The 56137-nt window shown below is 71.0% G+C and carries 56 protein-coding genes and 10 pseudogenes (2 of these 66 running past the window's edge); 40 read left to right on the top strand and 26 right to left on the bottom strand.

Going from position 1 to position 56137, the window contains the following annotated elements:
- From QQK35_RS00950 to QQK35_RS00915, 8 genes and pseudogenes are all read left to right on the top strand, one after another.
- Window positions 1-134, top strand: partial view of a penicillin-binding transpeptidase domain-containing protein gene (locus tag QQK35_RS00950; RefSeq protein WP_284252174.1) — the final stretch only. Its footprint begins 562 nt before the window's first position; the window shows 134 of its 696 coding nt (coding positions 563-696); its start codon lies beyond the left edge, outside the window; its stop codon occupies window positions 132-134.
- A gap of 61 nt (window positions 135-195) precedes the next feature.
- Complete coding sequence (locus QQK35_RS00945) at window positions 196-1770, top strand: Mur ligase family protein (RefSeq protein WP_284252172.1); 1575 nt, start codon at window positions 196-198, stop codon at window positions 1768-1770.
- Window positions 1767-3185, top strand: coding sequence for a UDP-N-acetylmuramoyl-tripeptide--D-alanyl-D-alanine ligase (locus QQK35_RS00940; RefSeq protein WP_284252170.1), 1419 nt, complete (start codon window positions 1767-1769; stop codon window positions 3183-3185). The genes QQK35_RS00945 and QQK35_RS00940 overlap by 4 nt, the downstream gene beginning before the upstream one ends.
- The gene (gene mraY, locus QQK35_RS00935; protein WP_284252168.1) at window positions 3182-4294 is read left to right on the top strand and encodes a phospho-N-acetylmuramoyl-pentapeptide-transferase; all 1113 of its coding nucleotides are present in this window, start codon (window positions 3182-3184) and stop codon (window positions 4292-4294) included. The genes QQK35_RS00940 and mraY overlap by 4 nt, the downstream gene beginning before the upstream one ends.
- Entirely contained in the window at window positions 4279-5775 is a 1497-nt protein-coding gene (gene murD, locus QQK35_RS00930) for a UDP-N-acetylmuramoyl-L-alanine--D-glutamate ligase (RefSeq protein ID WP_284252166.1), read from the top strand. The genes mraY and murD overlap by 16 nt, the downstream gene beginning before the upstream one ends.
- A 16-nt stretch (window positions 5776-5791) precedes the next feature.
- Window positions 5792-6538 (top strand): annotated as a pseudogene (locus QQK35_RS00925) (FtsW/RodA/SpoVE family cell cycle protein); the annotation flags it as partial.
- Window positions 6539-6543: 5 nt separating this feature from the next.
- Window positions 6544-7047 (top strand): FtsW/RodA/SpoVE family cell cycle protein, encoded by a 504-nt coding sequence (locus QQK35_RS00920; RefSeq protein WP_348534858.1) that lies wholly within the window; start codon window positions 6544-6546, stop codon window positions 7045-7047.
- A complete protein-coding gene (locus QQK35_RS00915; RefSeq protein ID WP_284252162.1) occupies window positions 7044-8129 on the top strand; it encodes a UDP-N-acetylglucosamine--N-acetylmuramyl-(pentapeptide) pyrophosphoryl-undecaprenol N-acetylglucosamine transferase in 1086 nt (361 codons plus the stop codon). The genes QQK35_RS00920 and QQK35_RS00915 overlap by 4 nt, the downstream gene beginning before the upstream one ends.
- On the opposite strand, the gene murC is transcribed toward QQK35_RS00915, so the two are convergent.
- Window positions 8126-9538, bottom strand: a complete 1413-nt coding sequence (gene murC, locus QQK35_RS00910) for a UDP-N-acetylmuramate--L-alanine ligase (RefSeq protein ID WP_284252160.1) — start codon at window positions 9536-9538, stop codon at window positions 8126-8128. The genes QQK35_RS00915 and murC overlap by 4 nt on opposite strands.
- A gap of 991 nt (window positions 9539-10529) precedes the next feature.
- Window positions 10530-11672 (bottom strand): hypothetical protein, encoded by a 1143-nt coding sequence (locus tag QQK35_RS00905; RefSeq protein WP_284252151.1) that lies wholly within the window; start codon window positions 11670-11672, stop codon window positions 10530-10532.
- 244 nt (window positions 11673-11916) lie between these two features.
- On the opposite strand from QQK35_RS00905, the gene QQK35_RS00900 reads away from it, so the two are divergent.
- The 15 genes and pseudogenes from QQK35_RS00900 (at window position 11917) to dnaE (ending at window position 25850) form a co-directional block, all read left to right on the top strand.
- Window positions 11917-12132 (top strand): hypothetical protein, encoded by a 216-nt coding sequence (locus QQK35_RS00900; RefSeq protein ID WP_284252149.1) that lies wholly within the window; start codon window positions 11917-11919, stop codon window positions 12130-12132.
- 41 nt (window positions 12133-12173) lie between these two features.
- Entirely contained in the window at window positions 12174-13445 is a 1272-nt protein-coding gene (locus QQK35_RS00895; protein ID WP_284252147.1) for a hypothetical protein, read from the top strand.
- A gap of 30 nt (window positions 13446-13475) precedes the next feature.
- On the top strand, window positions 13476-13685 hold the full coding sequence (locus tag QQK35_RS00890; RefSeq protein ID WP_284252143.1) for a hypothetical protein: 210 nt from the start codon (window positions 13476-13478) through the stop codon (window positions 13683-13685).
- Entirely contained in the window at window positions 13673-14329 is a 657-nt protein-coding gene (locus QQK35_RS00885; protein WP_284252141.1) for a hypothetical protein, read from the top strand. Before QQK35_RS00890 ends, QQK35_RS00885 begins: the two co-directional genes overlap by 13 nt.
- Window positions 14305-15645, top strand: coding sequence for a matrixin family metalloprotease (locus tag QQK35_RS00880; RefSeq protein WP_284252138.1), 1341 nt, complete (start codon window positions 14305-14307; stop codon window positions 15643-15645). The genes QQK35_RS00885 and QQK35_RS00880 overlap by 25 nt, the downstream gene beginning before the upstream one ends.
- Window positions 15646-15773: 128 nt before the next feature.
- Window positions 15774-16079 (top strand): hypothetical protein, encoded by a 306-nt coding sequence (locus QQK35_RS00875; RefSeq protein ID WP_284252136.1) that lies wholly within the window; start codon window positions 15774-15776, stop codon window positions 16077-16079.
- A gap of 405 nt (window positions 16080-16484) precedes the next feature.
- Entirely contained in the window at window positions 16485-17258 is a 774-nt protein-coding gene (locus tag QQK35_RS00870; protein ID WP_284252134.1) for a cell division protein FtsQ/DivIB, read from the top strand.
- Window positions 17259-17416: 158 nt separating this feature from the next.
- Window positions 17417-18375 (top strand): annotated as a pseudogene (gene ftsZ / locus QQK35_RS00865) (cell division protein FtsZ); the annotation flags it as partial.
- A gap of 38 nt (window positions 18376-18413) precedes the next feature.
- Complete coding sequence (locus QQK35_RS00860) at window positions 18414-18575, top strand: hypothetical protein (RefSeq protein WP_284255775.1); 162 nt, start codon at window positions 18414-18416, stop codon at window positions 18573-18575.
- Between the two features lie 4 nt (window positions 18576-18579).
- On the top strand, window positions 18580-19260 hold the full coding sequence (locus QQK35_RS00855; RefSeq protein WP_284252132.1) for a YggS family pyridoxal phosphate-dependent enzyme: 681 nt from the start codon (window positions 18580-18582) through the stop codon (window positions 19258-19260).
- Window positions 19261-19295: 35 nt separating this feature from the next.
- Window positions 19296-19745, top strand: coding sequence for a cell division protein SepF (locus tag QQK35_RS00850; protein ID WP_284252130.1), 450 nt, complete (start codon window positions 19296-19298; stop codon window positions 19743-19745).
- A 199-nt stretch (window positions 19746-19944) separates the two neighbouring features.
- Window positions 19945-20787, top strand: coding sequence for a DivIVA domain-containing protein (locus QQK35_RS00845; RefSeq protein ID WP_284252128.1), 843 nt, complete (start codon window positions 19945-19947; stop codon window positions 20785-20787).
- Window positions 20774-21409 carry a signal peptidase II gene (gene lspA, locus QQK35_RS00840; RefSeq protein WP_284252126.1) on the top strand — a complete coding sequence of 212 codons (636 nt, stop codon included), beginning with the start codon at window positions 20774-20776 and terminating at the stop codon, window positions 21407-21409. Before QQK35_RS00845 ends, lspA begins: the two co-directional genes overlap by 14 nt.
- A 2-nt stretch (window positions 21410-21411) precedes the next feature.
- Window positions 21412-22329 carry an RluA family pseudouridine synthase gene (locus tag QQK35_RS00835; protein WP_284252124.1) on the top strand — a complete coding sequence of 306 codons (918 nt, stop codon included), beginning with the start codon at window positions 21412-21414 and terminating at the stop codon, window positions 22327-22329.
- A 57-nt stretch (window positions 22330-22386) separates the two neighbouring features.
- Window positions 22387-25850, top strand: a pseudogene (gene dnaE / locus QQK35_RS00830) (DNA polymerase III subunit alpha).
- A gap of 6 nt (window positions 25851-25856) precedes the next feature.
- On the opposite strand, the gene QQK35_RS00825 reads toward dnaE, so the two are convergent.
- The gene (locus QQK35_RS00825; protein WP_284252122.1) at window positions 25857-26342 is read right to left on the bottom strand and encodes a flavin reductase family protein; all 486 of its coding nucleotides are present in this window, start codon (window positions 26340-26342) and stop codon (window positions 25857-25859) included.
- 81 nt (window positions 26343-26423) lie between these two features.
- Here QQK35_RS00825 and hisD point away from each other — a divergent pair, with 81 nt between their 5' ends.
- The 3 genes and pseudogenes from hisD (at window position 26424) to QQK35_RS00810 (ending at window position 29310) form a co-directional block, all read left to right on the top strand.
- Entirely contained in the window at window positions 26424-27728 is a 1305-nt protein-coding gene (hisD, locus tag QQK35_RS00820) for a histidinol dehydrogenase (RefSeq protein ID WP_284252120.1), read from the top strand.
- Window positions 27729-27771: 43 nt separating this feature from the next.
- Entirely contained in the window at window positions 27772-28254 is a 483-nt protein-coding gene (gene nrdR, locus QQK35_RS00815; protein WP_284252118.1) for a transcriptional regulator NrdR, read from the top strand.
- 22 nt (window positions 28255-28276) lie between these two features.
- Window positions 28277-29310 (top strand): annotated as a pseudogene (locus tag QQK35_RS00810) (quinone-dependent dihydroorotate dehydrogenase).
- On the opposite strand, the gene QQK35_RS00805 reads toward QQK35_RS00810, so the two are convergent.
- Window positions 29285-29725, bottom strand: coding sequence for a DUF3043 domain-containing protein (locus tag QQK35_RS00805; protein ID WP_284252116.1), 441 nt, complete (start codon window positions 29723-29725; stop codon window positions 29285-29287). The pseudogene QQK35_RS00810 and the gene QQK35_RS00805 overlap by 26 nt on opposite strands.
- A gap of 177 nt (window positions 29726-29902) precedes the next feature.
- Here QQK35_RS00805 and QQK35_RS00800 point away from each other — a divergent pair.
- The 8 genes and pseudogenes from QQK35_RS00800 to QQK35_RS00765 all read left to right on the top strand — a co-directional run bounded on the left by QQK35_RS00800 (window position 29903) and on the right by QQK35_RS00765 (window position 36829).
- Window positions 29903-31275, top strand: a pseudogene (locus QQK35_RS00800) (M20/M25/M40 family metallo-hydrolase).
- Window positions 31272-31628 carry an iron-sulfur cluster insertion protein ErpA gene (erpA, locus tag QQK35_RS00795; protein WP_284252114.1) on the top strand — a complete coding sequence of 119 codons (357 nt, stop codon included), beginning with the start codon at window positions 31272-31274 and terminating at the stop codon, window positions 31626-31628. The pseudogene QQK35_RS00800 and the gene erpA overlap by 4 nt, the downstream one beginning before the upstream one ends.
- 107 nt (window positions 31629-31735) lie before the next feature.
- The gene (gene ctaC, locus QQK35_RS00790) at window positions 31736-32635 is read left to right on the top strand and encodes an aa3-type cytochrome oxidase subunit II (protein WP_425565076.1); all 900 of its coding nucleotides are present in this window, start codon (window positions 31736-31738) and stop codon (window positions 32633-32635) included.
- On the top strand, window positions 32632-34374 hold the full coding sequence (gene ctaD, locus QQK35_RS00785; RefSeq protein WP_284252112.1) for an aa3-type cytochrome oxidase subunit I: 1743 nt from the start codon (window positions 32632-32634) through the stop codon (window positions 34372-34374). Before ctaC ends, ctaD begins: the two co-directional genes overlap by 4 nt.
- A gap of 1 nt (window position 34375) precedes the next feature.
- Window positions 34376-34792 carry a cytochrome c oxidase subunit 4 gene (locus QQK35_RS00780; RefSeq protein ID WP_284252109.1) on the top strand — a complete coding sequence of 139 codons (417 nt, stop codon included), beginning with the start codon at window positions 34376-34378 and terminating at the stop codon, window positions 34790-34792.
- Window positions 34792-35214, top strand: coding sequence for a GNAT family N-acetyltransferase (locus QQK35_RS00775; RefSeq protein WP_284252107.1), 423 nt, complete (start codon window positions 34792-34794; stop codon window positions 35212-35214). Before QQK35_RS00780 ends, QQK35_RS00775 begins: the two co-directional genes overlap by 1 nt.
- 171 nt (window positions 35215-35385) lie before the next feature.
- Window positions 35386-36435: a tryptophan--tRNA ligase gene (trpS, locus tag QQK35_RS00770; protein WP_284252105.1), complete on the top strand. Its 1050-nt coding sequence runs from the start codon at window positions 35386-35388 to the stop codon at window positions 36433-36435.
- 61 nt (window positions 36436-36496) lie between these two features.
- Entirely contained in the window at window positions 36497-36829 is a 333-nt protein-coding gene (locus QQK35_RS00765) for a DUF4180 domain-containing protein (RefSeq protein WP_284252103.1), read from the top strand.
- 85 nt (window positions 36830-36914) lie between these two features.
- On the opposite strand, the gene qcrB is transcribed toward QQK35_RS00765, so the two are convergent.
- The 4 genes from qcrB to ctaE form a co-directional block, all read right to left on the bottom strand.
- Window positions 36915-38489 carry a cytochrome bc1 complex cytochrome b subunit gene (qcrB, locus tag QQK35_RS00760; RefSeq protein ID WP_344203674.1) on the bottom strand — a complete coding sequence of 525 codons (1575 nt, stop codon included), beginning with the start codon at window positions 38487-38489 and terminating at the stop codon, window positions 36915-36917.
- A 70-nt stretch (window positions 38490-38559) separates the two neighbouring features.
- Window positions 38560-39573 carry a cytochrome bc1 complex Rieske iron-sulfur subunit gene (qcrA, locus tag QQK35_RS00755; RefSeq protein ID WP_284252101.1) on the bottom strand — a complete coding sequence of 338 codons (1014 nt, stop codon included), beginning with the start codon at window positions 39571-39573 and terminating at the stop codon, window positions 38560-38562.
- Window positions 39574-39653: 80 nt separating this feature from the next.
- Window positions 39654-40457, bottom strand: coding sequence for a cytochrome bc1 complex diheme cytochrome c subunit (gene qcrC / locus QQK35_RS00750; RefSeq protein ID WP_284252099.1), 804 nt, complete (start codon window positions 40455-40457; stop codon window positions 39654-39656).
- Between the two features lie 35 nt (window positions 40458-40492).
- A complete protein-coding gene (ctaE, locus tag QQK35_RS00745) occupies window positions 40493-41134 on the bottom strand; it encodes an aa3-type cytochrome oxidase subunit III (protein WP_284252098.1) in 642 nt (213 codons plus the stop codon).
- Between the two features lie 81 nt (window positions 41135-41215).
- Here ctaE and trpD point away from each other — a divergent pair, with 81 nt between their 5' ends.
- Window positions 41216-42268, top strand: coding sequence for an anthranilate phosphoribosyltransferase (trpD, locus tag QQK35_RS00740; protein WP_284252096.1), 1053 nt, complete (start codon window positions 41216-41218; stop codon window positions 42266-42268).
- 6 nt (window positions 42269-42274) lie between these two features.
- Here the strand turns inward: trpD and QQK35_RS00735 are convergent, their stop codons facing one another.
- The gene (locus QQK35_RS00735; protein WP_284252094.1) at window positions 42275-43996 is read right to left on the bottom strand and encodes a glycerol-3-phosphate dehydrogenase/oxidase; all 1722 of its coding nucleotides are present in this window, start codon (window positions 43994-43996) and stop codon (window positions 42275-42277) included.
- A gap of 167 nt (window positions 43997-44163) precedes the next feature.
- Here QQK35_RS00735 and QQK35_RS00730 point away from each other — a divergent pair.
- Window positions 44164-45047: pseudogene (locus QQK35_RS00730) on the top strand (sugar-binding transcriptional regulator).
- On the opposite strand, the pseudogene QQK35_RS00725 reads toward QQK35_RS00730, so the two are convergent.
- Together QQK35_RS00725 and QQK35_RS00720 are read right to left on the bottom strand one after the other, a co-directional pair.
- Window positions 45007-45710: pseudogene (locus QQK35_RS00725) on the bottom strand (alpha-hydroxy-acid oxidizing protein). The pseudogenes QQK35_RS00730 and QQK35_RS00725 sit on opposite strands and share 41 nt — an antisense overlap.
- Window positions 45711-45733: 23 nt before the next feature.
- Window positions 45734-46291: pseudogene (locus tag QQK35_RS00720) on the bottom strand (alpha-hydroxy-acid oxidizing protein); the annotation flags it as partial.
- A 129-nt stretch (window positions 46292-46420) separates the two neighbouring features.
- Here QQK35_RS00720 and QQK35_RS00715 point away from each other — a divergent pair.
- Window positions 46421-46924 carry a hypothetical protein gene (locus tag QQK35_RS00715; RefSeq protein WP_284252092.1) on the top strand — a complete coding sequence of 168 codons (504 nt, stop codon included), beginning with the start codon at window positions 46421-46423 and terminating at the stop codon, window positions 46922-46924.
- A 24-nt stretch (window positions 46925-46948) separates the two neighbouring features.
- Here QQK35_RS00715 and QQK35_RS00710 read toward each other — a convergent pair whose 3' ends face one another.
- The 5 genes from QQK35_RS00710 to QQK35_RS19495 all read right to left on the bottom strand — a co-directional run bounded on the left by QQK35_RS00710 (window position 46949) and on the right by QQK35_RS19495 (window position 49004).
- Complete coding sequence (locus tag QQK35_RS00710) at window positions 46949-47386, bottom strand: hypothetical protein (RefSeq protein WP_284252090.1); 438 nt, start codon at window positions 47384-47386, stop codon at window positions 46949-46951.
- Between the two features lie 101 nt (window positions 47387-47487).
- Window positions 47488-48273: a DUF2332 domain-containing protein gene (locus QQK35_RS00705; protein WP_284252088.1), complete on the bottom strand. Its 786-nt coding sequence runs from the start codon at window positions 48271-48273 to the stop codon at window positions 47488-47490.
- 26 nt (window positions 48274-48299) lie between these two features.
- The gene (locus tag QQK35_RS00700; protein ID WP_284252086.1) at window positions 48300-48458 is read right to left on the bottom strand and encodes a DUF2332 family protein; all 159 of its coding nucleotides are present in this window, start codon (window positions 48456-48458) and stop codon (window positions 48300-48302) included.
- Window positions 48459-48468: 10 nt separating this feature from the next.
- Window positions 48469-48672, bottom strand: coding sequence for a hypothetical protein (locus QQK35_RS19500; protein ID WP_348534857.1), 204 nt, complete (start codon window positions 48670-48672; stop codon window positions 48469-48471).
- Window positions 48673-48680: 8 nt separating this feature from the next.
- Window positions 48681-49004, bottom strand: coding sequence for an RDD family protein (locus QQK35_RS19495; RefSeq protein ID WP_348534856.1), 324 nt, complete (start codon window positions 49002-49004; stop codon window positions 48681-48683).
- A 70-nt stretch (window positions 49005-49074) separates the two neighbouring features.
- Between QQK35_RS19495 and QQK35_RS00690 the strand changes: the two genes are divergently transcribed.
- Complete coding sequence (locus QQK35_RS00690) at window positions 49075-49428, top strand: GntR family transcriptional regulator (protein ID WP_284252084.1); 354 nt, start codon at window positions 49075-49077, stop codon at window positions 49426-49428.
- A 37-nt stretch (window positions 49429-49465) separates the two neighbouring features.
- Here QQK35_RS00690 and QQK35_RS00685 read toward each other — a convergent pair whose 3' ends face one another.
- The 8 genes and pseudogenes from QQK35_RS00685 to QQK35_RS00655 form a co-directional block, all read right to left on the bottom strand.
- The gene (locus QQK35_RS00685) at window positions 49466-49636 is read right to left on the bottom strand and encodes a hypothetical protein (RefSeq protein WP_284252082.1); all 171 of its coding nucleotides are present in this window, start codon (window positions 49634-49636) and stop codon (window positions 49466-49468) included.
- Between the two features lie 17 nt (window positions 49637-49653).
- Window positions 49654-50082: pseudogene (locus QQK35_RS20150) on the bottom strand (DUF4232 domain-containing protein); the annotation flags it as partial.
- Window positions 50069-50581 (bottom strand): hypothetical protein, encoded by a 513-nt coding sequence (locus tag QQK35_RS00680; RefSeq protein ID WP_284252080.1) that lies wholly within the window; start codon window positions 50579-50581, stop codon window positions 50069-50071. The gene QQK35_RS00680 and the pseudogene QQK35_RS20150, both read right to left, overlap by 14 nt.
- The gene (locus tag QQK35_RS00675; protein ID WP_284252078.1) at window positions 50578-51306 is read right to left on the bottom strand and encodes a hypothetical protein; all 729 of its coding nucleotides are present in this window, start codon (window positions 51304-51306) and stop codon (window positions 50578-50580) included. The genes QQK35_RS00680 and QQK35_RS00675 overlap by 4 nt, the downstream gene beginning before the upstream one ends.
- Entirely contained in the window at window positions 51303-51665 is a 363-nt protein-coding gene (locus QQK35_RS00670; protein ID WP_284252074.1) for a PadR family transcriptional regulator, read from the bottom strand. The genes QQK35_RS00675 and QQK35_RS00670 overlap by 4 nt, the downstream gene beginning before the upstream one ends.
- A 49-nt stretch (window positions 51666-51714) precedes the next feature.
- Window positions 51715-52890: an LCP family protein gene (locus tag QQK35_RS00665; RefSeq protein WP_284252073.1), complete on the bottom strand. Its 1176-nt coding sequence runs from the start codon at window positions 52888-52890 to the stop codon at window positions 51715-51717.
- 185 nt (window positions 52891-53075) lie between these two features.
- A pseudogene (locus QQK35_RS00660) lies at window positions 53076-53731 on the bottom strand (winged helix-turn-helix transcriptional regulator).
- Between the two features lie 14 nt (window positions 53732-53745).
- Entirely contained in the window at window positions 53746-54180 is a 435-nt protein-coding gene (locus QQK35_RS00655) for a VOC family protein (protein WP_284252071.1), read from the bottom strand.
- Between the two features lie 342 nt (window positions 54181-54522).
- Here QQK35_RS00655 and QQK35_RS00650 point away from each other — a divergent pair, with 342 nt between their 5' ends.
- Together QQK35_RS00650 and QQK35_RS00645 are read left to right on the top strand one after the other, a co-directional pair.
- Entirely contained in the window at window positions 54523-54873 is a 351-nt protein-coding gene (locus QQK35_RS00650) for an ElyC/SanA/YdcF family protein (protein WP_284252069.1), read from the top strand.
- 4 nt (window positions 54874-54877) lie between these two features.
- Window positions 54878-55552: a glutamine amidotransferase gene (locus QQK35_RS00645; RefSeq protein WP_284252067.1), complete on the top strand. Its 675-nt coding sequence runs from the start codon at window positions 54878-54880 to the stop codon at window positions 55550-55552.
- Here the strand turns inward: QQK35_RS00645 and QQK35_RS00640 are convergent, their stop codons facing one another.
- Window positions 55553-56047 carry a DUF7507 domain-containing protein gene (locus QQK35_RS00640; RefSeq protein ID WP_284252065.1) on the bottom strand — a complete coding sequence of 165 codons (495 nt, stop codon included), beginning with the start codon at window positions 56045-56047 and terminating at the stop codon, window positions 55553-55555. It abuts the gene before it with no gap.
- A protein-coding gene (locus QQK35_RS00635) for a DUF7507 domain-containing protein (protein WP_284252063.1) crosses the window boundary here: on the bottom strand, window positions 56044-56137 show its 3' end. It continues 593 nt past the right edge of the window; only the last 94 of its 687 coding nucleotides appear in the window; its start codon lies beyond the right edge, outside the window; the stop codon is at window positions 56044-56046. Before QQK35_RS00635 ends, QQK35_RS00640 begins: the two co-directional genes overlap by 4 nt.

The raw sequence follows: 56137 nt of genomic DNA, 5'->3' as shown, positions 1-56137 counted from the left end.
TGGCCAAGCCGCAGGGCATCACCTCGTCGGTCGCGGCGGCCCCCGGCTGGAAGACGATCATGGGTCAGGTCATCAAGGCGTACCGGGTGCCCGCGTCGACGGGCGTCCCGTCGCTGCCGCCCGTCACGTGGTAGCTGCCGGTAACCTGGTGAGCCAGTCCGCCGACACGGACACGATGACCAGGAGGCCCGAGGAGTGGATTCCCGGAACCCGCCGGTGCTCCGGCCCGAGCACCCGACGCCCCGGCCGCTGGCCCTCCTCGCCCAGGAGTTCGGGCTCGAGCACACCGGCTCGCTCGACGGCGTCGAGGTGACGGGCGTCACCCTGAGCACGGGCGACCTGCGCCCCGGCGACCTGTACGCCGGCATCCAGGGCGCCCACAGCCACGGTGCGCAGTTCGCGTCCCGTGCCGCCGAGCAGGGCGCCGTCGCGCTGCTGACGGACCCGGCCGGAGCCGAGCTCGCCGCCGGATCCGGTCTGCCCGTCCTGCTCGTCGACGACCCGCGGGCCGCCCTCGGTGAGGTGTCGGCGTGGGTGTACCGCACGGGCGCCGACTCCGCGAACCTGCCGTTGCTGTTCGCGACCACCGGCACCAACGGCAAGACCTCGACCTCGTACCTGCTCGAGGGCATCCTGCGCCAGCTGGGCCTCGTGACGGGACTCTCGTCGACCGCCGAGCGGCACGTCGGCGACCTGACGGTCGTGAGCCGGCTGACGACTCCCGAGGCGAGCGAGATGCACGCGCTGCTGGCCCGGATGCGGGAGGGCGGTGTACGGGCGGTGGCCGTCGAGGTGAGCGCGCAGGCCCTGACCTGGCGGCGGGTCGACGGGCTGGTCTTCGACGTCGTCGCCTTCACGAATCTCAGCCACGACCACCTCGACGACTACGCCGACATGGAGGAGTACTTCCGGGCGAAGCTCGAGCTGTTCGAGCCCGAGCACGGCCGGCGAGGCGTCGTCTGCCTCGACACGTCGTGGGGGCGGCGCGTGGTCGACGAGTCGCGCATCCCGGTGACGACCGTCGCCACGCGCGGACATGCCTCCGACGAGGACTACGACGCCGCCCAGTGGACCGTCGAGATCCTCGAGGAGTCGGCGGCGTACAGCGAGTTCCGGCTCACGGGCCCCGACGGGCGCGCCCTCGTGACGCGGGAGCCGCTCATCGGCTGGCACATGGCCGCCAACGCGGCCCTTGCGATCGTCATGCTCGTGGAGGCCGGTTTCGAGCTCGAGGCGATCGGGGCGGCTCTCGACGCCGACGGCGGCATCCGCGCCTACCTGCCCGGGCGCACGGAGCGCGTCTCCGGCGAGCGCGGACCGAGCGTCTACGTCGACTTCGGGCACAGCCCCGACGCGTTCGAGAACACCCTCGGCGCGGTCAGGCGATTCACCCCCGGCCGGACGATCATGGTGTTCGGCGCCGACGGCGACCGGGATGCCACGAAGCGTCACGAGATGGCACGCGTCGCCGCGGAGCTGAGCGACGTGCTCGTCATCACCGATCACCACCCGCGCTTCGAGGACCCGGCGTCCATCCGCGCGACGCTGCTCGACGGGGCGCGACTCGCCGAGCACCAGCCGGAGGAGACCTACGAGGTCAGCCCGCCGGAGGAGGCGATCAGGAAGGCCGTCTCGCTCGCCAAGGAGGGCGACTCGATCCTCTGGGCCGGGCCGGGGCATCAGGACTACCGCGACATCCGGGGCGTGCGCACGCCGTATTCGGCCCGCGAGCTGGCGCGTGCCGCGCTGCACGAGGCGGGCTGGGCGTGATCGCGCTGACGCTCGCCGAGCTGCGTGACGCGCTCGGCGGGGAGCTGGTCGGCGGCGACCCTGCGGACGTCGTCGACGGCAGCGTGCACACCGACTCGCGGCTCGTCGAGCCCGGCGCTGTCTTCTTCGCCCTCCCGGGCGCCGTGATGGATGGTCACCAGTTCGCGGCCGCCGCGGTGGCGAACGGGGCCGCCCTGGTGATCGCCGAGCGGCCCGTGCCGGTCGACGTGCCGGTGATCGTCGTGTCGGATGGGTACGTCGCGTTGGCGGCGCTCGCGCGGCTCGTGGTGGAGCGTGTGCGGGCGGCGGGCGGGCTGCGGGTCGTCGCGGTCACCGGCTCGAACGGCAAGACGACGACCAAGAACCTGCTGCGCGCCATCCTGGAGGCCGAGGGACCGACGGTCGCGCCCGCCGGCTCCTTCAACAATCACGTCGGCGCCCCGTTCACGATGCTGCGGGTCGGGCGCGACACCCGCTACCTCATCGTCGAGATGGGGGCGAGCGCGATCGGCGACATCGCCCGCCTGATCCGGATCGTCGTGCCCGACATCGGCATCGTGCTCAAGGTGGGGCTCGCCCACGCCGGCGGGTTCGGCGGGATCGAGCAGACGCAGCAGGCCAAGTCCGAGATGGTGCGCGACCTGCCGCCCACCGCGGCGGCCGTGCTCAACACCGACGACCCGCGGGTCGAGGCGATGAGCGGCGAGACGTCCGCGCGGGTCGTGCGCTTCGGGCTCGAGGCGCGCGCCGACGTGCGGGCGACCGACGTGCGAGCGACGGCAGCCGGTACGACCTTCCTCCTGCACGCCGACGGGATGACGCTCCCGGTGCGGTTGCGGATCCTCGGCGAGCACCACGTGATGAACGCCCTCGCCGCGCTCGCGAGCGCACGGGAGCTCGGCATCCCGCTGGATCGCGCGATCGCGGCGATCGAGACCGTCCCGCTGGCCGAACGCTGGCGGATGGAGCTCCTGCGCAGCGCGCCGGAGGTGGCCGACGGCGGTGTCACGATCATCAACGACGCCTACAACGCATCGCCCGACTCGACGGCTGCGGCCCTCAAGACGCTCGCCCAGATCGCCGGGCCCGAGCAGCGCACGGTCGCGGTGCTCGGCCACATGGCCGAGCTGGGGGAGTACGCGACCGAGGAGCACGACCGCCTCGGCCGGCTCGTGGTGCGGCTCAACATCGGGCAGCTCGTGGTCGTCGGTGCCGAGGCCCGGGCGATCCACCAGGCGGCCTCCCTCGAGGGGTCGTGGGACGGGGAGTCGGTGTTCGTCGCGGATGTGGACGCGGCCTACGATCTTCTTCGTGCGCAATTGCGGCCCGGCGACGTGGTGCTCGTGAAGTCCTCGAAGTCCGCAGGACTTCGCCACCTGGGCGATCGGCTCGCCGGAGCGGGGACGGCCGAGTGATCGCCCTCCTCATCGGCGCCGGGTTCTCTCTGCTGTTCACCCTGTTCCTCACCCCGCTGTTCGCCCGGGCGTTCCGCCGGTTCGGCTGGGGCAAGTTCATCCGCGACGACGGGCCGCAGACCCACCACGCCAAGCGCGGCACACCCACCATGGGCGGCCTCATCTTCATCGTCGGCTCGACGATCGGGTACTTCGCGGGGCACCTCGCGATCGGCTACCCGGTGTCGCGGGGCGGCATCCTCGTGCTCGCGATGATGATCGGCCTCGGCCTGGTCGGCTTCGTCGACGACTTCCTGCAGACGCGCAAGCAGCAGAGCCTCGGGCTCGGCGGGTGGTCGAAGATCCTCGGGCAGGTGATCGTGGGCACGATCTTCGCCCTGATCGTGATCCTGCTGCCGGACGCCTACGGCACACCGCCGGCATCCGGCTCCATCTCCGTGGTGCGCGACGTCTCCTGGCTCAACCTGTTCTTCCTCGGCCCGGTGATCGGCGTCATCCTGTTCGTGATCTGGACCAACGTCATCACGGTCGCGGCGTCGAACGGCGTCAACGTCACCGACGGGCTCGACGGCCTGGCCAGCGGCGCCTCGATCTTCGCGTTCGCGGGCTACATCCTGCTGTCGTTCTGGCAGAGCAATCAGTGGTGCGAGAACCCGGCGATCGATCCGAACGTGGTCGACAAGTGCTATCCCGTCGCCCAGCCCATCGACCTCGCGATCGTCGCCGCCTGCATCACGGGCGGGCTCATCGGGTTCCTGTGGTGGAACACGACCCCGGCGCAGATCTTCATGGGCGACACCGGGTCGCTCGGCCTCGGCGGCGGGCTCGCGGCGCTCGCGATCCTGACCCGCACCGAGCTGCTGCTCGTCTTCATCGGCGGCCTGTTCTTCATCACGACCGGGTCGGTGATCCTGCAGCGGGTCTGGTTCAAGCTCACCAAGTGGCGCTACGGCCAGGGCCGGCGCATCTTCCTCATGAGTCCGCTGCACCATCACTTCGAGCTCAAGGGCTGGGCCGAGATCACCGTCGTCGTGCGGTTCTGGCTCATCGCCGCGCTCTTCGTGGCGTTCGGCGTCGGCCTGTTCTATCTGGAATGGACGCTGAGCTGACCGCGCTCGAGGAGCTCACCAGCTGGCGCGCCGACTGGCGCGGCCTGCGGGTGGCGGTCTTCGGCCTCGGCGTGACCGGGTTCGCCGTCGCCGACACGCTCGTCGAGCTCGGGGCGGAGACACTCGTCGTCGGGAGCCCCGGCGACGAGGAGCGGCAATCGCTGCTGCGCGTGATCGGCGCGGGGTTCGCGCAGCAGGCGGACCAGTCCGTCGTGCCCGCCGAGCTCGATGCGTTCGCCCCGGAGCTCGTCGTGACGTCTCCCGGATATCCGCCGCATCACGCGCTGCACGCCTGGGCGCGCGAACGGGGGCTGCCCGTCTGGGGCGACATCGAACTCGCGTGGCGAGTGCGCGACAAGGTGCTCGCCCCCGGACGCGACGCGCCGGCCGACTGGCTCTTCATCACGGGCACGAACGGCAAGACCACGACGACCCAGCTGACGGCCACGATGCTGGTGGCGGCCGGGCTGCGCGCCGCGCCGGCGGGCAACATCGGCATCCCGGTTCTGGATGCCGTGCGCGACCCGGCCGGATTCGACGCTCTGGTCATCGAGCTCTCGAGCCATCAGCTGCACTGGATGCGCCCGGGCACCTTCGCCCCGCTGGCGGCCGCGTGCCTCAACCTCGCCGACGATCACCTCGAGTGGCATGGCTCGGCGGCGGCGTACCGCGACGCGAAGGCGAAGGTCTACGACGGCGTGCGGGTCGCGTGCGTCTACAACCTCGCCGACGAGGCCACCCGCGAGATGGTCGAGGAGGCGGAGGTGCAGGAGGGCGCCCGCGCGATCGGATTCGGGCTCGGCGTCCCGGGGCCGAGCGACGTCGGCCTCGTCGACGGGATCCTCGTCGATCGTGCGTTCCTCGACGAGCGGCGCACCTCGGCGCTCGAGCTCGCCACGCTCGACGACCTGCGTGACTCCGGGCTCGACTCGCCGCACATGACGGCGAACGTGCTCGCGGCGGCGGCGCTCGCCCGGGCGGCCGGAGCCGACCCCGCCGCGGTGCGTGAGGCCGTGCGATCGTTCCGGATCGGCGCGCACCGCAACGAGCGCATCGCCGATGCGGACGGTATCCGGTGGATCGACGACTCGAAGGCGACCAACGCGCACGCCGCCCAGGCCTCGCTGGCCGCGTACCCGTCGGTGGTGTGGATCGTGGGCGGCCTGTTCAAGGGCATCGACCCCGAGCCGCTCGTCATCCGGCACGCCGACCGGCTGCGCGGCGCCGTCCTGATCGGCGAGGACCGGTCGGTGCTGCGCGCCGCGTTCGCGCGACACGCGCCGGGGGTCACGGTCGTCGAGGTGGAAGACGTCGAGACTGAGGAGGTCATGCCGTCGGCGATCCGCGCCGCGGCGTCGCTCGCCCAGGCGGGGGACGTCGTGCTGCTGGCCCCGGCGGCGGCGTCGTTCGACCAGTTCTCGGACTACGCGGACCGCGGCACGCGCTTCGCCCGGGCCGTCATCCAGCACCTGGAGCGCTGACCGGACAGGAGGGGCGATGACCACCACCTCCTCCCGTCGCACGCCGCGACCCGGCCCCGAGCGGCGCGATCGCTCCGGCGCGGACTCACCACGACCGTCGGCCGCGGTCGTCGCGGTGCAGCGGATCTTCTCCGCGGAGACGCCCGAGTACTTCCTGCTGCTCGGCACGACGCTCTTCCTCGTCGTGTTCGGCCTCATCATGGTGCTCTCGTCGTCGTCGATCGAGTCGTACGTCAACAACGACAAGGACTTCTTCGCGACCGCCACGCGCCAGGGACTGTACGTGCTGATCGGCCTGCCGGTCATGCTCATCGCCGCGCGCGCACCGCTGTCGTTCTGGAAGCGGTGGGCCGGTCCGGCGGTGATCGCGGGCGTGGTGCTGCAGCTGCTCGTCTTCACGCCGCTCGGCTACGGCTACGGCGGCAATCAGAACTGGATCAAGGTCGGCTCGTTCACGGCGCAGCCGTCCGAGCTGATCAAGCTCGCGTTCGTGATCTGGCTCGCCTGGATCCTGAGTCGTCGCCTCGACGATCTCCACGACTGGAAGCGCGCGCTGATCCCCATCGGTCCGGTCGTGGCCGTCTCGATCGGCCTCGTGCTGGTGGGCCGCGACCTCGGCACGGCGCTCATCATGGTGGCGATCGTGTTCGGCGCGATGTTCATCGCCGGGACACGCCTGCGCATCCTCGGCGTCGTGATCGTGATCGCGGGCGTCGTGGGCATGCTCGTGCTGTCGGTCAGCGAGTCGCGCGTCGGCCGCATCCAGGCGTGGCTGGGCGGCTGCAAGGACCCGACGCTGGCCGCATCCGACTGCTACCAGACCCTGGGGGCTGGCAGGCGCTCGCGCACGGCGGCGTGCTGGGGGTGGGCCTCGGCAACTCGACCGCGAAGTGGAACTGGCTGCCGGAGGCCGCGAACGACTTCATCTTCGCCGTCATCGGCGAGGAGCTGGGCATGTTCGGCGCGGTCCTCGTGCTCGTGCTGTTCGTCGTGCTGGCGATCGCCTTCGTGCGCATCATCCGGATGTCGGACGACCCGTTCGCCAAGATCGCGACGAGCGCGGCCATGGTCTGGATCGTCGGCCAGGCCTTCGTGAACATCGCGGTCGTGCTCGGGCTGCTGCCCGTCCTCGGCGTTCCCCTGCCGCTCATCAGCGCGGGAGGCTCGTCGCTCATCACGACCCTCGCGGCGATCGGGATCGTGCTGTCCTTCGCGCGACATCGCCCCGCGCGCGCCGAGCGGGTGGTGCGGCCGGGCAGAATGGCCCGGTGACCACCTACCTCCTGGCCGGCGGCGGGACGGCGGGCCACGTCAATCCGCTGCTCGCGACCGCCGACGCTCTGCGCACCCGCGATCCGCAGGCGAGGGTGCTCGTGCTCGGAACCGCCGAGGGGCTCGAGGCGCGCCTCGTGCCGGCGCGCGGCTACGAGCTGCTGACGATCCCGCGGCTGCCCTTCCCGCGCCGCCCGAACCGTGACGCCGCGCGCTTCCCCGCTCGCTGGCGCGCGTCGGTGCAGCGCACGCGCGGGCTGCTACGCGAGCACGGGGTGGATGTCGTGGTCGGCTTCGGCGGCTATGCGTCGGCCCCGGCGTACCGCGCAGCACGACTCGAGCGAGTGCCGATCGCCCTGCACGAGCAGAACGCCAAGCCGGGCTTCGCCAACCGGATGGGTGCGGCACTGACCCGCTTCGTGGGCGTCACGTTCGCGGCGACCCGGCTGCGTCACGCGCGCGTCGTCGGGATGCCGCTGCGGCGCGAGATCGCGGACCTCGACCTGCCCGCGGCGCGCGCGGAGGGCCGTCGCATGTTCGGCCTCGACGACCGGCGCCCCGTGCTGCTCGTCACGGGCGGCTCGACCGGAGCGCGGCGGCTCAACGAGAGCGTCGCGGTGCAGATCGCGGCGATCCTCGGCAGCGGCTGGCAGGTGCTGCACATCACCGGCGCGCGCTCGCCCGTCGCGGATCCGCAGCTGGACGGATACCGCATCCTGGAGTACTGCGATCGCATGGAGCTGGCCCTCGCGGTCGCCGACCTCGCCGTCTCGCGCGCGGGCGCCTCGACCGTCGCCGAGCTCGAGGCGCTCGGGATCCCGGCAGTGCTGGTGCCCTATGCCGTCGGCAACGGCGAGCAGGCGGTCAATGCGCGGGACGCGGTCGACGCGGGTGGGGCGATCCTCGTCGCCGACGCCGCATTCGACGCGCGCTACGTGCGCGAGGAGCTGCCCCCGCTGCTCGCCGACCGCGCCCGCATCGCCCACATGGCGGCGTCGATGGCATCGATCGGACGCCGCGACGGCGCCGAGCGCATGGCCGACCTCGTCGCCGAGGCCCTTGCGTCGCGGGAGGGTGGCTAGCGGGACGCGTCGACTGTCTCGGGGATCCGCTCGAGCGCCTCGAGCAGCTGGGGCACGATCCGGTAGACGGTGCCGCAGCTGAGGGTCATGACGATGTCGCCCTCGCGTGCGATGGCGGCCATGTAGTCGGCGGCGTCCTGCCAATCCTCCTTGAGGATCACCTTGCTCTTGTCGACGAAGTTGTCCACGACCAGCTGGCCGGACACGCCGGGGATCGGGTCCTCTCGCGCGCCGTCGACGGCGAGCACGATCGTGAAGTCGGCGTTCTCCTCGTAGGCGCGCGCGAACTGGTCGGAGACGTTCTGAGTGCGGGAGTACAGGTGAGGCTGGTGCACGGCGATGACGCGACCCTTGCCGACGACCGTCTGCGCGCCCGCGCACGCCGCGGCAGCCTCGGCGGGCTCGTGGGCGTAGTCGTCGTACACCGAGACGCCGCGAACGATGCCCTTGAACTCGAACCGGCGCTTCGTTCCCCCGAAGCGGTCGAGCGCGGCGATCACGAGGTCGATCGGATGCCCCATCCGCACGACAGTGAGCACGGCGGCGGCCGCGTTGAACGCGTGATGCCGACCCGGCACCGAGATGCGCGCCCGGTGCGTCTCGCCCTGCCAGTGCAGGTCGAACGTGACGTGGTCGGTCGCGACGATGTCGGAGAGGCGCATGTCGACGCCCGCGCCCTCGCCGAAGCGGAGTACCTCACCCGTCACGCCCGTGAGCACCCGGTCGAGCTGGTCTCCTTCACCCGCGACGACGAACTCGTGCGCTCCGTTGGCGAACGTGGTGAACGCGTCCTCATAGCCCTGGTCGGAGCCGAAGTGGTCGAGGTGCACGGTCTCGACGTTGGTGATCACGGCGATCGACGTGTCATACAGCAGGAACGAGCCGTCGGACTCGTCCGCCTCGAGCACGAAGAGCGGATCGTCGCCCGCGCCCGAGCTGGTCTTGAGCGACTGGATGACGCCGCCGTTCACGAAGCTCGGGTCGATGCCGAGCTCCCGCAGGATCGTCACGATCATGCCGGTCGTCGTCGTCTTGCCGTGCGCGCCCGCGACGGTCAGCACGCGGCGCCGGCGCGAGAGCCAGTGGAGCGCCTGCGAGCGGTGCAGGAGGGTGAGCCCGCGCTCCTGCGCCAGCAGGTACTCCGGGTTCTCCGGCCAGATCGCGCTCGTGAACACCACGGTGTCGGCGTCGCCGAGGTTCGCCGCGTCGTGCCCGACGTGGACGGTGGCGCCCGCTTCGCGCAGCGGCGGGAGGTAGGGGCTCTCCTCGCGGTCCGAGCCGCTGACCGGCACGCCCGCATCGAGCATCATGTGCGCGATCCCGCTCATGCCGGACCCGCCGATCCCGATGAAGTGGACACGTCCCAGGTTCTCCGGGACGACGAGCGAGAGATCGGGCTTGAGCGGCATCGCCGTGATCATAGCCCGGCCCATGGCGTCCGTCCGGCTAGGCCAGCAGGCCTCGCCAGATCTCGACTCGGCTGAGCGCATGTGGTCCCGCCCCTCGCTGTCGGGCACGCCGCTGGCCTCGACGAGCGCGCGCCACGCGAGCGTGGCCTCGCCGATCCTGCCCAACGTTCCGTGGTCGCCGCGATCGTTGTGCCAGTCCGCGGATTCGCCCAGTTCCACCTCGATGCCGTCGAGGAACCGGAGGTCCAGCAGGACGGGAGCGGGCCGATCGTCGGGGGCTGGGGGAGTCGACCGCTGTCGAGCAGAGCCAGCCAGGTCCCCTGCATCCCGAGCGCGGTACGGGTCGTGCTCGTTGACGGTGAGAGTGTGAGGAGCTCCAGATAGTGCGCGCGGATCGTCGGCAGGGACGCGTCGAGGGCCGACCCGAGACCACGTTTGACGCTGGGCATCAGCCGAGCGCGGCGTGCCGTCGCTACGTCGATCATGGCGCGTAGCCGGTTCTGCAGGGCCGTTTGGATCCAGCCGTACCAGGAGATGTGCTGGTGATCTGCCAGGCGAGCATCTGGGAGGCGGGTGTCGGGAAAGCGCGCCGCGAGGTCCGACAGCATGTCGTACGCGTTCGATGAGTAGCTGAGGGCGATCCGCGACATCTGCTGCAGGGAGGCGGGGATCTGGGATCGGTGTCGGACGACCATGAGGTATTCGTCGAGAAGGGAGATGCAGGCGCCGCAGATGGACAGGGTCGTCTGCTGGAGGTCCTCCAGGAGCGTCGTCGCCCGGGCCTCGTCGCCCTGGGAGAGCTGCTTGGTGAGGGCGCGATGCGTGGCCGCGAGGGTCGCGAGTCCGCCGAAGCGATCCCCGAGCTTCCCGGCGACGAGTCCCATATCGCGATCGCCGAGCTCACCGTGGTCGAAGGTGCCCGACTCGTGGTGCTGGATCCGAATGATCCGCTCGACGAGGTCCGGGCGCTTCACATGGACGGCCTGCAGCCTCACCAGCTGATCCGCGAGCGAGATCTGCCGTCGTCTCGCGAGCGGGGTCGAGCTCCGTCGATTCGGGCCAGGCCCTCGTCATCGACGGGAGCGTGCCAGGCCACGGCCTGCCTCAAATCGAGATAGCGCTCGATGAGGTCCGGTCGCTCATCCGGACCCGCATCCTGGATCGTCGTCGCCCAGTGGGTCGCCCTGCTCGGGATGAGCATCGTCTGAGTCAGGAACTCGGCGACGGCCGCTGCGGACTTGACGTCGGAGGCCGACGTGGCATGCTCGCGCATGGCCGCGTTCTCGAGCTGCCGCTGGCGGTCCCATCCGGTCATCTCGCCCAGGGGATGGAGCTTCCGGTCCGAGATCGCGCTGAGCGGTCCGGATTCCCCGCGCCGCTTGAGCGCGGCGCGCAGCTTCTCGACCGATGGGCCGAGCGCCTCGAACGCCATCATCTGGAGGATGGTCATCGTCTCGTTGTTCCCGACTCCGCTCCCGGCGGGGGCGCCCACGTCGGGCGGAGGGCTCCCGAAGTAGCCCTTGTCGGACCGGTGCCACGCCCGGAGGACCACGCGGTTGATGTGACGCCCCAGATTGCTCGCGGCGCTGTCGCGCATGTAGCTCGTGATGAGCGGTGTGATCACCTCGCGCAGGGCGGCGACGAGGCGTTCGCTCGTCGTCGGGTCCAGGTCGTCGGCGTCCTCGCCGTCGAGCGCGGCGAGGCGTTCCAGGATGACCCGGCGGTCCCGTCTCGGCCACTGATTCCAATCATTCGGCGCCGGCTCCACGGGCCGGTCCTCCAGCGGGTTCGCGACCGCTGATGTGTAGACGGGGATCTGCTCGGCGACCCACCGGCGGACATCCGCTTGGGCGAACACGAGGCGTTCCCATTCGTCCACGATGCTCGCGTCCACGTCGGAGAGCCCGTCGGACGCCTCGTGCCTCGCGACCTGCCGTCGGTCGCCGCCCCAGTAGCGGTCGAGTCGCTCGACGACGTCCTCGGCCGAGAAGCGGAACTCAATCCACTCGCCGGTGATGGCGGCCTTCCAGACCGGCAGGACGCCCCGCAGGATGCGTCTCCCGAGCTGGACTCCGTCGACCCTCCAGCCGTCGGGATCGACGTGAACGGCGAGCAGCGGGCCCACTCTCGTCATCGACCGCGGATAGGGCACGCCGCGGGAAAGGGAGCGCTGAAGGCGCGCGAAGGCGATCAACTGCTCAGCGGTCACTTCGGGCGTCACGCGGCCTCCGCCGTGAGCGTATCTCGCCCGCGGTTTGGCGGAAATATGCAGGCCCTTCTCCGGTGCTCTGCCTCCATACGCCCCGACGGCGCCGGTCCCGGATCACGCTGAGCGGAACAGCTCGGCTCCGGTGCCGGGCGCAGAGGAGATCACGCTCATGACCACCGACCCCGCTTCCGCGGACCGCGTCGCGCGCGACGTGCACCACGCCACCGATGACGTCCGCGCCGCGATCTCGGCGCTGCGTCAGCTGCTCCGGCGGGAGCGGCCCGATCTCGCGACCGCCCTGTCGGTCGGCATCGGGATCTTCGGCTACGTCGACTTGGTCGACGACATGGTCGAGCCGCCGTCGACCGTCCCCGCCCGCCGCTAGCCGAGCGCCTGACCCGAGCGCCCACCCGAGAGGAAAGAATCATGCCCGTCACCACCCCGTCCGCGCCGTCGGCCCTCCGTCGGCGCGCCGCAGTCCCGGCCTCGCACGGTCCGCGCCGTCCGGGACGCCCCGGTCCGCGCCGAGGCGTCCCGCGCTGGGCGGTCGCCACGATCGCGGCCGTCATCGTCCTCGCCGTCATCGGCGCAGGCGTCGCGTTGGGGATACACACCGCGCAGCTCTCCGCGGGCTCGGTGCTCACCGTGATCCTGCAGGAGGACCGCCAGTCCGGCGCGGCCTCCGCCGGCACCCGCGCGCTGATCGCCTCGGCGGCCGACGCGATGTCGGCGAAGGGCGGCGGCACGCTTGTGCTGCACGAGGGCGCCGGCGAGACGCCGACGACCGTCGCGAAGGTCGACCTCGCCGTCGATCGCGACGGAGGTCCGGAGTCCGACGCCGACCTCCGCGCGAAGGCGATCCGCGCCCGCGTCGACCGCGCCTTCGGGAAGGCCGCCGCCGAGGAGCCGACGGGCGAGGGCCGCTCACTCGCGGAGCTGCTGTCGGTCGCCGCGGACGATGCGGCGCCCGGCGCCCGCGACCACGAGGTCTGGCTGCGCTCGCTCGCGCTGCCCACGACGGACCCCACCGACGTCCGCGTCCTGATGGCCGCGGATCCGGCCGCCGCGGTAGCGTCGCTGCCGAGGTCCGGGGTCCCGGACCTACGCGGGATGCGGCTCCACGTCGTGTTCGCGCAGCCGCAGGCCGACCAGCCGCCGCTGAACCTCGCGACCGCGCAGTGGCGCCGCGCCTTCCTGGCCGCGTACATCAAGCGCGCCGGCGGCGTGCTCGTCTCGGCCACCGAGGAGCAGGGCACGCGCGCCGCGCCGACCGCGCCGTCCGCGCCGGTGGTTCCGAACCTCCCCGACCCCACGCCGCAGCAGCCGACCGCCCACGCGGACGGCTCGATCACCGCGAGCATCGACACCTCCAGCCTGTTCCTGCCCGACGAGGCCGTGCTGATCTCGCCCGACGAGGCCCGAGCGCAGCTCCAGCCGCTCGTCGACGCCTGGAGGACCGGCCGCTTCTCGCAGATCGTCTGCCGCGGACGCATCGCGGCCTATGGCGACCCGGGATCGCCCCTCGGGCAGCAGCTCTCCCTCGACCGCGCACGGCGTATCACCGAGATCCTTGCGTCCGAGAAGGTCCCGGCGACGCCGGTCGGTCTCGGCGCGACCGCCCCGCTCCCCGGTTTCGGACCGAAGGACGCCGCACAGCGAAGCGTGGTCTGCACCGCCGAATCCACGACCGACCACTAGAGGAAACACCAGAAGAAGGAGAGACGCATCATGAACCCGAACACGCTGGACGGCCCCGTCGCCCGTCGATCAATCGGAGCGATGTTCTACCGCAACCCGGTCGACCCGCTCCACCCGCTCCACCGGGCCTTCGACCCGTACGCGCGGCTCCTGCCGGACCACGCCGTCGAGACGGCGGCGGCTCTCGTCGTCGGCGCCCCCTCCATGGACGTGACGAGGAGGCCAACGTGCGCTACATGAACGAGGGCTACGCGGTCTCGTTCGCCGTCAACAAGGCGATCACCGCCGGCCGGTCGCTCTCGATGCCCCTCGTCGAGCAGGCCCACGGCCGTGCCGCCGAGGCGCAGCGTCTCGTCGCGGCCGCCGCGGTGGACTTCGACGAGGCGGAGGAGACATGGTCCCAGGTCGTCCTCGTCGACGGCGAGCACGTCACCCGCGCCGGCGGCTACGTGGCCGGGGACTCGGCCCAGCGCGCCGCTTCTCGCGCAGAGAACCATGGCGACTACCGCCACCGCCAGCACTCCACCCCGGGCGTCTGGGGGTGGATCGCCGCGCTCGGCGTCACGGCCGCCGAGTTCTCGGCCGTGTACACGCTCCTGTGGAACCCGAGCAATCTCCTCACGCTGCTGCCGCTCGTGATCGTGACGGTGCTCGTGTTCGCTGCGACGCACGTCGTCACGAAGCAGACCGGGCGGGCGATCCGCGCCTGGCGGATCGCCCGGGAGGCCCGCATCGACAAGCTCGACGCCGGCTACGCGCACGTGCACTCCGACGCCGCGACGGCGGGGAGCCGTTCGATCGCGACGCCGCGCGCGCGCACGGCCTCGGCCAGCTCGGGCGCGCGACCCCCGCGCACTCGGTGGGGTGGCTCCACGGCGTCCTGATCGCCTGGGGAGCGGCGTGCTCCGCCCTGACGATCGCGCTCGTGAGCGTCGTGTCGGTCCGGATCTTCGCGATGGCGATGGACGCGGCTCGCGGCCTCGCCTTCTCCCTCCTGTTCGCGGGGTTCTTCGGCGTCGTCGTGCTGGGCGTGCTCGGCTTCCTCGTCTACGGCTACTCGCGCGGTAACGCCCTCGGTCGGAGGCTCGCCGCCTACGGCGCGCTCAACGAGGAGACCGACGGGCTCGTCGAGAGCCACGTCGGCAGCGGACGGGCCGCGCTCGACGCGGCCGAGGAGCAGCTGGTGCTCATGCGGGCCGACCTCGCGGAGGCGGAGGAGGTTGAGATCCGCCACAACGCCGAGGTCATCCAGGCCATCCAGGCCTCGGCGGCGGTCCTGCGCGTCACCGACCTCGCCTTCGACGTGCAGCGCCGCATCCCGTTGGGCACGAGCATCCGCGACGAGATCCAGGCGCTCGCGTCTTCGGTGCACGCCGACGCCGGCGTGCAGCGGCTCCGCATCTCGGGGATCGAGCGCAAGGAGCCCGCGGTCCCGCTGCCGCACGAGTCGGACCACCTCGAGCGGCCCGGCGCCGTCGGACTCGACGAGCTCGACCCCGCCCGGGTCGGGGCCGTCGTCGTTCCGGAGCAGCACGACCACCGCCGGAGCGTCCGCCCGCGGACGCTCCTCCTCGCCGCGCTCGCGGTGCTCGTCGTCGCCAGCGCGATCGCGGCCTCGCTCGTGATCGCCACCGGCGCGGCTCGCGCCTCCGCCGCCGCCGCGGCGCCCCCGGCCGACCTGGTGGAGGGGAGGGACTACTCCTTCCTCGGCACGGCGGCGAACGGCCCCGAGCGCTGGTCCTGCGCCGCGCCCATCGAGGTTCGGCTGGCGGACGGCTCACCGGCCGGCTCCGCGGACGTCGTCGCGTCCGCGGTGGCGAGCATCGCGCGGACGAGCGGGCTGCCGCTGCGCATCGGGTCGTCGTACGACGCGGGGATCCTGATCTCCTACGTCCCGTCTCCCGACGTGCAGCGGCTCGGCGGGAGCGACGAGGCGATCGGCGTCACGTCGACGCGCACCGACGACGAAGGCGCGATCCGTCACGCCGACGTCGAGATCGCCGCCGACGCCGCCGTCAACGCGCCGGGCACGACGACCGCCGAGTTCACCATGCTCCACGAGCTCGGCCACGCCGTCGGCCTCGGCCACGCCACGCGCAAGGACGAGATCATGACCCCGGTGCTCGACCCGGCGACGGCTCCGGTGCTCGGGCGCGGCGACGTGGCGGCTCTGCACGCCGTGGGATGCCGGCAGAGCTGATGCTCGAGGTCAGCCTGGGCAGGTTGTACCGGGCGATCGTGGCCTGGCGACCTCCGAGTCGCCGGGTCGCGGTCAACTGTCTCGCCTGCCTCCGATCGCCGTTCCGGGAAGCGGCCGCCCTCGCGCCGATGCCCCACGAAGTCGTCCACGACTTCCTGCTCGACCTCGAGATCGCGGTCGCTCGGCGTCTGGGCGAGCTCCGGGACGAGCGCGAGGCGGCCGACGCGGTGGCAGGTCTCATCTGGGACGAGGAGCCTGGCGAGCTGGGTGAACTCGTCGAGCGCGCCGAGGACGAGATGTGGGCGTTCTTGGCTCGTCGGCGCGCGGACCTTGATCGCGTGCGACTTCTTGCTCTCGAGCCTCGTCTGGCGGAGTGGATACAGCGCTCCGCGCTCCTGTCAGATCTCGATGAGCGTCCCGAGTGGCTGTTGTGAGTCGAAGGTTGCCAAAGACGCGGTGAGTCGCCGCCGTGCGGCGTGAGCCGTCGGTGATGCTCGGAGGGTGAGACGACCCGAAGCCGTCGGCGGTGCCCTGCGCCGTCCGGCCGCCGCCGCGCCCTCTCCGCGCTCGCGTGTCGCGGCGCCCCCGGTCGAGCGACCCGCGCGCCCGGCGCCCCCGCGCAGGCAGGCTCCACGCCCGCGCGACCCGCCCCGCCGCACGAGGAGCGCGCGCCGAAGCCACCGCGCGCATCCCGGCGGCCGGCCCCCGCCCGGGAGCGGGTCGCGAGCGCCGACATCCGGGCCGCCGCCCGTGCCCGACGGCGGGAGGAGAAGCGCGAGGTCAAGCGCTTCACGCGGCGCGCGCGGCACCGCCGGGCCGGCCTGTTCGCGGCCGGCGGCGTGCTCGTGCTGCTCGTGCTGCTGGTCCTGACCGCCGTGTACTCCCCGCTCCTGGCCCTGCGCACCATCGGCGTCGACGGCACCCACCGGCTTGACGCCTCGGCCCTCGAGACGGCGCTGGCGCCGAACCTCGGCACACCGCTGGCTCTGCTCGACGATTCGGCGATCAAGAAGGAGCTCGGGCGGTATTCGCTGATCCGCAGCTACGTCACGGAGCTCGAGCCCCCGGCGACTCTCATCGTGCACGTGTCGGAGCGCACGCCGGTCGGCGTGATCCAGGGTGCCGACGACTTCCAGCTGGTCGACCCGGCGGGCATCGTCGTCGACCGCACGGCGAAGCGGCCCGACGGGGTGCCGCTCATCCAGCTCGCCGACGCGCCGCTGAACGGCCCGGGCTTCGCGTCGATGGCGCAGGTGCTGCTCGCCCTGCCGGCAGCCCTGCGCGCCCAGGTCGACACGATCGCCGCGCGCACGCACGACGATGTGACGCTGACGCTGCGCGGCTCGGGGCAGCGCGTGCTCTGGGGCAGCGCCGACCAGTCGGTGCTGAAGGCGCAGGTGCTCGGCCGCCTCATCGCGCTGCACGGGCAGAAGGGCTCCGGCACCTACACCGTGTCGGCGCCCCAGTTCGCGGTCTTCAACCCCAGCGACACGGCGACGCTCGGCGGGGTGACCCCGCCGAGCACCGAGGCTGGCGCGGGCGGGACTCCCACGCCGACCGGCTCGCCGACGGCGCCGGCCGGTGGCGACGACCAGGGCGGCGTGCAGGGCTGACGCCCGGTGTCGCGGCTCAATCGGCGCGACACGCGCGGCGCCTCCGCCCCTCCTGGTCGCCGTCCGTACCGTGAGGGCAGACCAGCGTAGTCGGAACTTATCTCGACTTCAAGTAGAAGTTGAAGGTTTCGGAAACGAGCGACACGGAAGGCCGGGACGTGACCACGAACCAGAACTATCTCGCGGTGATCAAGGTCGTCGGCATCGGCGGCGGCGGCGTGAACGCCGTGAACCGGATGATCGAACTCGGCCTGCGCGGCGTCGAGTTCATCGCGATCAACACCGACGCCCAGGCGCTGCTCATGAGCGATGCCGACGTCAAGCTCGACGTCGGCCGCGAGCTGACGCGCGGACTCGGCGCCGGAGCCGACCCGGAGGTGGGCCGGCGCGCCGCCGAGGATCACGCGGAGGAGATCGAGGAGGCGCTCTCGGGTGCCGACATGGTCTTCGTCACCGCGGGCGAGGGCGGCGGGACCGGCACGGGCGGCGCGCCCGTCGTCGCCCGGATCGCCAAGTCGATCGGCGCGCTCACCATCGGCGTCGTGACCAAGCCGTTCGGGTTCGAGGGCAAGCGCCGGCAGGCGCAGGCCGAGGACGGCGTCATCGCCCTCAAGAACGAGGTCGACACGCTCATCGTGGTGCCGAACGATCGGCTCCTCGAGATCAGCGATCGCGGCATCAGCATGCTCGAGGCGTTCGCGACCGCCGACCAGGTGCTCCTCGCCGGCGTGCAGGGCATCACCGATCTCATCACGACCCCCGGATTGATCAACCTGGACTTCGCGGACGTCAAGAGCGTCATGCAGGGCGCCGGCTCGGCCCTCATGGGCATCGGCGCGAGCCGGGAGCCGACCGCGCGATCAAGGCCGCGGAGCTCGCGGTCGCGAGCCCGCTGCTCGAGGCGTCGATCGACGGAGCCCACGGCGTGCTGCTCTCGATCCAGGGCGGATCCAACCTGGGCATCTTCGAGATCAACGACGCGGCGCGACTCGTGCAGGAGGCCGTCCACCCCGAGGCGAACATCATCTTCGGCGCGGTCATCGACGACACCCTCGGCGACGAGGTGCGCGTCACCGTGATCGCCGCGGGTTTCGACGGGGAGAGCCGCAGGTCAAGGCGGGCCAGGACCGCCGCAGCAACTTCGTCGAGGCCCAGGTGCCGGCCGGGGTGGGCGTCGGGACCTCGGGCTCGCACCTGCAGGAGACCCAGCCGATGCCGTCCGGATGGGCGACCGAGCCCGACGCACCGGTGGCCGCCCCTGCGGACCGCGACTTCGATGACGACGACGACCTCGACATCCCGGACTTCCTGAAGTAGCGCGATGTCGGACCTCGCCGACCGGCTCGCGTCGGTCGACGCGGAGATCGCCGCGACGGCGCGCGCGGCAGGACGCGAGCGCCGCGAGCTCACCCGGATCGTCGTCACCAAGTTCCACCCCGTGTCGCTCGTGCGCGAGCTCGCCGAGCTCGGCGTGCAGGACGTGGGGGAGAACCGGCACCAGGAGGCGGCGGCGAAGGCCGCCGAGCTGGAGAGCCTGGCACTGCGCTGGCACTTCGTCGGGCAGCTGCAGCGCAACAAGGCGCGCGCGGTCCGCGCGTACGCGGCGTCGGTGCACTCCCTGGACCGTGCGGCTCTCGCCGATGCACTGCACCGGGCGGGCGATGCGCTGCCCCCGCTCGACGTGTTCCTCGAGCTCAACCTCACCGACGACCCGGCCCGCGGCGGCGTCGACCCCGACGGGGTCGAGCACCTCACCGAGCATCTGCTGACGCTCCCCTCGCTGCGGCTGCGGGGCGTCATGGCGGTCGCGTCGCCCGGCGCCGAGCCACGGTCCGAATTCGCCCGGGTGCGGGCGGCATCCGAGCGGGTGCGGGCGATCGCGCCCGACGCCGTCGCCATCTCGGCGGGGATGTCGGGCGACTTCCGCGAGGCGATCCTCGAGGGCGCGACACACCTTCGCATCGGGACGGCAATCACCGGAAAACGTTCAACCCCTGGTTAAGGTCAGACCGAACGCGAGCTCCTCGGGAGGACGAGATGGCGAACCCGCTGCGCAAGACCATGGTCTACCTCGGCTTGGCCGACGAGGACTACGAGGACCAAGCCCCCGTCGCGCCGGCGGCGCCCGTCGCAGCCGCGCCGACGTCGACGCGCGCGCCGGTCACCCCGTTGCGACGCCCCGTGGCGAGTCGTCACGCCCAGCCCGCGATGAGCGAGATCCTCACCGTGCACCCGCGGCAGTACAAGGATGCGCAGCTGATCGCCGAGAGCTTCCGCGAGGGCGTGCCGGTCATCATCAACCTCAGCCAGATGAGCGAGCCGGATGCGCGTCGCCTGATCGACTTCGCGAGCGGCCTGTCGCAGGGCCTCTACGGCAAGATCGAGCGCGTGACGAGCAAGGTGTTCCTGCTCTCGCCCGAGCACGTCGCCACGAGCGGCGAGCAGGCCGAGGCGGAGTCGGACGTCGAGGCCGCGTTCTTCGCCTGAAGATCGACCGCCGGTGCCGGGACCGCGGTCCCGGAATTCCGGCGTGCTCGCGCAACGCACACCGCAGCCCCAGGGTCGCGGCACCCGGGGCGGTACGCTGAGTCCTCAGCCTCGGGGTGAGGTGGAAGTTGCTAGCGTTATCGCAACGTGATGTTCCGGGGCCGAGAGACCGGACACGAAGAGCTGGAGAGTGATGGGCATGGCCTTGACGCCGGAGGACGTGGTCAACAAGCGTTTCAACCCGACCAAGTTCCGTGAGGGCTACGACCAGGACGAGGTCGACGACTTCCTCGACGAGGTCGTGGTGGAGCTGCGCCGACTCGGCCAGGAGAACGAGGAGCTGCGGCAGCGGCTCGTTCAGGGCGAGCAGCGCGTCCAGGAGTTGCAGCGCCAGGCGCAGCAGGCACCCGCCGCCGCGTCCGCCCCCGCGCAGCCGGCGGTCGTCGCACAGCCGGAGCCGGCGTTCGCGCCCGTCCCGACGCCGGCACCCGCGCCCGTGAGCGCCGACGCCATGGACCCGGGTAACACCAACAACCTGCTTCAGCTCGCCCGCCGGCTCCACGAGGAGCACGTGCGCGAGGGCATGGAGAAGCGCGACGCGCTCATCGCCGAGGGTCACGCGACCGCGGCGCGCGTCGTGTCCGAGGCGCAGGAGGGTGCGCGGGCGCAGCTCGGCACGATCGAGCAGGAGCGCGCCTCGCTCGAGCAGCAGACGAACCGGCTGCAGGAGGAGAAGGCGGGCCTGGAGCGTCAGGTCGACCAGCTCCGCACCTTCGAGCGCGAGTACCGGCAGAAGCTGCGCGGATACATCGAGGGCCAGCTCCGCGAGCTCGACTCGACCCCCGAGCTGCCGAGCAGCACCTCGCCGACCGCCCCGGCATCCGATGCGTCCGAGACGAAGCAGCCCGCGCAGCCGGTGCAGGTCGGCGCCCCGCCGGTCGCGCCGCAGCAGAACGCTCCCGCGTTCCCCGGCGCTCAGCCGTCGGGCGGTTTCGAGGCGTTCGGTCAGCCGTCCGAGTACCAGGGCTTTGCCGGCAACTGAGCAGCCGGATGATGCGGCGCCCCGCCGCACGGCCTCGGCCGGCGCGCGGGGCGGCGTCAGCGTCCGGGCTCTGCTCCTCCTCGCGATCATCGCGCTCGGCGTCTACGGGCTCGACCAGCTCGCCAAGTTCCTGATCGTCAGCCATCTCCACGAGGACGAGGTCGTCCCGCTCCTCGGGCCCGTGCTGCAGTTCCACTACGTCACGAATTCGGGCGCGGCGTTCTCGTTCGCCAACGGCTACACGTGGATCTTCTCGATCGTCGCGGTCGGCGTGATCGTCGTGATCGCGTGGTTCTCGCGCCGGATCCGCTCTCTCGCCTGGGCCACGATGTTCGGGCTCGTGCTCGGCGGGGCGCTCGGCAACCTCAATGACCGACTGTTCCGGCCGCCGGGGTTCGGGGTCGGGCACGTCGTCGACTTCATCACGATCGGGTTCTTCCCCGCGATCTTCAACGTGGCCGACATCGCCATCACGACGTCGATGGCGTTGTTCATCCTGCTGTCGCTGCGCGGCACCGGGCTCGATGGCTCCCGGGCGGTCATCCGCAAGCCCGCGCGCGCGGCCGCAGCCGAGGCGGAACCGGGCGACGCGCCGGCGGGCCGCCCCACCCCGAAGGGGTAGCCGTGGAGCGCCGCACCCTGCCGGTGCCCGACGGACTCTTCGGCGAGCGCGCCGATGCCGCCCTGTCGCGGCTCCTCGGCTTCTCGCGCAGCTTCGCGGTGCAGGTGATCGACGCCGGGGGAGCGACGCTCGACGGACAGCCGCTCGGCAAGTCCGATCGGCTTCGAGACGGCTGGCTCGAGATCGAGTGGACGCCGCGCGAGGAGCCGTCCGTCGTTCCGCAGCTCGTGCCCGACTTCGCGATCGTCCACGACGACGACGACATCGTGGTCATCGACAAGCCCGTCGGCGTCGCGGCCCACCCCGCGGTCGGCTGGGACGGCCCGACGGTGCTCGGCGCCCTGGCGGCAGCCGGATTCCGGATCAGCACCTCGGGTGCTGCGGAGCGGGCCGGCATCGTGCACCGGCTCGACGTCGGCACGAGCGGCCTCATGGTGGTCGCGAAGAGCGAGCGGGCGTACACGGAGCTGAAGCGCGCCTTCCACGACCGGACGGTCGACAAGATCTACCACGCCGTCGTGCAGGGGCACCCCGACCCCTTCCGCGGGACGATCGACGCGCCCATCGGGCGGCATCCCTCGGCGAGCTGGAAGTTCGCGGTCACAGCCGACGGCAAACCGAGCGTCACCCACTACGACACCCTCGAGGCGGAGCGCTCGGCGACGCTGCTGGAGATCCACCTCGAGACCGGACGCACCCACCAGATCCGGGTGCACATGGCCGCGCAGCGTCACCCATGCGTGGGCGACCTGCTCTACGGAGCCGACCCGACGCTGGCCGCGCGGGTGGGGCTCGAGCGGCAGTGGCTGCACGCGGTGCGTCTCGGATTCCGGCATCCGGGCACCGGGGAGCCCGTCGAGTTCGAGACACGCTACCCGGCAGACCTGCAACACGCCCTCGACGTCCTCCGGGCGGATTAGTCTCGCTAGGTGGCGTCGTCGGATTTCGTTCATCTGCACGTGCACACCGAGTACTCGATGCTCGACGGCGCGGCGCGGGTCGGCGACCTCATGGGCGCCGTCTCCGAGCTCGGCATGAACGCCGTCGCGATCACCGACCACGGCAACAACTTCGGCGCCTTCGACTTCTGGAACCAGGCCAGGAACGCGGGTCTCAAGCCGATCATCGGCACCGAGGCCTACCTCGCGCCCGGCGACTCCTCCCGCCGCGACAAGACGCGCATCCGCTGGGGCAACGGCGGCGAGGACGACGTCTCCGGCGGCGGCGCGTACACGCACATGACGATGTGGGCCGAGTCGACCGAGGGCATGCACAACCTGTTCCGGCTGTCGTCGCTCGCGTCGATCGAGGGGCAGTACTTCAAGGCGCGGATGGACCGCGAGCTGCTCCAGCGCTACGCGAAGGGGCTCATCGCGACGACCGGATGCCCGTCCGGCGAGGTGCAGACCCGGCTGCGGCTGGGCCAGTTCGATCTGGCGCTCCAGGCCGCCGCCGACTACCGCGACATCTTCGGGGCCGGCAACTTCTTCGTCGAGGTGATGCGCCACGGTCTCGGGCTCGAGAAGCGGGTCGCCGACGACCTGCTGTCGATCGCGCGCAAGCTCGACCTGCCGCTCGTGGCGACCAACGACTCCCACTACACCCGCGCGGCCGACGCGGGGGCGCACGAGATGCTGCTGTGCGTGCAGTCCGGGTCGACCATGGCCGATCCGAACCGCTTCAAGCTCGAGGGCAACGGCTACTACATCAAGTCGCCGCAGGAGATGCGCGAGATCTTCCGCGACATCCCCGAGGCGTGCGACAACACGGTCGCGATCGCCGAGCGCTGCGAGGTCGAGTTCAACACGAGTGCGAACTACATGCCCCGCTATCCGGTGCCGGCGGGCGAGACCGAGGAGAGCTGGTTCGTCAAGGAGGTCGAGAAGGGCCTCCACGTGCGCTACCCGAACGGCATCCCGGACGAGGTGCGCACGCAGGCCGAGTACGAGGTGGGCGTCATCACCCAGATGGGGTTCCCCGGCTACTTCCTCGTGGTCGCCGACTTCATCAACTGGTCGAAGGACCACGGCATCCGGGTCGGGCCGGGCCGCGGGTCGGGCGCCGGGTCGATGGCCGCCTACGCGATGCGGATCACCGACCTCGACCCGCTGCAGCACGGGCTCATCTTCGAGCGGTTCCTCAACCCCGATCGCGTGTCGATGCCCGACTTCGACGTGGACTTCGACGAGCGCCGGCGCGGCGAGGTCATCCGGTACGTGACCGAGAAGTACGGCGAGGAGCGCGTCGCGCAGATCGTGACCTACGGCACGATCAAGGCGAAGCAGGCGCTCAAGGACGCGGGGCGCGTGCTCGGGTTCCCGTTCGGCATGGGTGAGAAGCTCACCAAGGCGATGCCGCCGCCGGTGATGGGCAAGGACATGTCGCTCACCGGCGTCGTCGACCCCGCGCACGAGCGCTACAAGGAGGCCGGCGACCTCCGCACGATCATCGAGACAGACCCGGAGGCCAAGACCGTCTTCGAGGCCGCCCGCGGCCTCGAGGGGCTCAAGCGCCAGTGGGGCGTGCACGCCGCCGGCGTCATCATGTCGAGCGAACCGCTCATCGACATCATCCCGATCATGAAGCGGGAGCAGGACGGCCAGATCGTCACGCAGTTCGACTACCCGGCATCCGAGGCCCTCGGTCTCATCAAGATGGACTTCCTCGGGCTGCGCAACCTCACGATCGTCGACGACGCGCTGGACAACATCCAGGCCAACCGGGGATTCCGTCCGGTGCTCGAGGAGCTGGCGCTCGACGACCCCGAGGCCTACGCGCTCCTGTCCCGCGGCGACACGCTCGGTGTGTTCCAGCTCGACGGCGGGGCGATGCGGTCGCTGCTGCGGCTCATGAAGCCCGACAACTTCGAGGACATCTCCGCCCTCATCGCGCTGTACCGCCCGGGACCGATGGGCGCGAACTCGCACATCAACTACGCCCTGCGCAAGAACGGCCAGCAGGAGATCACGCCGATCCACCCGGAGTTCAAGGACTCGCTCGCCGAGATCCTCGACACCAGCTACGGCCTGATCATCTACCAGGAGCAGGTCATGGCGATCGCGCAGCGGGTGGCGGGCTTCTCGCTCGGCCAGGCCGACATCCTGCGGCGCGCGATGGGCAAGAAGAAGAAGTCGGAGCTCGACAAGCAGTACCAGGGCTTCGTCGACGGCATGAAGGCCAACGGCTACTCCGCCACGGCGATCAAGACGCTCTGGGACATCCTGCTGCCGTTCTCGGACTACGCGTTCAACAAGGCCCACTCGGCCGCGTACGGCGTGCTCAGCTACTGGACCGCCTACCTCAAGGCGCACTACCCGGCCGAGTACATGGCGGCGCTGCTGACGAGCGTCGGCGACGCCCGCGACAAGCTCGCGATGTACCTCAACGAGTGCCGCCGCATGGGCATCAAGGTGCTCTCACCCGACGTCAACGAGTCGATCGGCTACTTCTCCGCCGTCGGCGAGGACATCCGGTTCGGGATGGGCGCGGTGCGCAACGTCGGCTTCGGCGTCGTCGATCAGATCAAGGCGGCGCGCCAGGAGAAGGGCTCCTTCACGAGCTTCCACGACTTCCTGCGCAAGGTGCCGCTCGGCGCCCTCAACAAGCGCATGGTCGAGTCGCTCATCAAGGCCGGCGCCTTCGACTCGCTCGGCGACACCCGCCGGGCGCTCATCGAGATCCACGAGGGCGCCATCGACAGCGCCGTGAGCGACAAGCGCGCCGAGGCCAACGGCCAGGTCGGCTTCGACTTCGATCAGCTGTGGGACGAGCCCGAGCACGCGGTGGAGCGGGTGCCCGAGCGTCCCGAGTGGGCCAAGCGCGACAAGCTCGCGTTCGAGCGCGAGATGCTCGGGCTCTACGTGAGCGACCATCCGCTGGCCGGGCTGGAGCTGACTCTCGCCAAGCACGCGAGCGTCTCGATCGGCGAGCTGCTGGAGGGGAGCCGGAGGACGGCGAGGTCGTGACGGTCGCCGGTCTGCTGACCAGCGTGCAGCACCGCACCGCGCGCCAGTCCGGCAACCCGTACGGCATCGTCCAGCTCGAGGACTTCGGCGGGGAGGTCTCCGTGATGTTCCTCGGCAAGACCTACCAGGAGTTCTCGCCGTCGCTCGTCGCAGACGCGATCGTCGTCATCAAGGGCAGGGTGAGCGTGCGCGACGACGGCTTCAACCTGCACGCGCAGAGCCTGTTCGTCCCCGACACCGGGCAGTCGCTCGGTTCCGGCCCGCTCGTGATCTCGGTGCCCGAGCAGCGGGCGACCACCGACGTCGTGAGCGCGCTGAACGACGTGCTGATCCGGCATTCGGGCGAGAACGAGGTGCGGCTGCGGCTGGTGCGCGGCGAGTCCGCGCGGATGTTCGAGATCCCGTTCCCGGTCTCGGTCACCGCCGACCTCTACGGCGAGCTCAAGCGGCTCCTCGGCCCCAACTGCGTCGCCTGAGCCGGGCTAGTCGATCCGGTCGCCGGGTCGCCAGTAGTCGCGCTCGTGGTACAGCAGCGGCTGGTCGGGTTCGCCGAGCCCGCCGTCCTCGATGCGCACGACGACGACCGCGCTCTCCTCGACGGGATATCGTCCGATCACGCGCCCCAGCATCCAGGCCGGCACGTCGCGCAGCTGCGGGATGCCGAGCGGCCCCGGCGCCCAGTGCGGTCCCCGGAAGCGCAGCTGCGCATCGAGCGACATCGTGTGCGCCGCCGCCCGGTTGCGGGCGCCCATGATGTGCACCAGCACGTGCTCGGTCTGCTCGACCGCGTGCCAGGAGCTCGCGGCGCGCGCCATGTTGAAGGTCGCCATGGGGGGATCGGCGGCGAGCGACGCGAGAGAGGTCGCCGTGAATCCGACCGGTGCGCCGTCCGGGCCGAGGGCGGTCACGACGGAGACGCCGGCGGCGAGGCGGCGGAAGGCGAGGCGGAAGGCCTCCTGGTCCTGCATCCCCCCATCCTCCCGCGCCCTCCGGCCGCGCGCTGACACGAGCGCACCGCTCCATCGGAGGCGCCGATACGCTGAACGACGATGATCCAGACCCTCGACCTGCGGGGCGCGCGACCCGGCCGTGCCGATCTCGCGGCCCTCGTCCCTCGTGCCCAGGTCGACGTGACGACGGCCACCGATGCGGCCGCGGCGCTCATCGCGGACGTGCGGGATCGCGGCGAGGCCGCCCTGCTCGACCAGGCCGAACGGTTCGACGGTGTGCGCCCGCCGGCGGTGCGGGTCGACCCGGCCGCGATCGATGCCGCGGTGGAGGGCCTGGATGCCGGCGTGCGCGCCGCGCTCGAGGAGGCGATCCGCCGGGTGCGGCTCGCGAGCCGGGCGCAGGTGCCCTCGGCAACCGTGACGCCGCTGGGCGACGGCGCCGTCGTCGAGCAGCGCTGGCAACCAGTGGGCAGCGTGGGCGTCTACGTGCCCGGTGGCAAGGCCGCCCTCGCCTCGAGCGTCGTCATGAACGTCGTGCCCGCCCAGGTGGCGGGCGTGGACGCGATCGCCCTCGCGTCGCCGCCGCAGGCCGCATTCGGCGGGGCCGTGCACCCGACGATCCTCGGTGCGGCCGGCCTGCTCGGCGTCGACCGCGTCTTCGCGATGGGCGGCGCCGGAGCGATCGGCGCCTTCGCCTACGGCGTGCCGGCGCTGGGCCTCGAGCCGGTCGACCTCGTCACCGGTCCCGGCAACGTCTTCGTCGCGGCCGCCAAACGGGTCGTGCGCGGCGTCGTGGGCATCGACGCCGAGGCCGGTCCCACGGAGATCCTCGTGATCGCCGACGCCGGCGCCGACGCGCGGCTCGTCGCCGCGGATCTGCTGAGCCAGGCGGAGCACGACGAACTCGCCTCCGCGGTGCTCGTGACCGATGCACCGGAGCTGGCGCGGGCCGTGGTCGCGGAACTCGAGCGCCAGCTCGGGGCGACCGTGCATCGCGAGCGCGCGAGAACCGCCCTCGACGGGCGGCAGTCCGCCATCGTCCTCGTGGACGACATCCCGAGCGCGGCGCGGTTCAGCGACGCCTACGCGCCGGAGCACCTCGAGCTGCAGACCGCGGATCCCGACGGGACGCTCGCGCTCATCCACGACGCCGGGGCGATCTTCCTCGGGGCGACGTCGCCGGTCAGCCTCGGCGACTACCTCGCGGGGTCCAACCACGTGCTGCCGACCGGCGGGCAGGCGCGCTTCTCCGCGGGTCTCTCGGCGGCGGCGTTCCTGCGCCCGCAGCAGGTGATCCGATACGACCGGGCGGGGCTCGCGGCCGTGCGGAGGGGTATCCGGGCGCTCAGCGACGCGGAGCAGTTGCCGGCCCACGGCGACGCGGTGGACCGCCGCTTCGACTGAACTGCGGCGCCGGGGGACCCGCGGGACTTATCCTGGCGGGGCCATGTTCTGCCCCTTCTGCCGTTATCCCGACAGCCGCGTCATCGACTCGCGCACCTCGGACGACGGCCTCGCCATCCGCCGTCGCCGGCAGTGCCCGCAGTGCGGGCGCCGCTTCTCGACGACCGAGACCGCGAGTCTCAGCGTGATCAAGCGCAGCGGCATCGTCGAGCCGTTCAGCCGCGAGAAGATCGTGTCGGGCGTGCGCAAGGCGTGCCAGGGGCGGCCCGTCAGCGACGCGGACCTCGCCCTGCTCGCGCAGCGCGTCGAGGAGTCGATCCGCGCGACGGGCGTCTCGCAGATCGACGCGAACGACATCGGCCTGGCGATCCTGCCGCCGCTGCGCGAGCTCGACGAGGTCGCCTACCTGCGGTTCGCGAGCGTGTACCAGGGATTCGAGTCGCTCGACGACTTCGAGGCGGCCATCACGCTCCTGCGGGTGGAGCACGACGCGGCCTCGGCCGAGGCGGACGCCGACGCCGAATAGCACCCGATAGCCTGGCGTCGGCATGTACCGCGTCCTGTTCCGGCTCGTCCTCGCGCGTCTCGACGCGGAGAGCGCCCACCGCCTCGGCTACCTCGTCATCCGGATGCTGCCGGTGCTGGCGTTCGCGCTCCGCCCGCTCACCCGGCCCGCCGCCTCGCTCGCGGTGCGCACCCTCGGCCTCGAGTTCGCGTCGCCCTTCGGGGTGGCGGCCGGATTCGACAAGGAGGCCCGCGCGATCCGGGGCCTGGGTGTTCTCGGCTTCGGCCACGTCGAGATCGGCACGGTGACCGCGCGCGCCCAGCCCGGCAATCCCCGGCCCCGGCTGTTCCGGCTGATGCCCGACCGGGCCCTCATCAACCGCATGGGCTTCAACAACGACGGCGCCGAGGAGGTCGCGCCGCGTCTTGTCCGCGAGCGTGCGCGGCGGGCGCGGCCGGTGATCGGCGTCAACATCGGCAAGAGCCGGGTGGTCGAGGTCGACGACGCGATCGACGACTACCGCGCGAGCACCCGCGTGCTCGCGCCGCACGCCGACTACCTGGTCGTCAACGTGAGCTCGCCCAACACCCCGGGCCTGCGCGGCCTGCAGGAGCTCGACCGTCTGGCGCCGCTGCTCGAGGCCGTGCAGGGCGAGGCGCGGGGAGTGCCGGTCCTGGTCAAGATCGCACCCGACGTCACCGACGAGCAGGCGAAGCGGATCGCCGCCCTGGTCGTGCGACTGCACCTCGCGGGCATCGTGGCGACCAACACGACGCTGGCACGCGACGGGCTCCGCACGGACCCGCTGGTCGTCGAGCGGGCGGGAGCCGGCGGGCTGTCGGGACCCCGGTGGCTCCCCGCTCTCTCGAGCTCCTGCGGCTGCTGCGCACCGCGGTGCCGGACGAGCTGTGCATCATCTCCGTCGGCGGCGTGGAGACCGCGGCCGACGTGCGCGCACGCCTCGACGCCGGGGCCACCCTCGTGCAGGGCTACACGGCGTTCCTCTACGAGGGTCCGTTCTGGGCCCGCCGGATCAACCGCGGTCTGCGCCTCAGGACGGGTACTGCCCGCGCCTGACCTGCGCCTTGGGCATCCGCATCGGTCGCAACTGGATGGCGCGCATGAACGCGTACCAGCGGACGCCGCGCTCGACCGTGCCGAACTTGGCCGACAGCCGCTTCCGCAGCTGGAACCCGATCACGATGCCGTCGATCACGACGATCGCGATGACGATCCAGACGCCGAAGAGCGCGTACTGGGCGATCGTCGGGAAGAAGTAGCTGACGATGACGAGGGCCAGAAGCGGGAGGAGCACCTCGCCGACGCTCCATCGGGCGTCGACGAAGTCGCGGGTGTAGCGCTTCTGCGGACCGCGGTCGCGCTGGGGCAGGTACTGCTCCTGGCCGGCCGCCATGCCGACCCGGGCGCGCTCGCGCTGCGCCGCGATCTGGTCCTTCGACATCCGAGCCGCCTGGCGGCGGTCGCTCGGCACGAGGGGGCGCTTGTTCGCCGCCTCGCGCTGCTTGCGGGTCGGGGTCGCGCGCCCTTGCCGTTGACGACCTCGGTGTCGTCGCTGTGCGGGGAGTCGGGGTCTTGGCCACGGGAAGTCCTCTGATTCTTCGGGTCCCTAGGATACCCGCATGACCGACACCACCCCCGATCGGCCGAGCTGCGCGAGGCGGTGGAGGCCGGATTCCCGGCCGCCGTCGCCGACCTCACGCGTCTCGTGCGCATTCCCTCCGTCTCCTGGGACGGATTCGACCCCGAACAGGTGCAGCGCAGTGCCGACGCCGTGGCGGAGCTGGCCCGCGCCACCGGCGTGTTCGAGTCGGTCGAGATCGTCCGCGCGCCGATCCCGGGCAAGGAGCAGGACGGCCTCCCCGCCGTGCTCGCCACCCGGCCGTCGCGCAACGGCCGGCCGACGGTTCTGCTCTACGCCCATCACGACGTGCAGCCGCCCGGTGACGATGCCGACTGGGAGACGAAGCCGTACGAGCCCACGCTCCGCGGCGACCGGCTCGCGGGTCGCGGGGCCGCGGACGACAAGGCGGGCGTGACGGCGCACATCGCGGCGATCCGAGCGCTGATCGCGGCGGGCGTCGACCCGCAGGTGGGCATCGTGCTGTACGCGGAGGGGAGGAGGAGTTCGGCTCCCGGTCCCTCCCCAGCTTCCTGGACCGCTTCCACGACCGGATCGCGGCCGACGTCATCGTCGTCGCCGACGGCGGCAACTGGGATGTCGACACCCCCGCGATCAACGTCGCGCTCCGGGGCATGGTCGCCTTCAATCTCCGGATCACCACCCTCGGGCACGCGGTGCACTCCGGCATGTTCGGCGGCGCGATCCCGGATGCGATGCTCGCGGCGTCGAAGCTGCTCGCGACTCTGTGGGACGACGAGGGCGCCGTCGCGGTTCAGGGGCTCACCACCCACGACGCGCCGACGCCCGGCTACGACGAGGCGAAGCTCCGCGAGGAGTCCGGTCTGCCGGAGGGGACGTCGCCGATCGGCCGGGGCACGATCCTCAGCCGCGAGTGGTTCCAGCCGTCGATCACCGTGACCGGCATCGACGCGCCGAGCGTCCTCAACGCGTCGAACACCCTGATCCCGAGCGTGCGGGTCCGCATCGCGGCCCGGGTCGCGCCCGGGCAGGACGCCCACGAGTTCGAGCGCATCCTGCGCGAGCACCTGGTCGCGCACGCACCGTTCGGCGCACGGCTCGACTTCGACCCGGACGTCGATCTCGGCCAGGCGTTCCTCGCGCCGGTCGACGGGTGGGCGGTCGAGGCGGAGCAGGCGGCTCTGCGCGAGGCGTGGGACGGCGTGGAGCCCGTGCTCATGGGCTCCGGCGGCTCGATCCCGTTCACCGCCGACCTGGTTCGGCACTTCCCGCGGGCGCAGATCCTCATCACGGGAGTCGAGGATCCCGACAGTCGCGCGCACAGCCCCAACGAGTCGGTGCACCTGCCGAGCCTGCAGCGGGCGATCCTCGCGGAGGCCTTCCTGCTCTCCCGGCTCGACGCGCGTACCATCGAGCCATGACCGACACCGCGCTCACCAGCGAGGCGACGCATGGCGTCGCCCTCTCCGACGTCGCCGCCGACAAGGTGCGCAGCCTGCTCGAGCAGGAGGGCCGCGACGATCTGCGCCTGCGCGTCGCCGTCCAGCCCGGCGGCTGCTCCGGCCTGATCTACCAGCTCTACTTCGACGAGCGTCTGCTCGAGGGCGACGCGACGCGCGACTTCGACGGTGTCGAGGTCGTGGTCGACCCGATGAGCGCGCCGTACCTCGACGGAGCCTCGATCGACTTCGAGGATTCGATCCAGAAGCAGGGCTTCACGATCGACAACCCCAACGCGAGCGGCAGCTGCGCCTGCGGCGATTCGTTCCACTGAGCCGATCCGCGCGGCGCGACGCGCAAGAGGGCCCCCGACCGGGAAGGTCGGGGCCCTCGCCGTTATAGACTGGCAAGCGAATCATCCCGACGTCCGAGAGGTCTCGAGTGCGCAGCAGCCGTCGTCAGATCGGGCGTTCGCGCCTTGCCCGTTGGGCTCTGCTCCCCATCCTCGGAGCCGGAGCGCTGGTGCTCGCGGGGTGCACGCAGCAGCAGCTGAACGGGTTCCTCCCCGGGGACCGCAACACCACCAACCACACGGCGATGGTGACCGACCTCTGGGTCACCTCGTGGATCGTGCTGCTGGGTGTCGGCCTTCTCACCTGGGGCCTGCTGATCTGGGCGATCGTCGTCTACCGCCGCCGCAAGGGCCAGACCGGCCTCCCCGTCCAGCTGCGCTACAACCTGCCGATCGAGATCTTCTACACGATCGTGCCGCTGATCCTGGTGATCGGCTTCTTCGCCTTCACCGCGCGCGACCAGGCGCAGATCGAGGCGAACCCGGGCCACCCCGACCAGAAGATCGAGGTCTTCGGCAAGCGCTGGTCGTGGGACTTCAACTACCTCGACGAGAAGACCTACTCGCCGGGGGTGCAGGCGACCGCCCGGCTGAACAAGGACGGGAGCCTCGACATGTCGAAGCTGCCGACCCTGTACCTGCCCGTCAACAAGCGGATCCAGATCGACGAGGAGTCGCGGGATGTCGCGCACTCGTTCTGGATCATCGACTTCCTGTACAAGAAGGATCTGATCCCGGGTCAGACCAACCACATGTACTTCATCCCGACGAAGACCGGCACCTATCAGGGCAAGTGCGCGGAGCTCTGCGGCGAGTATCACGCCGACATGCTCTTCCAGGTCAAGGTCGTCTCGCAGAGCGAGTTCGACGCGCAGATGCAGAAGCTGCGTGACGCAGGGCAGACCGGGCGCCTGGGCTCGGACTACAACACGGACACCAACCTGCCGGGAACATCCGGCCGCGTCCAGAACGAAGGATCGGGATCATGACGACGACGGCGGGGCCCGCGACCTTCACGCCGACCCAGACGCAGACGGTCGGCGGCTCGAAGGTCGAACGCAAGGGCAACATCTTCATCAAGTGGATCACCACGACCGACCACAAGACGATCGGGTACCTCTACCTGATCACGTCGTTCGTCTACTTCTGCGTCGGTGGGGTGCTTGCGCTGGTCATCCGCGCGGAGCTGTTCACGCCGGGCCTGGATGTCGTGCAGTCGAACGAGCAGTACAACCAGCTCTTCACGATGCACGGCACGATCATGCTGCTGATGTTCGCGACGCCGCTGTTCGCCGGGTTCGCGAACGTCGCGATGCCGTTGCAGATCGGTGCTCCGGATGTCGCGTTCCCGCGGCTGAACGCGCTGGCCTATTGGCTCTACTTCTTCGGCTCGCTCATCGCGGTCGGCGGCTTCTTCACCCCGCAGGGGGCGGCGGCCTTCGGGTGGACCGCCTACGCGCCGCTCAGCGACACGACGTTCACGCCGGGCCTCGGCGGCAACCTGTGGGTCTTCGGCCTGGCGATGAGCGGTTTCGGCACGATCCTCGGCGCCGTCAACTTCATCACGACGATCATCACGATGCGGGCGCCGGGCATGACCATGTTCCGGATGCCGATCATGAGCTGGAACGTCATGATCACCTCGATCCTCGTGCTGATCGCGTTCCCGGTGCTCGCCGCGGCGCTGTTCGCACTCGGGGCGGATCGCGTGTTCGACGCCCACCTGTACGACCCGGCCAACGGGGGAGCCATCCTCTGGCAGCACCTGTTCTGGTTCTTCGGGCATCCGGAGGTCTACATCATCGCGCTGCCGTTCTTCGGCATCGTGAGCGAGGTGTTCCCGGTCTTCAGTCGCAAGCCGATCTTCGGGTACAAGACCCTGATCTACGCGACGATCTCGATCGCGGCCCTGTCCGTGACGGTGTGGGCGCACCACATGTACGTGACCGGGTCGGTGCTGCTGCCGTTCTTCTCGCTCATGACGATGCTGATCGCGGTGCCGACGGGCGTGAAGATCTTCAACTGGATCGGCACGATGTGGCGCGGCTCCGTCACGTTCGAGACGCCCATGATCTGGGCGATCGGATTCCTCGTGACGTTCACCTTCGGTGGCCTCACGGGCGTGATCCTGGCGTCGCCGCCGTTGGACTTCCCGCTCTCGGACACCTACTTCGTGGTGGCGCACTTCCACTACGTGGTGTTCGGCACGGTGGTGTTCGCGATGTTCTCGGGCTTCTACTTCTGGTGGCCCAAGTGGACCGGCAAGATGCTGAACGAGCGCCTGGGCAAGATCCACTTCTGGCTGCTGTTCATCGGGTTCCACACCACGTTCCTCATCCAGCACTGGCTCGGCGTGCTCGGCATGCCGCGCCGGTACGCGAACTACCAGCCCGACCCGGGTGTGGTGTGGATGAACGAGCTGTCGACCGTGGGCGCCGTGATCCTCGGCATCTCCATGCTCCCGTTCCTGCTGAACGTGTGGGTCACGGCCCGCCGGGCGCCGAAGGTCAACGTGGACGACCCGTGGGGCAATGCGCGTTCGCTGGAGTGGGCGACGTCGTGCCCGCCGCCGCGGCACAACTTCTCGTCGATCCCGCGGATCCGGTCCGAGTCGCCGGCGTTCGACCTGCACCACCCTGAGGCGGGCGTACCGGTCGGCATCGGGCCCGGGCCGGCCGACGCACCGGATGCCCCCGTGATCGACGCCGCGAAGGGCGAGGTGAAGTAGCGTGCGCGCCAACTCCAACCTGTTCTGGATCCTGGGCGCCTTCTTCTGGGCGGCCGACATCGCCTACGTCCTGTGGTCGATCATCGACACGGGCAAGCCGGAGTGGGTGGGTCTGGTCGGCATGGCGCTGACCGGCGTGCTCTCGTTCTTCCTCGCCTTCTACATCGGGCGCACTCGCTCCGCGCAGGGCGGCGATGTGCCGCAGGACCGCCCCGATGCGAACGTCGACGACGGCGACCCCGAGATGGGCCAGTTCAGCCCGTGGAGCTGGTGGCCGTTCACGCTCGGCCTCGGTCTGACGCTCGTCTTCCTCGGTCTCGCGATCGGCACCTGGGTGTCGTTCTTCGGCGGTCCGCTGGCGGCGATCGCGATCGTCGGCTGGAACTACGAGTACTACCGCAACAACTTCGCACGCTGATGATCCGCGCCGCGCAGCCGGGGGACGAGGACGCGGTCTTCGAGCTCGTCACGCAGCTCGGACATGCCTTCCCGCCGAAGCGGGACGCTTTCGAGGCGACGATCGCGTCGTATCTCGCGGGCGAGCAGCCGACCGTCGTGCTGCTCGTGGCCGAGGAGCCGGAGGGCGTGCTCGGCTACGCCCTCATGACGGTGGTGCCGCTGCTGTCGACGAACGGTCCGTCCGCTCAGCTGCAGGAGATCGTCGTCGATCAGAAGGCGCGGGGACGTGATCTGGGCACGGCGCTCGTGCGTGCGGTCGAAGCCGAGTGCGAGCGACGCGGTGTGACGCAGCTGACCGTCGCGAGCCGCCGTGCCGGGGGCTTCTACGACCGGCTCGGGTTCCATGAGAGCGCGGAGTACATGCGCCGGCTTTTCGCCTGAGACCGGCGCTCTCGAGACGATAGTGTCGACGCATGATGCGTTCGACCCGCTCCGCGTGGTGGTGGCTGCGATAGCAGCCGAGTGACGCATGTCCGCGGGCTGCCCGGCAGCCCGTGATCGTCACGGAAGCGACGTCCGTGCGGCCCTTCGATCTCAAGAGGGGACCGACCGATGGATTCATTCGCCGCCACCGTGGCGCGCATGCCGGAGCTCGAACGGCGCATCGTCGCCGATCCGAGCGCGTTCCGGGTGCTGACCGGGGAGCGACCGACCGGAGCGCTGCACCTCGGGCACTACCTGGGCACGATCCGCGAGCGCGTGCGACTGCAGGAGCTCGGTGTCGACACGTTCGTGATCCTGGCCGACTACCAGGTCATCACCGACCGCGATGTGGCCGCGAACGTCCGGGAGCACGTGCGCGGCGCCGTGCTCGACTACCTGGCCGCTGGTCTCGACCCGGAACGAACCACGATCTTCACCCATTCCGCCGTGCCGGCGTTGAACCAGCTGCTGCTGCCGTTTCTCAGCCTGGTGACCGAGGCGGAGCTGCACCGCAACCCCACGGTGAAGGCCGAGCATGCGGCGTCGGGACGCGCGCTGAGTGGGCTCATGCTCACCTACCCCGTGCACCAGGCGGCCGACATCCTCTTCTGCAAGGGCAATCTCGTGCCCGTCGGCAAGGACAACCTCCCGCACGTCGAGCTCACGCGCACCATCGCCCGGCGCTTCACGCAGCGGTACGGCCCGGTCTTTCCCGAGCCGGACGCCCTCCTCACCGACACGCCGGAGATCCCGGGGCTCGACGGACGCAAGATGTCCAAGAGCTACGGCAACGCGATCGCACTGGGGCTGAGCGACGACGAGACGGCGGCCGTCATCCGCCGCACGGTGACCGACGGCGAGCGGCGCATCGCCTACGACCCGGTATCCCGTCCCGGCGTCGCGGGGCTGCTCTCCACGGCGGCCCTGTGCATCGGATCGACACCTGCCGAGGTCGCGGAGACGGTCGGCGACGGCGGCAGCGGTGCCCTGAAGTCGCTCACGATCGACGTGGTGACCGCGTTCCTGGCCGAGCACCGGGCACGCCGGCGCGAGTTCGCGAAAGATCCGGCGCTGGTGACCGCCGTCCTGCGCCGCGGCAACGCCCGGGCGAACGAGCTGGCAGAGGCCACTCTCGCCGAGGTGCGGGAGGCCATGGGCATGGCCTACGACGCGGCCTGAGCGACCGGCAGGGTCAGGCTCGCCGCACGTCACCGGCCCTGCAGCATCGTACGGTGGGGGAGTGATCCTGCGGCTCGAGCTCGACGGTCCCCTCCTGCGCACCGCGGACGACGCGATGGACCTCATCGCCACGACTTTCGTGCCGGGTGGCGCGGAGACGATCGTGGTGCCGGTCGCGCGCCTGGACCCCGACTTCTTCCGGCTCTCGAGCGGCGTGGCCGGTGAGGTGGCGCAGAAGTTCGCCAACTACCGGCGCCGGTTGGTGATCCTCGGCGATGTCTCGGTGTACGTCGCGCGCAGCGACGCCTTCCGCGACTGGGTGCGTGAGGTCAACCGGGGTCGCGACCTGCTGTTCGTCGCCGACGACGCGGAGCTGCGCGAGCGGGTCGAGTAGCGCGGCGGGCGCGTATCGAGACCTCCTCTCCTCCGAGGGGAGGTCTCGATACGTCGCTTCGCGACGAGTCGACCAACGGTGCGGGCTAGTGTCCGCCGTGCTGGTGCGACGCCTCGAGCTCGCCCTTGGTGACGGGAGCGATCCGGTCCTCGAAGAACCAACGCGACATCCGGGCACGCAGCCGTGCGGCGTTCGTGATCCGGCCGCGCTCGTTCGGGCGCAGCATGAGCGGCTGATAGTCGTCGTAGGTGAGCAGGCGCCAGCGCTCGTACTCGGAGAGCTGTCGGTGCACCTCGATGTACTCGCCGCCGGGCAGGCGCACGATACGGCCGGACTCGAAACCGTGCAGCGCGATCTCGCGGTCCTTCTTCTGCAGGCCGAGGCAGATGCGCTTCGCGAGGAAGTACGCGATGAACGGGCCCACGATGAGCGCGAACTGGATGATGTGCGTCACCCACTCCACGGACATCTTGAAGTGCGTCGCGAGGATGTCGGAGCTCGCTGCCGCCCAGAGCGCCGCGTAGAACGTGACGCCGGCCGCGCCGATCGCCGTGCGGACCGGGGCGTTGCGCGGACGGTCGGTCATGTGGTGCTCGCGCTGGTCACCGGTGATCCACGCCTCGAAGAACGGGTAGGCGCCGACGACGACGAGGAACATGACCAGCACGATGATCGGGATCAGGATGTTGAGCGACACCGTGTAGGGGCCGATCATGAACTCCCAGCCCGGCGGCACGAGACGCAGGGCGCCGTCGGCGAAGCCGATGTACCAGTCCGGCTGCGTGCCGGCCGAGATCGGGGAGGGGTCGTAGGGCCCGTAGTCCCAGATCGGGTTGATCGTGACCGTCGCCGCGACGACCGCGATGACGCCGAAGACGATGAAGAAGAATCCGCCGGCCTTCGCCGCGAACACCGGCATGATCGGCACGCCGACCACGTTCTTCTCGGTCCGGCCCGGCCCGGCGAACTGCGTGTGCTTGTTGACGACGAGCAGCACGAGGTGGATGCCGATGGCCGCCACCACCGCCGCCGGCAGCAGCAGGATGTGCAGCGTGTAGAGGCGTCCGACGATGGCGTCGCCCGGGAACTCGCCGCCGAACAGCAGGAAGTCGATCCAGGTGCCGACCACCGGCACGCCCTCGACCATCCCGTAGATGATGCGGAGGCCGTTGCCCGAGAGCAGGTCGTCGGGCAGCGAGTACCCGGTGAAGCCCTCGGCCATGGCCAGGACGAAGAGCGTGAAGCCGACGATCCAGTTGATCTCACGCGGCTTGCGGAACGCGCCCGTGAAGAAGATGCGCAGCATGTGCAGGCCGATCGAGGCCACGAACAGCAGCGCCGCCCAGTGGTGGATCTGGCGCAGCAGCAGCCCGCCACGGACGTCGAAGCTGATGTGCAGCGTCGACGACAGCGCGGACGACATCTTGATGCCCTCGAGCGGCGCGTACGAGCCGTGGTAGACGGTCTCCGCCATCGACGCCTGGAAGAAGAACGTCAGGAACGTGCCGGAGAGCAGGATGACGATGAAGCTGTACAGCGCGACCTCGCCGAGCATGTACGACCAGTGGTCCGGGAAGATCTTGCGCCCGAGCTCTTTGACGAGGCCGGACATGCCGGTGCGCTCGTCGATGTAGTTGGCCGCCCAGTTGGTCACCCGCATGCCGCGGCCGGGGGCAGCTGGTCGTCCTCGACGGTCGCCGGTGCCGCGGACGGCGCGGTGGTGTCGACGCTCACGTGTGGTCACGCTCCCAGAAGCTGGGGCCGACGGGCTCGTGGAAGTCGCTGCGCGCGACCAGGTACCCTTCGCTGTCGACCGTGATGGGAAGTTGCGGCAGGGGCCGCTTGGCGGGGCCGAAGATGACCTCGGCCTCGTGGGTGATGTCGAACTGCGATTGGTGGCACGGGCACAGCAGGTGATGCGTCTGCTGCTCGTACAGGGCCACCGGGCATCCGACGTGGGTGCAGATCTTCGAGTACGCGACGATGCCGTGGTAGTTCCAGTTCTCACGGCCCTTCGAGACGTGCAGGTCCTCGGGCTTCAGGCGCATGAGGAGGACGGCGGCCTTGGCCTTCTGCTCCAGCGCGTCCTCGCGGTCGTCGAGACCCTCCGGGATCACGTGGAAGACCGAGCCGAGCGTGACGTCCGATGCCTTGATCGGCACCCCGTTCGGGTCCTTCGTGAGCCGGGTCCCTGCCTTCCACATGGTGTGGCGCAGGACGTCGTTGGCATCCTGATCGGCCGGTCCCAGGTCGCGGAAGATGATGATGCCGGGCAGCGGCCAGAGCGCGAGCGACGCGATGAGCGTGTTGCGCACGAGCTTGCGGCGGGTGAAGCCGGACTCCTTGTTGCCGAGATGGAACACCTCGGCCGCCGACGCGCGCGTGGCCTCCGAGCCCCGGGTCATGTGCCGCTCCTCGGAGAGGTCGTGACCCTCCATGAGCGCCTTCGACCAATGCACCGCGGCGATGCCGATGCCGAGCAGCGACAGCGCGATGCCGAGGCCGAGGAAGAGGTTGTTGAGCCGGATGGAGCCCGGGTCGTTCGCGTTGATCGGGAAGACGATGTACGCGACGATCGCGAACACGCTGCCGACCATCGACGCCGCGAAGAGCAGCGCGATCCGGCGCTCGTTCGACCGGGCCTTCTTCGGGTCGAGGTCGCTGACCCGCGGCCGGTACGGCGGGAAGCCGGGGTTCTGGATCTGCTCGGAGTCCGGGAGGACGACGGCGGTGCCGACCGGCATCGTCGGCTCCTCGTGGCGCTCGACGGCGGTTCCGGGGGTCCCGTGATCTGCCATGTGCTGTGTCGATTCCTTCCGAGCCGCTAGTTCGGCTTCGCGGTCAGCCAGATGGTGACCACGACGATCGCGCCGAGTGCGAAGATCCAGACGAACAGGCCCTCCGACACCGGACCGAGGTTGCCGAGGTCCAGGCCGCCCGGCGAGGGGTGGCTGTCGAGGTACTGCAGGTAGGCGACGATCGCCGCCTTGTCCTTGGGGGTGATATTGAGGTTGTTGAACACGGGCATGTTCTGCGGCCCCGTGACCATGGCCTCGTACACGTGCTTGGCGGTCACGCCCGTGAGCGGCGGCGCGTACTTGCCCTCGGTGAGGGCGCCGCCGGCGCCGGCGACGTTGTGGCACATCGCGCAGTTCACGCGGAAGAGCTCCGCGCCCGTGGACACGTTCCCGCCCTTGAGGCTGTCGGCCGAGGGGATCGCGGGCCCGGGGGCGAGCGAGCCGACGTACGCGGCCAGCGCGGCGATCTGCGTGTTGGTGAACTGGGTCGGCTTCTGCTCGGCCTGGGGGCCCGAGGCCGCCATCGGCATCCGGCCGGTGCCGACCTGGAAGTCGACGGCCGCGGGGCCGACGCCGACGAGGCTGGGCGCGACCCCCGCCGTGCCGACCGCTCCGAGGCCGTGGCAGGTGGCGCAGTTCGCTTCGAACAGCTTCTTGCCCTCCGACACCTGCGCCTGCTCGGAAGCGGGAGTCGACGCGCTCGCGCTCGTCGTGAACGCCGCGTAGGCGCCGCCCGTCGCGAGCAGGCCGATCAGCAGCAGGGCGACCGAGGCCAGCGGCGAGCGCCGCCCGGTCTTGCGCCGAGAGGAGGTGGGTACGGAGGTCGCCATGGTGCGGGATGAATCCGATCTGCGGGCCATGCGGGTTACTTGAGGACGTAGATCACGAGGAACAGGCCGATCCACACCACGTCGACGAAGTGCCAGTAGTACGACACGACGATGGCGGTGGTCGCCTCCTTGTGCGTGAAGTTCTTGACCGCGAAGATCCGGCCGATCGTGAGCAGGAAGGCGATGAGGCCGCCCGTCACGTGCATCGCGTGGAACCCGGTGGTCAGGTAGAAGGCCGACCCGTAGGAGTCACCGGTGAAGTCGACGTGCTCGGTGACGAGGTTCGCGTACTCGAACACCTGACCGGTGACGAAGACCGCGCCCATGGCGAATGTCAGGTAGAACCACTCGACCGTGCCCCACTTCCAGAACTGGAGCACGGATCCGGTGCGGCGGGCCTGCAACCGCTCGGCGGCGAAGACGCCCGCCTGGCAGGTGAATGACGAGGCGACCAGGATCAGCGTGTTGACGAGCGCATACGGCACCTCGAGCTTGGCCGTCTGGTGCTCCCACAGCCCGGGGGACGTCGACCGGAGCGTGAAGTAGATCGCGAACAGGCCGGCGAAGAACATGACCTCGCTGCCGAGCCAGACGATGACGCCCACCTGCGTGACGTTGGGCCGGTTGATGACCGGGGCGCTCGAGGGGGCCAACGACGTCGAACTCACGTTGTCCATTATGGCCGATGCGATCACCCCTGAGGGCCATTCGCCTCGCCGGGGGCCGCAGAGCGATGTCGGGCCAATAACATCGTGGCCATGCCCACCGAACTGGCCTGGCCGGCCATCCTCACCCAGTTGCTCGCCGGTGCCGACCTCTCGATCGCCGAGGCCTCCTGGGCGATGGAGGAGGTCATGGCGGGTCGCGCGACGCCGTCGCAGCTGTCGGGCCTGCTCGTGGCGCTGCGCGCCAAGGGCGAGACGGTGGATGAGATCGTGGGCTTCCGCGACGCCGTGCTGGCGCACGCGCTCCCACTGGATGTCGACCCGATGGCGCTCGACATCGTCGGCACCGGGGGCGACCGCTTGGGGACCGTCAACGTCTCGACGATGGCCGCGATCGTCGCCGCGGCGGCCGGCGCGCGGGTCGTGAAGCACGGGAACCGCGCGGCGTCCTCGGCATCCGGATCGTCGGACGTGCTCGCCGCGCTGGGGCTCGACATGCAGCTGGATCCGGAACGCGTGGCGCGGGTGCTCGACGAGGTCGGCATCACCTTCGCGTTCGCGTCGTTCTTCCACCCGGGGTTCAAGAACGCGGGCCCCACGCGGGCCGAGCTCGGCATCCCGACCGTCTTCAACTTCCTCGGGCCGCTGTGCAACCCCGCGCGCCCGGAGGCCTCGGCGGTCGGTGTGGCCGCGCTCGACAAGGTGCCCCTCGTCGTGGGCGTCTTCCAGACCCGTGGTGCCACGGCGCTCGTGTTCCGCGGCGACGACGGGCTCGACGAGCTGTCGACGACCGGGCACAGCCACCTGTGGGAGGTCTCGCGGGGCTCGGTCACCGAGCACGACCTCGACCCGGCCGACGTCGGGCTGCCGCGCGCGTCGCTCGACGATCTACGCGGCGGGGACGCGGCGCACAACGCCGCGATCGTGCGCCGGGCGCTGGCGGGCGATCACGGTGCGGTGCGGGACATCGTGCTGCTGAACGCCGCCGCCGGGCTGATCGCGTGGCGGCTCGCCCACGATCACCTCGACGGCGAGCGCGACATCCGGGAGCGCTTCCGCGAGCAGATCGCGGTGGCCGCCGAGGCGATCGACTCCGGTGCCGCGACGGCCAAGCTCGACGCCTGGCTGGCGGCCGCCGGCGCCTGAGGCGGGTCAGTCCGCCCGGGCGGGCGCACCCGCGAGCGTCACGTCGTGCCGCGCGGCGAGGTCGGCGGTCGCCTCGGCCACCTCGCGCGCACGGCGCTGCCGGGACCAGCCGAGCGCGTCGCCCGCGATCTCCGCGAGCTCGTCGAGAAGATCGGCGGTGACGACCCCCGCGAAGGCCGCGCTGGTGCGGCGGTAGACGAGGTCGCCGAGATGCACCACGTGCTCCGTTCGGGCGACGTGGCGCACCTCGTCGCGCGAGTACCCCTCGAGGTGGGCCAGCATGACGTCGTCGTCGCCGAGCGCGGCCATGACGTCGACCGCCCGCGTGCCGTAGCGGGCGAGCAGCCGGCCGGCGCGGCGCGCATCGACACGACCCGCGTGCTCGGCGATCCAGGTATCCCGGGCGCCGTCGGCGGCCGGGAAGCCGGCGCCTCCGCCGATCGCGAGATTCTCGGTGCCGGTGCGCCGCGGCATCCCGAGCCGGTCGAGCACCAGGTCGGCCATGTGCGCGCCGAGGGCGCGGAAGGTCGTCCACTTGCCGCCGACGAGGCTCAGCAGCAGCCGGCCGCCACCGAGTTCGGTCGGCTCGATGCGGTAGTCCCGCGAGACGAAGCCGGGCGCCTCGTCGTCGTGGTGCGGCAGGGGCCGGATGCCGGCGAACTTGTAGACGATCTGCGAGCGATCGAGGCGGATGCCCGGCAGCACGTGGTGCACGAGACCGAAGAAGTAGTCGACCTCCTCCTCGGTGCACACCGCGGGCTCGCGCGGGTCGGCGTCGATGTCGGTCGTGCCGACCATGACCCGGCCCTTGAGCGGGTAGATGAGCACGATCCGGCCGTCGTCGTTCTCGAAGAACAGCTCGCGTCCGTGGGTCGCCGCCAGGAGCTCGGCGTGGTTGAGCACGATGTGCGAGCCCTTGGTGCCGCCCATGTACCGGGTCGGTCGGCCGAGGGCGTCGTTGGTGAGGTCGGTCCACGGTCCCGAGGCGTTGACGACGACGCGGGCGGCGAGGTCGAACTCGGCGCCATCGGCGAGGTCGCGCACCCGGATGCCGGCGCCGTCGGCGGATGCGCCGATCGCCTCGACGTAGTTGGCGGCGCGCCCGCCGGCGGCGATCCCGTCGAGCAGTACGTCGAGCGCGAGGCGCTCCGGGTCGTGCATCGACGCGTCGAAGTAGGTGGCCGTGTACTTGAGGTCCGGGTTCAGCTCCGGCATCTCGGCGAGCGCCTTGCGGCGGCCGAGGAAGCGGTGGCGTGGCTGGGTGCCGCCGTCGCGCGAGAACCCGTCGTAGATCGTGAGACCGAGCTTGATGAGCAACGCGCCGCGCTCGCGCGTCGAACGCTGCCGGTGGGTGAGGAAGCGCAGCGGCGCGGCCAGCAGGCCGGAGAAGGTGGAGAAGATCGGGATGGTCGTCGGCAGCGGATGCACGTAGTGCCGTGCGTTGCGCAACAGCCGGTTGCGCTCCTGCACGGCCTCGCGCACGAGCCGGAACTCGCCGTTCTCGAGGTAGCGCACGCCGCCGTGGATCATGTGCGAGGAGGCGGACGATGCGCCCGACGCCCAGTCGCCGCGCTCGACGAGCACGACATCCACCCCCTGCAGCGCCAGGTCGCGGAACGTCGCGATCCCGTTGATGCCCCCGCCGATCACCACCACGTCGGCCGTGGGCCGCGAGGTCAGCGCGTCGACCTGCGGACGCGGGACGGGGGTGGAGGTGGTGCGCGGCATGCTGCTCCGTTCGGGTGATCCACCCCAGTCTCGCTCCCCGCGCACGTTTCTGCCGAGGGGCGTGCACATATGTGCAGAATGGTGCCGTGACTCTCGACCAAGCGGCGGACGCCCGAACCCGCGACGCGCTGACGGCGGCGCGCCTCTACTACCAGCAGGACCTCACCATGGATGCCATCGCGCACGAGCTCGGCGTCTCGCGATCGTCGGTGTCGCGCCTGCTCTCCTCCGCTCGGGACACCGGGCTGGTCGAGATCCGGGTGCGGTCGCCACAGGACATGCCGAGCCGGCTGGAGCGCGAGCTGCGCCGCCGGTACGGGGTGGTCGTGCACGTCGTGCCGATGCCGGACGACACCTCCGACGTGGATCGCCGAGAACGGGTGGCCCTGTACACCGCGCGGATCATCGGCCAGTACATGGACTCGAACATGGCGATGGGCATCGCCTGGGGCGCGACGATGAGCGCCGTGAGCCGGCACCTGGTCGAGAAGCCGACCCACAATGCGCAGATCGTGCAGCTCAACGGCGCGGGCAACCCGCACACGACGGGCATCATCTACGCGAGCGAGATCCTGCAGCGCTTCGCCGACGCCTTCGGCGCGGTGGTGCAGCAGTTCCCGGTGCCCGCGTTCTTCGATCACGCGGAGGCGAAGGCGGCGATGTGGAGGAGCGGAGCGTGCGCCGCGTGCTCGACATGCAGCGGCGGATCGACGTCGCCCTGTTCGGGCTCGGGGCCCCCGGCGGCACGTTGCCGAGCCACGTGTACACGGCCGGGTACCTCGACGACGACGAGCTGCGGTCGCTGCAGAACCACGGCGTCGTGGGCGACATCGCGACGGTCTTCTACCGCGAGGACGGGAGCACGGACGGCATCCCGCTCAACGAGCGCGCGACCGGCCCGGAGCCGGAGGAGCTGCGCCGGGTGCCGCGGCGGGTCTGCGTCGTCTCGGGGGAGTCGAAGCTGCCGAGCATCCGCGGGGCGCTGGCCGGGCGATTCGTGACCGACCTCGTCATCGATGCGGGGACGGCGCATCGCCTCCTGGTGGAGTGATCGCGAGGCTGTCGCGGTCCAGCTCGGCGGGGGACCGGTGGCCGCTCAACCCGAGAGTCAGATCGAACTCGGCGAGCACGTTGCGAAGGGCCTCGCGGGCGCCCTCCTCGCCGGCGATGGCGAGGCCGTAGATCCACGGATGCGCGACGGCGACGGCCGTGGCCCCGAGCGCCAGCGCGCGCAGCACGTCGGCGCCGCCGCGCACCCCGCTGTCGAAGACGATGGGCGCCGATCCGCCGATCGCATCGGCCACGAGCGGCAGGGCGTCGAGGAGGCGATCGCACCGTCGACCTGGCGGCCGGCGTGGTTGGAGACCCAGACGCCGTCGACGCCGGCGTCGAGGGCTCGGCGGGCGTCATCCGGATGCTGGATCCCCTTGAGCAGGATCGGCAACGTGGTGATCGAACGCAGCCACGCCAGGTGCGTCCAGGTGAGGTCGGAGCGGGAGAAGACGTCGAGGAAGGTCTGGACGTCGCGGGGGCGACGCGGCGGCGTCGGAGCCCGAGCAGCGTGCGGATCGCGGACGGCGTGATGCGCGTGCTCTCGGTCGACGGCGGCCGGTCGCGGGACAGCCGCTGAAAGACCGGGTCGCTCGTGTACTGCGCGATGCCCATGCCGCGGATGAACGGCAGGAAGGCGCGGTCGAGATCGCGGGGGCGCCACCCGAGCTGGGTCGTGTCGAGCGTCACGACGAGCGCGGTCGCGCCGATCGCCTCGGCGCGGTGCACGAGGCTCTCGACGAGCTCGTCGGAGCTCGACCAGTAGAGCTGGAACCACAGCGGCCCACCGCCGCGCCGCGTCCGCTCCGGGTCCGCGGCCACGCGCTCCATCGGGATCGACGCCTGATTCGACAGCACCGTCGGGATGCCGAACCCCGCCGCGGCGCGCGCGATGGCGAGATCCGCGTCGCGGTGCGCGAGCTCGAGCACGCCCACCGGTGCGATCACCAGCGGCGTCGGCAGACGCGTGCCGAGAAGCTCGATCGAGAGGTCGCGGCCGGTGGTGTCGACGAGCATCCGGGGCACGATCCGGTAGCGGTCGAACGCGGCCGCGTTGGCGGCCGCGGTCGCCTCGGTGCCGCTCGAGCCGGCGAGGTAGGCCCACGCGTCGTCCGGGAGTCGGCGCCGCGCCTGCTCGACGAGCGCATCCCAGCGGGTGGGGATCCGCGGCCGGATGCCCGAGACGCCCGCCCGGAAGATCTCGGACTGGGTGCGGCGGCCGACCCCGGGCGCGTCGGCCGTCATCCGCGGTGCAGGATCGACGCGGCGACGAAGATCGCCATGAGCACGATCGTCTGCGCGAGCACGAGCGCGATGTACATCCGCCCATCGTGGCGGGTCAGGTGCCGCCGGGCCAGCCCCTAGGCTGACCGCGTGGACCTCGCCACGTGGGTGCCGTTCTTCACCGCCGCGGCGGGGGCGTCGGCAGCCCTCGTGGGGCTGCTCATCGTCGCGATGTCGGTCAATGTCGAGTCGATCGTCAGGATCGCCTCGATGCCGTCGCGGGCGGCCGCGACCATCTCGAGCCTGTCGATCGTCGTCGTGATCTCGGTGCTCGCGCTGATCCCGGGGCTGGACGCCGTCTGGCTCGGTGTCGTCGTGCTGGTCTGCTCGCTCGGCGCGGTCGGATTCGCGACGGATTCGATGGTGCGCCTGCTGCGCGATGCCGGCGGCCACGGGGAGATCACCACCCCGTTCGAGCGCGTCATCCGCGCGGTCGTGGGCGTCATCCCGGTCCTCGTATGCGCGATCGGGGGCGTGCTGCTGCTGGCGGGGCTCACGACGGCGGGGCTCGTGCTGACCGCGGTGGGCTTCGCACTCGCGTTCCTGGTCGCCGTGCTCAACACCTGGGTCATCCTGATCGAGATCCGCCGCTGAACGGCCGGGCCCGACGCCCACCGCCTATTGGTCGCCGGCGGCCTTGGCGATGATCGTCGCGACCAGCTTCTCGTCGGCTGCGCTCAGCTCGGTGATCGCCCACGCGGTCGGCCACATCGTGCCGTCGTCGAGCTGCGCCGACTCGAAGAAGGCGAAATTGCCGTAGCGCACCTTGAACTTGGCGCGCTCCTGGTAGAAGCAGACCACCTTGCCGTCGGGGCGGGCGTAGGCGGGGCTGCCGTAGAAGAGCTTCGGCCGCAACGTCGGTGCGGTCGTCGTGATGATCTCGTGGATGCGGCGGGCGTTGGTGCGGTCGGGCTCGTCGAGCGATTCGATCTTGTCGAGCACGGCCTGCAGCGCCTCCGCGTCGGACTCCTGCGCCTTCAGCTCCTTCGCGCGCTGCCGCATGGCGGCGCGTTCGTCGGCGCTGAAACCCTTCGTGGTCTTCTTCGTGTCGCTCATGACCTCATTCTGCGGGTGGGATCGGCCGGGGCACTTCTCGGATCCTGCTCGATCGGGACGTCGCCCGAGCCCACCGTCCACGGCCCACGTTCGCCGCGGGGTCACAGCGCTCGTCGATAGCGGCCGTGCGGCGAGGCGGCAGCGACCGGGATGCCGTCCACGGCGACCACGAACTCTCCCCGGCGCACTGCTCCCGGACGGAGCCGTTCGGCCACACCTGGCGTGACGCCGGAGCCCTCATTGGCGATCCATATCGCCGGGATGCCGGTGACGAGTCGGCGAAAGTCCGCGCGCTGCTCCGCGTCGAGATACGCGAGCACGGCGGAGTGGAACACCACGAGAGTGGCGTCGTCGGGCGCCTCGGCGGCTACGCGCGGCAGCTCGGCGAGCAGGTCGCCCGGCACGACGCGCGGCATCTCCCGCGCCGCGATGCCGGCCGCCGCACGAAGTACGGTGCGCCGGTCGTCATGCTCCGGCCAGATGAGCGTTTCGAGCCAGGTGATGGCGTCGGTGTCACGGGGATCGAGCGGGTGGAGGTCGATGCCGGCCCGCCAGATGATCTCGGGCATCCGGGTCGGGAACGGTTCGCCGAGGAGTTCGCAGCGCAGGAGGGCCTCGCTCGGACCGTCGATCGGGTCGAGCCGCGCGCGCGAGCCCGCCCCGTCGACGAGTTCATAGCTGTAGCGGTCGGGAAGCAGGCGGAGCCCGGCCGATGCGCGCACCTCGATCAGAGCGACGGGGCCCTCGATCTGGGCGATCGTCGGTAGGAGGGTGCCGCATCGAGCGGCCTCGTTGGTCTGCGTCGCGTGAGAGGACGCGATCGCCGAAATGGCCTCCCATTCGGCGACGAACATGTCGCGCACCTCGCTGAACGGTCTCTCGGGCACGCCGATCATGCGCGCGGACGCGAATATCAGGTTCGCCTGCTGCTTCGGCCGGGGAGGGCGGCGATCAGCGCCAGCAGATCCGGTTCGGTGGCGACTCCGAGTGCCCAGTCCTCGTAGAGAGGCGATGTGCCGTGGGCTTCCACCTCGGCGAACGTGCGGTAGTAGGTCGCGACGGAGTACTCCATTCCGCCGCCCTCACCGGACCACGAGGGTGACACGGGTGCCGGCGACCCGGTCGTACAGGGCGCGACCCGACCCGGCGAACAGGCTGACGAGGTAGGCGATCGGCAGCACGTAGGCGGCGACGAGCAGCACGTAGCCGAGCGGCGGCGTCGGGGTGCCGGCGAGACCGGCGGTCGCGAGGACGAAGACGGCCGAGTGCCCAATGACCCACGGCACCCCGATCTTCAGGAGGTTCCGCAGCAGCGCCCGGCCGAATCTGGGGGCGCGGGATCCGTGGCGCACCTCCAGGTGCAGCACGCGCTTGCCGGGGTCGCCGCACGTCGGCGCGACTCGAAAACCGCCGCCGCGACGACCACCGGGATGACCAGGACGACCGTCGCGATGACGTTCAGGGCGACCGTGTCGAGCCCTCGCGTGACGCCCCCGAGGTAGAGGGGGACACCGACGGCGGCGGTGACCGCGACCCAGCCGAGGATGCACAGCCAGTCGATGAGGAACGCGACGATCCGGCGGAGGGCCGCGCGCACCGTCGCTCTGCGCCGTGCCACCACGGCAGCGTAGGGGATGGGCGCTCACGCCGGTACTCTGTGTTGACACAATCCGAGGAGAGGAGCTTCGATGATCCGGATCGACCCGCGGTCGTCGACGCCGCCGTTCGAGCAGCTGCGGGTGCAGCTGCTCGCGCAGATCCACGAGGGAGAGCTGGCATCCGGATCGCGACTGCCGACCGTGCGCCGGCTCGCCGACGACCTGGGGCTCGCCCCGAACACGGTGGCGCGCTGCTACCGCGAACTCGAGCAGGCCGGCGTCATCGAGACGCACGGCCGCAACGGCACGGTCGTCGCCTGGTCATCCGACACCTCCGAGGCCGAACTGCAGCGCGCGGCGGCAGCGCTTGTCGAGCAGGCGCGGGCGCTCGGGATCCCCATCTCGCGCGCGCGGTCGATCGTCGAGGCGGCGTTCCGGGGCTGAGAGCGCGGTGTCGCACGGCCCCCGACGGTGCGCTGTCTCAGGGGGTTCGGAAGGGTCCTACGGAGAAGAGCGAGACATTCCGCTCGCAGACGGGGATCGCCGCCGCCGCGAAGATGCCGTCGCCCGTTCCCGGCAGGTAGGCGCGAAGCCCGTACGCCGTGACGACGGTGCACCCGTACACGCCCGCACTGGTGAACAGCACCTCCACGTCGGCGCTTCCCCCTCCGCCGCGAGCAGGACCGGCTGGTCCTGCCCGGTCGTCATCTGGCCGGCGTGATCTCCGAGGACGCCCCCGTCCGCGTCGATCGCGACGAGCCCGGGGTAGCCGTCGAGCGTGCACGCATCCGTGCCGACGTTCGTGAACACGAGTGTGAAGTGGCTGTGCCCCGCTCCGGAGTCCTGCGGGTGGGGCGTGTAGACCATGCGGAGGTTCCGCACATCGCAGGCGCCCGACGGGTCGCCGGTCGAGGTCGGGGCGGTCGATGGGGCGGGGGATTCCACCGCGGTGGGGCTGCCGGTCGTGGTCGGGACGGGCGTGCTCGCCGACGGGATCGGAACGGCGCTGCACCCGACCAGCAGCGCCACCGCGGCGCAGGCGAACGCGACTCCGGTCGCTCTGGGCGCTCGGGCCCGGCGGGAATCAGTGGTTGTCATCATTTCCCGTCTCGTGCACGGAGAGGCCGTGGCATCCGGCGTCCTGCCAACGGTAGGCGTCGACCGCACCCGTGCGGCCGAAGAAGGCCAGGAGCGACGGGTCCGAGGGGTCGGACTCGGGACCGTGGTCGAACGGGTCGTAGTAGTAGCCCTTGTCCGCCATGCACCGGACGTCGATGACGGCCTCGGCCAGCCAGCCGTGCGGATCGTCCAGATCGGTGGCCATGCCGGCCGGCACTTCGGTACGGAGCCGGGCCGCGGTGACCGGCGCCTCGCCGGGGCGGAGAGCGCGAGCGAAGGGGGCGGTCTCCTCGGTCGTCGGACCGCCGGAGCTCGGCGCCGGCGCGGTGGCAGAGCTCGTCGGCGCCGGCGCGATGAGCGGTGCCGAGTCGTCCGGAACGATGGGCGACATCGCGAGGGCGGCCGCGCCCGCTCCGATGGCGACCGCGATGGCGAGCACGCCGCCGGCCGCCACGCTGAGCAGGATCCGGCGATTCACCGGGAGGACCTCACAGGTCGGCGCGCGGGAGCCCACGCGAGTGCGACGACGACGAAGAACGCGCCGACCGTGCCGAGCCCGGCCCAATAGAACACGGCGATGAGGGGGCCGTTCATCGTCGCGCGAATCACGAGCGCGTAGGCCGTGACGCTGAGCGTCCAGAACGTGAGGAACCCGAAGTGGAGCGTCAGCACCGTTCCCATGCCGAGCCACAGGGCCGCGAGCCATCGCCGTCGGGCCGCGCCGAGCATGATGATGCCGCCGACGACGCTGACGACCGCGATCGCGAGGGACGTGAGCGTCGTCGCGGAGGGCAGGAGCATCCCGTGGGTCGCAGCAGCGGCGATCCGGACCCAGGCGAGGATCGCGAACCCGAGAGCCGAGAGCGCCACCAGATAGGTGAGGGTCAACAGGCCGCCGCGGGACCATCCTCGCGCGACCCCGCGCAGGGCCGGGTCGGCGCGAAGCTCGGCACGACGCCAGGCGAGGTCAGCCGGGATGCCTCGGACCGCGCGAGCGACCATGGCGGCACCGGCCCTGAAGGCGCCTTGCCGGTGCGCGGCGGAGCGCTGCTCCCAGAGGTCGGACGTGAGCTCGTCGAGCCGGTCGTCCCGGACCTCCGGCGCGAGGTCGCGGCTGTACCAGCGGACCCAGCGCATGATCGCGATGTCCGCGCGACAGCTCGGGGCTCGGCCGGGTGCGTGGCGCATGGCGACGGTGGTCATGCGATGCCCCGTGCTGCGTGGGCCGGCGCGGCGAGCGGGGACGGCTGCTCCGCCCGAGCCCGTGCCAGGGCCGTCGCGCCCTGGGGCGTCACTCGGTAGTTCTTACGCCGGGGGCGCCCCTCGGCCTCGGCCGATGCTGGATCCTCCCATGCGCTCTCGAGCAGGCCGGCCTTCGCCATGCGGGCGAGCGCCTTGTAGAGCGTCCCGTGCCCGATCAGCGAGGCCGAGTCGGACACGTCCTGCAGGGCCCTCGCGAGCAGGAAACCGTGGAAGCCGTGCGTCGGCGTCTGCATCTCCAACCCGCACTCCAGGATGCGGAACTCCAGCGGGATCAGCGCTCCGGGGCGTCGACGTGGCACTCCGTGAGAGTAGGACCATACCTTCCCGTTCGCCAAGCCGCCGCGCGGATCAGCCACGGACGATCCTGCCCTTCGAGCAGGTCTGCTGGTCCGCGCTCTGACCCTGCACCGTGTCGGGCAGCGCGACGGCGGCGGGGCCCGAACTCGTCGGGGTCGGCGTCGCGCTGACGCCGCTCGGCGTCGGCGGGGGAGGGCTGCTCTGCTTCGGGGCGAGCTCGGCGCCGCGCCCCGTCGTGCCCGTCAGCTGCACCCGCTGATCGTTCTGCAAGGCGGTGGTGACGACGGCATCCGCAGCGGGCGACGGCACGACCCGGTTCGGATAGAGCGGACTGGACCCGACCGGATACTGGATCATCGCGACGTTCGACAGAGGCATGTTCTTCAGCGCGAGGGCGATCCCCGCCATCGTGTCGAGGTGCGCAAGGGTGTCGGAGAGCTGCATGTTCGACGTCGCCGCCCGCGCGAGACCGTAGAGCTTCAGGGGATTCGTCAGCACACCGCTGCTCTTGACCGTGCGGGCCAGCGCCGACAGGTAGATCTGCTGGTTGCTGATCCGGCCGAGGTCGCTGCCGTCGCCGACGCCGTGCCTGGTCCGCAGAAACGCGCGCGCGGTCGCGCCGGAGATGGTGTGCTCGCCGGCTGTCAGGTCGAGGCCGACGTTCGGATCGTGAATGGGTGTAGCGACGCACACGGTGACCCCGCCGACCGCGTCGGCCATCGCCGCCACGCCGTCGAAGTCGATGGATGCCGCATACGGGATGTCGAGCCCGGTGAGCTTCTCGATCGTCAGCACCGGACAGGAGAGGCCTCCACGGCCGAGCGTTGCGTTGAACATGGCGATGCTCGAGGCGCGGTACGTCCCGCCGCTCGGATCCGGGCAGGCCGGGATGGGGATCATCAGGTCGCGTGGAAAGCTCACCAGGAGCGCGGACTGATGATCCGCAGCGATGTGCACGAGGATCGTGACGTCGTTGTGGCCGGCGCCGGAGGATGCCGCCTGGTCCGCAGCATCCTGGAACCCCGCTTGGTCTTTGCGGGTGTCGGAGCCGACGATCAGAAGGTTGACGACGCCCTTGATGGCGTCGATGCTCGGCGGCGGCGCCGAGCCGCCGACGCGGGCCAGATGCACCGTGTGCGATGCGACGGTGCTGCTGAGCTGGCCGATCGCGATCGCGACGACGGAGACGCTCGCCACCGCCACGACCGCGACGACTGTCGCGACCATCCGGATCAGTGTGCCCGCCCGGCTCCGGCGGCGCAGACGCCCATGTCTCGCGGTCGGCCGCGCCGTAGCTGGAACCGAACGGGTCGCGCGGGACGGATGCGGCGCGGGCCGACGCTGAGGAAACATCCGGTGAGATTAGGACTATACCTTCCCATTCGACAAGGCGACGCGCCGTCTCGGAGCGGTCAGGCAGCCAGGTGGAACGTGTTCGCGAACCGCTCGAGCAGGTTCTCGGGCCCGCGCAGCACCTCGACGACCCCGGTGGAGATCGCGCGGTCCGGTGCCAGCTCGCCGGAGATGACGCGATGGATGCCCGGCCCCGTCGCGAAGGCGAGGTCGGCATCGCGATCGCCGCGGCCCGCATCCACCCGCGCGACGGAGAGCTCGGACCCATCCACTCGCACCAGCAGCTCGTGCGGGCCCAGTCGCGCCGCATAGGCGGTCGCCGGCAGCTCGGCGGCGGCCGATGGCCGGAACGCCGTGCGCAGCGTGATGGTCATCGCGTCGGGCGTGATGACCTGCTCCTCGCGGGGCTCGCCGAGCGCCCGGAAGCCCCACGCGCCGAGCGCGAGCACGACCGGCTCGAGCTCGCGGCCGTAGGGAGTGAGCTCGTACAGGATGATGCGCGATCGGGGGCGCGGCGGATGATGCCGGCCTCCTGCAGCTCCTTGAGCCGCGCCGCCAGGATGTTGCTCGGGATGCGGGGGAGTCCCGCCGCGAGCTCTCCGTAGCGGCGCGGCCCGACGAGCAGGTCGCGCACGATGAGCAGCGCCCAGCGCTCTCCCGCGAGCTCGAGCGCCCGGGTGATGCCGTCGTACTGCCCGTAATCGCGCGCGGCCATGTGCGGCGGGGTGTTCAGGCCTGGTTCGCGGCGTACGCCGCCGGGCCCTGGGCGGCCGCCGCTGGCTCCATCCACCCGAACTCGAGGAGGTTGCCGTCGGGGTCGGTCAGCTGACGCTGGTACATGAACCCGTAGTCCGCAGCCGGGCGCGGTTCGGCGCCGCCCGCTTCGAGCCCCCTCGCGACGGCGGCGTCCACCGCGTCGCGGCTCTCGAGGAAGATCGCCGTCGAGACGGCGGCATGCGTCGAGGGGTCACCGATCGGCAGGTCGGTGAACGTCTGGAAGAACTCGCGGGTCAGGAGCATGAAGTAGTTGTGGTCCTCGTCGACGACGATGCAGGCGGCGTTGTGGTCGGTGAAGAGCGGGTTCACGGTGCCGCCGATCGCGGTGTAGAACGCCTTCGCGCGATCCAGGTCGGTGACGGGGAGGTTGACGAAGAGAAGGGACATGGCGACTGCTCCTTGTGATTTGGTGATGTCGATGTGGCAACACTTGCAAATAACAAGTGGCAGGTCAAGGGGCATAGCGTCGACGAATGCGAACCCGTACGGCCGCTCTCGTCGTCACGGCGGCCGCGAGCGTCCTGGCGTGGGGCGAGCTCGTGCACTGGCGTTCCAGCCGACGCGGCTTTCCGCCAAGCGGGGAGGGGACTCGTCGCCGGGGAGGCGGCGGGAGGCGGTCGTCATCCTCGGCTTCGGCAACCGGGGATCGCGCATCAACCTCGTGAACCGGTACCGGGTACGCGCGGCGCTGCGGTCGCGCAGCGCCGACACCGACTCGCTGCTCGTGCTGTGCGGGGAGCGGTGGCCGGCACCGTTCCGGAGGCCGACCTCCTGGCTGCGCACGCCCGCGCGCTCGGATACCGCGGGAGGGTGGCGCTCGACCGGGAGAGCCGCACGACCTGGGAGAACGTGCGCAACGCGATCCCGTACCTCGAGGACGCGGACGAGATCAAGATCGTCTCCAACTCGCTGCACGCCGAGAAGGCCCGCATCCATCTCGCCCGCATGCGGCCCGACCTCGCGGCACGGCTGCGACGCGCGGACGAGCACCGGTTCGGGGAGCTCGTGCTCGTCAAGCCGTTCGCCGCGATCCGCGGACTCTGGGAGCTGCGCGGTGCGCGCCGGTCCGTGGCACCGTAGGGGAGTGCGCACCGTCACCGCGATCCGGCACGTCCTGTTCGAGGACCTCGGCCTGCTCGACCCGCTGCTGCGGGAGCGCGGGTTCGGCATCCGCTACGTGGATGCCGGCGTCGACTCCATCGAGGCCGTCGACGACGATCTGCTGGTGGTGCTCGGCGGCCCGATCGGAGTGGGCGACCGGGCGGACTATCCCGTGCTCGACGAGGAGCTCGCGGTGATCCGCAAGCGCCTCGACGACGGCGCGCCGCTGCTCGGCATCTGTCTCGGCGCGCAGCTCATCACCGCCGCGCTGGGGGCGCGGGTGGCGCCGCAGGCCACCGAGATCGGCTACGCGCCGGTGCAGCTGACCGACGCGGGTCGTGCGGGACCGCTCGGGGAGCTCGGGAACACCCCGGTGCTGCACTGGCACGGCGACATGTTCCAGATCCCGGATGGCGCGGTGCGGCTCGCGAGCACCGACGCCTGCCCGAACCAGGCCTTCGCACTCGGCGACCGCGTGCTCGCGTTGCAGTTCCACCTCGAGACCGATCATCGCCGGCTCGAGCAGTGGCTGATCGGGCATTCGGCGGAGCTCGGCGGTATCGACATCCAGGCGGTGCGCGCCGACGCGGCGCGCGTCGGTCCGGAGCTCGTCGAGCGCGCTCGCGGGGTCTTCGGCGCCTGGCTGGACGCGCTGTAGTCAGCCGCGTCCGAATCGCCGCCGCGTGAGCAGCATCAGCACGCCGCCGGCTGCCGCGAACAGCAGGGCGAGAACAGCCATCCACCGCAGGTCCGGCCCACCGGTGCTCGCGAGCACCGGGGAGCTCGGATCAGGGGCCGCCGGCCCGACCGTTACCGTGGCGGACGACGGATCGGACTGCAGTGTGGCGTCCGCCGGCGAGATCGCGCTCGCCTGTGCGGTGTTGATGATCGTTCCAGCGGACACGTCGGCCTGGAGCGTGCGGTAATCGGCGGTGCAGACCACGGTGTCCTGCGGGGCGATCGGTGTCGCCGGGCAGTCGACCGCCGTCGTCGCGCCCGCGCCCGAGAACGCGACCTCGGAGATCGAGACGCCGTGCACCGAGACGTTGCCGGTGTTCGTCACGGCGAACGAGTAGTGGATCGTCTGGCCGGCACCTGCCACCGTCGCGCGGTCCGCTGTCTTGACCAGGCTGATGCCCGGGTCGGCGGTCACTGTGACGGCGGCCGACGACGGGCTCGACTCGACCTGCGTGTCCGAGGGGACAGTGCCCGGGCGACGGCCCGGTTCGTGACGCCCCCGGCA

The organism is Pseudolysinimonas kribbensis (assembly GCF_030161895.1).
In the GTDB taxonomy this organism is placed as follows: Bacteria; Actinomycetota; Actinomycetes; order Actinomycetales; family Microbacteriaceae; genus Pseudolysinimonas; species Pseudolysinimonas kribbensis.
This window is presented reverse-complemented; position numbering and strand designations above follow the sequence as displayed.

Bases quoted from the DNA above. Each gene is read 5' to 3' on its own strand.
- qcrC (WP_284252099.1), bottom strand. From the start codon at position 40,457: ATGGCGACCTCCGTACCCACCTCCTCTCGGCGCAAGACCGGGCGGCGC.
- nrdR (WP_284252118.1), top strand. From the start codon at position 27,772: ATGTTCTGCCCCTTCTGCCGTTATCCCGACAGCCGCGTCATCGACTCG.
- QQK35_RS00655 (WP_284252071.1), bottom strand. From the start codon at position 54,180: ATGTCCCTTCTCTTCGTCAACCTCCCCGTCACCGACCTGGATCGCGCG.
- QQK35_RS00690 (WP_284252084.1), top strand. From the start codon at position 49,075: ATGATCCGGATCGACCCGCGGTCGTCGACGCCGCCGTTCGAGCAGCTG.
- QQK35_RS00890 (WP_284252143.1), top strand. From the start codon at position 13,476: ATGAACCCGAACACGCTGGACGGCCCCGTCGCCCGTCGATCAATCGGA.
- QQK35_RS00665 (WP_284252073.1), bottom strand. From the start codon at position 52,890: ATGGTCGCGACAGTCGTCGCGGTCGTGGCGGTGGCGAGCGTCTCCGTC.
- hisD (WP_284252120.1), top strand. From the start codon at position 26,424: ATGATCCAGACCCTCGACCTGCGGGGCGCGCGACCCGGCCGTGCCGAT.
- QQK35_RS00875 (WP_284252136.1), top strand. From the start codon at position 15,774: ATGCCCCACGAAGTCGTCCACGACTTCCTGCTCGACCTCGAGATCGCG.
- QQK35_RS00735 (WP_284252094.1), bottom strand. From the start codon at position 43,996: ATGCCGCGCACCACCTCCACCCCCGTCCCGCGTCCGCAGGTCGACGCG.
- QQK35_RS00895 (WP_284252147.1), top strand. From the start codon at position 12,174: ATGCCCGTCACCACCCCGTCCGCGCCGTCGGCCCTCCGTCGGCGCGCC.
- QQK35_RS00710 (WP_284252090.1), bottom strand. From the start codon at position 47,386: ATGAGCGACACGAAGAAGACCACGAAGGGTTTCAGCGCCGACGAACGC.
- ctaE (WP_284252098.1), bottom strand. From the start codon at position 41,134: ATGGACAACGTGAGTTCGACGTCGTTGGCCCCCTCGAGCGCCCCGGTC.
- QQK35_RS00775 (WP_284252107.1), top strand. From the start codon at position 34,792: ATGATCCGCGCCGCGCAGCCGGGGGACGAGGACGCGGTCTTCGAGCTC.
- QQK35_RS00900 (WP_284252149.1), top strand. From the start codon at position 11,917: ATGACCACCGACCCCGCTTCCGCGGACCGCGTCGCGCGCGACGTGCAC.
- trpS (WP_284252105.1), top strand. From the start codon at position 35,386: ATGGATTCATTCGCCGCCACCGTGGCGCGCATGCCGGAGCTCGAACGG.
- QQK35_RS00855 (WP_284252132.1), top strand. From the start codon at position 18,580: ATGTCGGACCTCGCCGACCGGCTCGCGTCGGTCGACGCGGAGATCGCC.
- QQK35_RS00850 (WP_284252130.1), top strand. From the start codon at position 19,296: ATGGCGAACCCGCTGCGCAAGACCATGGTCTACCTCGGCTTGGCCGAC.
- qcrB (WP_344203674.1), bottom strand. From the start codon at position 38,489: ATGCGGGTGACCAACTGGGCGGCCAACTACATCGACGAGCGCACCGGC.
- QQK35_RS00825 (WP_284252122.1), bottom strand. From the start codon at position 26,342: ATGCAGGACCAGGAGGCCTTCCGCCTCGCCTTCCGCCGCCTCGCCGCC.
- ctaD (WP_284252112.1), top strand. From the start codon at position 32,632: ATGACGACGACGGCGGGGCCCGCGACCTTCACGCCGACCCAGACGCAG.
- erpA (WP_284252114.1), top strand. From the start codon at position 31,272: ATGACCGACACCGCGCTCACCAGCGAGGCGACGCATGGCGTCGCCCTC.
- murC (WP_284252160.1), bottom strand. From the start codon at position 9,538: ATGCCGCTCAAGCCCGATCTCTCGCTCGTCGTCCCGGAGAACCTGGGA.
- QQK35_RS00700 (WP_284252086.1), bottom strand. From the start codon at position 48,458: ATGGAGTACTCCGTCGCGACCTACTACCGCACGTTCGCCGAGGTGGAA.
- qcrA (WP_284252101.1), bottom strand. From the start codon at position 39,573: ATGCCGGTCGGCACCGCCGTCGTCCTCCCGGACTCCGAGCAGATCCAG.
- trpD (WP_284252096.1), top strand. From the start codon at position 41,216: ATGCCCACCGAACTGGCCTGGCCGGCCATCCTCACCCAGTTGCTCGCC.
- QQK35_RS00845 (WP_284252128.1), top strand. From the start codon at position 19,945: ATGGCCTTGACGCCGGAGGACGTGGTCAACAAGCGTTTCAACCCGACC.
- QQK35_RS00905 (WP_284252151.1), bottom strand. From the start codon at position 11,672: ATGACGAGAGTGGGCCCGCTGCTCGCCGTTCACGTCGATCCCGACGGC.
- murD (WP_284252166.1), top strand. From the start codon at position 4,279: ATGGACGCTGAGCTGACCGCGCTCGAGGAGCTCACCAGCTGGCGCGCC.
- QQK35_RS00675 (WP_284252078.1), bottom strand. From the start codon at position 51,306: ATGACCACCGTCGCCATGCGCCACGCACCCGGCCGAGCCCCGAGCTGT.